The 54,987-nt window shown below is 45.6% G+C and carries 69 protein-coding genes and 2 other annotated features; of the genes, 1 reads left to right on the top strand and 68 read right to left on the bottom strand.

Annotated elements, in window-relative coordinates; all coding sequences use genetic code 11:
• A partial coding sequence (locus IQ294_RS16360; RefSeq protein WP_238942871.1) for a hypothetical protein occupies positions 1-198 on the top strand: 198 nt, incomplete at its 5' end.
• 35 nt (positions 199-233) lie between these two features.
• Here the strand turns inward: IQ294_RS16360 and IQ294_RS15485 are convergent.
• From IQ294_RS15485 to IQ294_RS15150, 68 genes are all read right to left on the bottom strand, one after another.
• Complete coding sequence (locus IQ294_RS15485) at positions 234-920, bottom strand: KinB-signaling pathway activation protein (RefSeq protein ID WP_203334953.1); 687 nt, start codon at positions 918-920, stop codon at positions 234-236.
• A gap of 295 nt (positions 921-1,215) precedes the next feature.
• Positions 1,216-2,283, bottom strand: a complete 1,068-nt coding sequence (locus IQ294_RS15480; RefSeq protein ID WP_203334952.1) for an Mrp/NBP35 family ATP-binding protein — start codon at positions 2,281-2,283, stop codon at positions 1,216-1,218.
• A gap of 171 nt (positions 2,284-2,454) precedes the next feature.
• On the bottom strand, positions 2,455-2,847 hold the full coding sequence (gene rpsI, locus IQ294_RS15475; protein ID WP_033542771.1) for a 30S ribosomal protein S9: 393 nt from the start codon (positions 2,845-2,847) through the stop codon (positions 2,455-2,457).
• A gap of 29 nt (positions 2,848-2,876) precedes the next feature.
• Positions 2,877-3,314, bottom strand: coding sequence for a 50S ribosomal protein L13 (rplM, locus tag IQ294_RS15470; protein ID WP_203334951.1), 438 nt, complete (start codon positions 3,312-3,314; stop codon positions 2,877-2,879).
• 196 nt (positions 3,315-3,510) lie between these two features.
• Positions 3,511-4,254, bottom strand: a complete 744-nt coding sequence (gene truA, locus IQ294_RS15465; RefSeq protein ID WP_203334950.1) for a tRNA pseudouridine(38-40) synthase TruA — start codon at positions 4,252-4,254, stop codon at positions 3,511-3,513.
• Between the two features lie 11 nt (positions 4,255-4,265).
• The gene (locus tag IQ294_RS15460) at positions 4,266-5,063 is read right to left on the bottom strand and encodes an energy-coupling factor transporter transmembrane component T family protein (protein ID WP_203334949.1); all 798 of its coding nucleotides are present in this window, start codon (positions 5,061-5,063) and stop codon (positions 4,266-4,268) included.
• On the bottom strand, positions 5,060-5,932 hold the full coding sequence (locus IQ294_RS15455) for an energy-coupling factor ABC transporter ATP-binding protein (protein WP_203334948.1): 873 nt from the start codon (positions 5,930-5,932) through the stop codon (positions 5,060-5,062). The genes IQ294_RS15460 and IQ294_RS15455 overlap by 4 nt, the downstream gene beginning before the upstream one ends.
• Positions 5,908-6,756, bottom strand: coding sequence for an energy-coupling factor ABC transporter ATP-binding protein (locus tag IQ294_RS15450; RefSeq protein WP_203334947.1), 849 nt, complete (start codon positions 6,754-6,756; stop codon positions 5,908-5,910). The genes IQ294_RS15455 and IQ294_RS15450 overlap by 25 nt, the downstream gene beginning before the upstream one ends.
• A gap of 280 nt (positions 6,757-7,036) precedes the next feature.
• Positions 7,037-7,411, bottom strand: coding sequence for a 50S ribosomal protein L17 (gene rplQ, locus IQ294_RS15445; RefSeq protein ID WP_008432531.1), 375 nt, complete (start codon positions 7,409-7,411; stop codon positions 7,037-7,039).
• 48 nt (positions 7,412-7,459) lie between these two features.
• Positions 7,460-8,404 (bottom strand): DNA-directed RNA polymerase subunit alpha, encoded by a 945-nt coding sequence (locus tag IQ294_RS15440; RefSeq protein WP_203334946.1) that lies wholly within the window; start codon positions 8,402-8,404, stop codon positions 7,460-7,462.
• A gap of 129 nt (positions 8,405-8,533) precedes the next feature.
• Positions 8,534-8,923, bottom strand: coding sequence for a 30S ribosomal protein S11 (gene rpsK, locus IQ294_RS15435; protein WP_203334945.1), 390 nt, complete (start codon positions 8,921-8,923; stop codon positions 8,534-8,536).
• A 25-nt stretch (positions 8,924-8,948) separates the two neighbouring features.
• On the bottom strand, positions 8,949-9,314 hold the full coding sequence (rpsM, locus tag IQ294_RS15430; protein ID WP_033542779.1) for a 30S ribosomal protein S13: 366 nt from the start codon (positions 9,312-9,314) through the stop codon (positions 8,949-8,951).
• A 24-nt stretch (positions 9,315-9,338) separates the two neighbouring features.
• A complete protein-coding gene (gene rpmJ, locus IQ294_RS15425) occupies positions 9,339-9,452 on the bottom strand; it encodes a 50S ribosomal protein L36 (RefSeq protein WP_006828951.1) in 114 nt (37 codons plus the stop codon).
• 37 nt (positions 9,453-9,489) lie between these two features.
• Complete coding sequence (infA, locus tag IQ294_RS15420; protein WP_006828950.1) at positions 9,490-9,708, bottom strand: translation initiation factor IF-1; 219 nt, start codon at positions 9,706-9,708, stop codon at positions 9,490-9,492.
• Positions 9,709-10,126: 418 nt separating this feature from the next.
• Positions 10,127-10,780: an adenylate kinase gene (locus IQ294_RS15415; protein ID WP_203334944.1), complete on the bottom strand. Its 654-nt coding sequence runs from the start codon at positions 10,778-10,780 to the stop codon at positions 10,127-10,129.
• A gap of 60 nt (positions 10,781-10,840) precedes the next feature.
• Positions 10,841-12,136 (bottom strand): preprotein translocase subunit SecY, encoded by a 1,296-nt coding sequence (gene secY / locus IQ294_RS15410; protein WP_203334943.1) that lies wholly within the window; start codon positions 12,134-12,136, stop codon positions 10,841-10,843.
• Positions 12,136-12,576 (bottom strand): 50S ribosomal protein L15, encoded by a 441-nt coding sequence (gene rplO / locus IQ294_RS15405; RefSeq protein ID WP_203334942.1) that lies wholly within the window; start codon positions 12,574-12,576, stop codon positions 12,136-12,138. Before rplO ends, secY begins: the two co-directional genes overlap by 1 nt.
• A 33-nt stretch (positions 12,577-12,609) precedes the next feature.
• Entirely contained in the window at positions 12,610-12,792 is a 183-nt protein-coding gene (gene rpmD / locus IQ294_RS15400; RefSeq protein ID WP_144841129.1) for a 50S ribosomal protein L30, read from the bottom strand.
• A 13-nt stretch (positions 12,793-12,805) separates the two neighbouring features.
• Entirely contained in the window at positions 12,806-13,306 is a 501-nt protein-coding gene (gene rpsE / locus IQ294_RS15395) for a 30S ribosomal protein S5 (protein WP_203334941.1), read from the bottom strand.
• 20 nt (positions 13,307-13,326) lie between these two features.
• Positions 13,327-13,689, bottom strand: coding sequence for a 50S ribosomal protein L18 (gene rplR, locus IQ294_RS15390; RefSeq protein ID WP_203334940.1), 363 nt, complete (start codon positions 13,687-13,689; stop codon positions 13,327-13,329).
• A 33-nt stretch (positions 13,690-13,722) separates the two neighbouring features.
• Positions 13,723-14,262, bottom strand: a complete 540-nt coding sequence (rplF, locus tag IQ294_RS15385) for a 50S ribosomal protein L6 (RefSeq protein ID WP_203334939.1) — start codon at positions 14,260-14,262, stop codon at positions 13,723-13,725.
• Positions 14,263-14,292: 30 nt separating this feature from the next.
• Entirely contained in the window at positions 14,293-14,691 is a 399-nt protein-coding gene (gene rpsH / locus IQ294_RS15380; protein WP_203334938.1) for a 30S ribosomal protein S8, read from the bottom strand.
• A 29-nt stretch (positions 14,692-14,720) separates the two neighbouring features.
• Complete coding sequence (gene rpsN / locus IQ294_RS15375; protein ID WP_006828941.1) at positions 14,721-14,906, bottom strand: 30S ribosomal protein S14; 186 nt, start codon at positions 14,904-14,906, stop codon at positions 14,721-14,723.
• A gap of 19 nt (positions 14,907-14,925) precedes the next feature.
• Positions 14,926-15,465 (bottom strand): 50S ribosomal protein L5, encoded by a 540-nt coding sequence (gene rplE / locus IQ294_RS15370; protein WP_203334937.1) that lies wholly within the window; start codon positions 15,463-15,465, stop codon positions 14,926-14,928.
• Positions 15,466-15,492: 27 nt separating this feature from the next.
• Entirely contained in the window at positions 15,493-15,804 is a 312-nt protein-coding gene (gene rplX / locus IQ294_RS15365; RefSeq protein ID WP_203334936.1) for a 50S ribosomal protein L24, read from the bottom strand.
• 35 nt (positions 15,805-15,839) lie between these two features.
• Positions 15,840-16,208, bottom strand: a complete 369-nt coding sequence (gene rplN, locus IQ294_RS15360; protein ID WP_036803916.1) for a 50S ribosomal protein L14 — start codon at positions 16,206-16,208, stop codon at positions 15,840-15,842.
• A gap of 47 nt (positions 16,209-16,255) precedes the next feature.
• Positions 16,256-16,519, bottom strand: coding sequence for a 30S ribosomal protein S17 (gene rpsQ, locus IQ294_RS15355; protein WP_203334935.1), 264 nt, complete (start codon positions 16,517-16,519; stop codon positions 16,256-16,258).
• Positions 16,520-16,543: 24 nt separating this feature from the next.
• Positions 16,544-16,744 carry a 50S ribosomal protein L29 gene (gene rpmC, locus IQ294_RS15350; protein ID WP_006828936.1) on the bottom strand — a complete coding sequence of 67 codons (201 nt, stop codon included), beginning with the start codon at positions 16,742-16,744 and terminating at the stop codon, positions 16,544-16,546.
• Positions 16,734-17,168: a 50S ribosomal protein L16 gene (gene rplP, locus IQ294_RS15345; protein WP_203334934.1), complete on the bottom strand. Its 435-nt coding sequence runs from the start codon at positions 17,166-17,168 to the stop codon at positions 16,734-16,736. Before rplP ends, rpmC begins: the two co-directional genes overlap by 11 nt.
• 1 nt (position 17,169) lies before the next feature.
• Positions 17,170-17,826, bottom strand: coding sequence for a 30S ribosomal protein S3 (rpsC, locus tag IQ294_RS15340; RefSeq protein WP_033542793.1), 657 nt, complete (start codon positions 17,824-17,826; stop codon positions 17,170-17,172).
• A 3-nt stretch (positions 17,827-17,829) separates the two neighbouring features.
• Entirely contained in the window at positions 17,830-18,171 is a 342-nt protein-coding gene (gene rplV / locus IQ294_RS15335) for a 50S ribosomal protein L22 (RefSeq protein WP_203334933.1), read from the bottom strand.
• 19 nt (positions 18,172-18,190) lie between these two features.
• A complete protein-coding gene (gene rpsS, locus IQ294_RS15330; protein WP_033542795.1) occupies positions 18,191-18,469 on the bottom strand; it encodes a 30S ribosomal protein S19 in 279 nt (92 codons plus the stop codon).
• 60 nt (positions 18,470-18,529) lie between these two features.
• Positions 18,530-19,360, bottom strand: coding sequence for a 50S ribosomal protein L2 (gene rplB, locus IQ294_RS15325; RefSeq protein WP_203334932.1), 831 nt, complete (start codon positions 19,358-19,360; stop codon positions 18,530-18,532).
• Positions 19,361-19,407: 47 nt separating this feature from the next.
• Complete coding sequence (gene rplW / locus IQ294_RS15320) at positions 19,408-19,692, bottom strand: 50S ribosomal protein L23 (RefSeq protein ID WP_203334931.1); 285 nt, start codon at positions 19,690-19,692, stop codon at positions 19,408-19,410.
• The gene (gene rplD, locus IQ294_RS15315) at positions 19,692-20,315 is read right to left on the bottom strand and encodes a 50S ribosomal protein L4 (protein WP_203334930.1); all 624 of its coding nucleotides are present in this window, start codon (positions 20,313-20,315) and stop codon (positions 19,692-19,694) included. Before rplD ends, rplW begins: the two co-directional genes overlap by 1 nt.
• Before the next feature lie 29 nt (positions 20,316-20,344).
• Positions 20,345-20,974, bottom strand: a complete 630-nt coding sequence (rplC, locus tag IQ294_RS15310; protein WP_203334929.1) for a 50S ribosomal protein L3 — start codon at positions 20,972-20,974, stop codon at positions 20,345-20,347.
• Positions 20,975-21,020: 46 nt separating this feature from the next.
• Entirely contained in the window at positions 21,021-21,329 is a 309-nt protein-coding gene (gene rpsJ / locus IQ294_RS15305; protein ID WP_033542800.1) for a 30S ribosomal protein S10, read from the bottom strand.
• Positions 21,330-21,583: 254 nt separating this feature from the next.
• The gene (locus IQ294_RS15300) at positions 21,584-22,903 is read right to left on the bottom strand and encodes a Na+/H+ antiporter family protein (protein WP_203334928.1); all 1,320 of its coding nucleotides are present in this window, start codon (positions 22,901-22,903) and stop codon (positions 21,584-21,586) included.
• A 256-nt stretch (positions 22,904-23,159) separates the two neighbouring features.
• A complete protein-coding gene (gene tuf / locus IQ294_RS15295; protein ID WP_203334927.1) occupies positions 23,160-24,347 on the bottom strand; it encodes an elongation factor Tu in 1,188 nt (395 codons plus the stop codon).
• 116 nt (positions 24,348-24,463) lie between these two features.
• Positions 24,464-26,542, bottom strand: a complete 2,079-nt coding sequence (fusA, locus tag IQ294_RS15290) for an elongation factor G (protein ID WP_203334926.1) — start codon at positions 26,540-26,542, stop codon at positions 24,464-24,466.
• 51 nt (positions 26,543-26,593) lie between these two features.
• A complete protein-coding gene (gene rpsG / locus IQ294_RS15285) occupies positions 26,594-27,064 on the bottom strand; it encodes a 30S ribosomal protein S7 (protein WP_203334925.1) in 471 nt (156 codons plus the stop codon).
• Between the two features lie 43 nt (positions 27,065-27,107).
• Positions 27,108-27,527, bottom strand: a complete 420-nt coding sequence (gene rpsL, locus IQ294_RS15280) for a 30S ribosomal protein S12 (RefSeq protein ID WP_203334924.1) — start codon at positions 27,525-27,527, stop codon at positions 27,108-27,110.
• 459 nt (positions 27,528-27,986) lie between these two features.
• Complete coding sequence (gene rpoC, locus IQ294_RS15275; protein WP_203334923.1) at positions 27,987-31,592, bottom strand: DNA-directed RNA polymerase subunit beta'; 3,606 nt, start codon at positions 31,590-31,592, stop codon at positions 27,987-27,989.
• Positions 31,593-31,697: 105 nt separating this feature from the next.
• Entirely contained in the window at positions 31,698-35,252 is a 3,555-nt protein-coding gene (gene rpoB / locus IQ294_RS15270) for a DNA-directed RNA polymerase subunit beta (RefSeq protein ID WP_203334922.1), read from the bottom strand.
• 217 nt (positions 35,253-35,469) lie between these two features.
• Positions 35,470-36,072, bottom strand: a complete 603-nt coding sequence (locus tag IQ294_RS15265; RefSeq protein WP_203334921.1) for a class I SAM-dependent methyltransferase — start codon at positions 36,070-36,072, stop codon at positions 35,470-35,472.
• 109 nt (positions 36,073-36,181) lie between these two features.
• A complete protein-coding gene (gene rplL, locus IQ294_RS15260; RefSeq protein WP_203334920.1) occupies positions 36,182-36,541 on the bottom strand; it encodes a 50S ribosomal protein L7/L12 in 360 nt (119 codons plus the stop codon).
• A gap of 63 nt (positions 36,542-36,604) precedes the next feature.
• Entirely contained in the window at positions 36,605-37,105 is a 501-nt protein-coding gene (gene rplJ, locus IQ294_RS15255; protein ID WP_033542810.1) for a 50S ribosomal protein L10, read from the bottom strand.
• 33 nt (positions 37,106-37,138) lie between these two features.
• Positions 37,139-37,285, bottom strand: a sequence feature (ribosomal protein L10 leader region).
• Between the two features lie 42 nt (positions 37,286-37,327).
• Positions 37,328-38,026, bottom strand: coding sequence for a 50S ribosomal protein L1 (rplA, locus tag IQ294_RS15250; protein ID WP_203334919.1), 699 nt, complete (start codon positions 38,024-38,026; stop codon positions 37,328-37,330).
• 106 nt (positions 38,027-38,132) lie between these two features.
• The gene (rplK, locus tag IQ294_RS15245; RefSeq protein WP_033542812.1) at positions 38,133-38,558 is read right to left on the bottom strand and encodes a 50S ribosomal protein L11; all 426 of its coding nucleotides are present in this window, start codon (positions 38,556-38,558) and stop codon (positions 38,133-38,135) included.
• Positions 38,559-38,723: 165 nt separating this feature from the next.
• Positions 38,724-39,257 carry a transcription termination/antitermination protein NusG gene (gene nusG / locus IQ294_RS15240; protein WP_203334955.1) on the bottom strand — a complete coding sequence of 178 codons (534 nt, stop codon included), beginning with the start codon at positions 39,255-39,257 and terminating at the stop codon, positions 38,724-38,726.
• A gap of 108 nt (positions 39,258-39,365) precedes the next feature.
• On the bottom strand, positions 39,366-39,551 hold the full coding sequence (gene secE, locus IQ294_RS15235; RefSeq protein ID WP_068459656.1) for a preprotein translocase subunit SecE: 186 nt from the start codon (positions 39,549-39,551) through the stop codon (positions 39,366-39,368).
• A 60-nt stretch (positions 39,552-39,611) separates the two neighbouring features.
• Entirely contained in the window at positions 39,612-39,758 is a 147-nt protein-coding gene (gene rpmG, locus IQ294_RS15230; protein ID WP_081986982.1) for a 50S ribosomal protein L33, read from the bottom strand.
• Positions 39,759-39,828: 70 nt separating this feature from the next.
• Positions 39,829-40,485 (bottom strand): RNA polymerase sporulation sigma factor SigH, encoded by a 657-nt coding sequence (gene sigH / locus IQ294_RS15225; RefSeq protein WP_432419967.1) that lies wholly within the window; start codon positions 40,483-40,485, stop codon positions 39,829-39,831.
• Between the two features lie 64 nt (positions 40,486-40,549).
• Positions 40,550-41,059 carry an NYN domain-containing protein gene (locus IQ294_RS15220; protein ID WP_203334917.1) on the bottom strand — a complete coding sequence of 170 codons (510 nt, stop codon included), beginning with the start codon at positions 41,057-41,059 and terminating at the stop codon, positions 40,550-40,552.
• A 5-nt stretch (positions 41,060-41,064) separates the two neighbouring features.
• Positions 41,065-41,817, bottom strand: a complete 753-nt coding sequence (gene rlmB, locus IQ294_RS15215; RefSeq protein WP_203334916.1) for a 23S rRNA (guanosine(2251)-2'-O)-methyltransferase RlmB — start codon at positions 41,815-41,817, stop codon at positions 41,065-41,067.
• Entirely contained in the window at positions 41,814-42,233 is a 420-nt protein-coding gene (locus IQ294_RS15210; RefSeq protein WP_284699734.1) for a Mini-ribonuclease 3, read from the bottom strand. The genes rlmB and IQ294_RS15210 overlap by 4 nt, the downstream gene beginning before the upstream one ends.
• A gap of 4 nt (positions 42,234-42,237) precedes the next feature.
• On the bottom strand, positions 42,238-43,638 hold the full coding sequence (cysS, locus tag IQ294_RS15205) for a cysteine--tRNA ligase (protein ID WP_203334915.1): 1,401 nt from the start codon (positions 43,636-43,638) through the stop codon (positions 42,238-42,240).
• A complete protein-coding gene (gene cysE / locus IQ294_RS15200; protein ID WP_203334914.1) occupies positions 43,635-44,300 on the bottom strand; it encodes a serine O-acetyltransferase in 666 nt (221 codons plus the stop codon). Before cysE ends, cysS begins: the two co-directional genes overlap by 4 nt.
• 51 nt (positions 44,301-44,351) lie before the next feature.
• Positions 44,352-44,567: a binding site (T-box leader), on the bottom strand.
• A gap of 42 nt (positions 44,568-44,609) precedes the next feature.
• Positions 44,610-46,073, bottom strand: coding sequence for a glutamate--tRNA ligase (gltX, locus tag IQ294_RS15195; protein ID WP_203334913.1), 1,464 nt, complete (start codon positions 46,071-46,073; stop codon positions 44,610-44,612).
• 58 nt (positions 46,074-46,131) lie between these two features.
• Positions 46,132-46,614 carry a 2-C-methyl-D-erythritol 2,4-cyclodiphosphate synthase gene (gene ispF, locus IQ294_RS15190; protein WP_203334912.1) on the bottom strand — a complete coding sequence of 161 codons (483 nt, stop codon included), beginning with the start codon at positions 46,612-46,614 and terminating at the stop codon, positions 46,132-46,134.
• Positions 46,611-47,306 carry a 2-C-methyl-D-erythritol 4-phosphate cytidylyltransferase gene (gene ispD, locus IQ294_RS15185; RefSeq protein ID WP_203334911.1) on the bottom strand — a complete coding sequence of 232 codons (696 nt, stop codon included), beginning with the start codon at positions 47,304-47,306 and terminating at the stop codon, positions 46,611-46,613. The genes ispF and ispD overlap by 4 nt, the downstream gene beginning before the upstream one ends.
• Positions 47,307-47,327: 21 nt before the next feature.
• Positions 47,328-48,425, bottom strand: coding sequence for a PIN/TRAM domain-containing protein (locus tag IQ294_RS15180; RefSeq protein ID WP_203334910.1), 1,098 nt, complete (start codon positions 48,423-48,425; stop codon positions 47,328-47,330).
• A 94-nt stretch (positions 48,426-48,519) separates the two neighbouring features.
• Positions 48,520-49,896 (bottom strand): DNA repair protein RadA, encoded by a 1,377-nt coding sequence (radA, locus tag IQ294_RS15175; protein WP_203334909.1) that lies wholly within the window; start codon positions 49,894-49,896, stop codon positions 48,520-48,522.
• Between the two features lie 61 nt (positions 49,897-49,957).
• Entirely contained in the window at positions 49,958-52,399 is a 2,442-nt protein-coding gene (locus tag IQ294_RS15170; protein WP_203334908.1) for an ATP-dependent Clp protease ATP-binding subunit, read from the bottom strand.
• On the bottom strand, positions 52,396-53,496 hold the full coding sequence (gene mcsB, locus IQ294_RS15165) for a protein-arginine kinase McsB (RefSeq protein ID WP_203334907.1): 1,101 nt from the start codon (positions 53,494-53,496) through the stop codon (positions 52,396-52,398). Before mcsB ends, IQ294_RS15170 begins: the two co-directional genes overlap by 4 nt.
• Positions 53,486-54,019, bottom strand: coding sequence for a UvrB/UvrC motif-containing protein (locus IQ294_RS15160; protein WP_203334906.1), 534 nt, complete (start codon positions 54,017-54,019; stop codon positions 53,486-53,488). Before IQ294_RS15160 ends, mcsB begins: the two co-directional genes overlap by 11 nt.
• Before the next feature lie 14 nt (positions 54,020-54,033).
• Positions 54,034-54,501: a CtsR family transcriptional regulator gene (locus IQ294_RS15155; RefSeq protein WP_203334905.1), complete on the bottom strand. Its 468-nt coding sequence runs from the start codon at positions 54,499-54,501 to the stop codon at positions 54,034-54,036.
• 148 nt (positions 54,502-54,649) lie between these two features.
• Positions 54,650-54,895 carry a hypothetical protein gene (locus IQ294_RS15150; RefSeq protein ID WP_203334904.1) on the bottom strand — a complete coding sequence of 82 codons (246 nt, stop codon included), beginning with the start codon at positions 54,893-54,895 and terminating at the stop codon, positions 54,650-54,652.
• Positions 54,896-54,987 lie beyond the last annotated feature (92 nt).

Here is a 54,987-nt window from a genome sequence, read left to right as displayed (position 1 = left end):
TTTGCTGTTCAGTTTTCAAGGTTCAAGTTTGTCGCTTTGTTGCTCGGCGACTTTTATTATATTAAAGCATCTTCTATTCTCTGTCAACAGATTTTGAAAAGTTTTTTTGAAATTAGTTTTTCCTTCTGTAATTTCTTGAGTGGACTCTGTCAAACCATTGATGTTCCTGCAGCGGGTTTCAAAATTTATTCCAAATGAAAAATGCCTGCTGTGTGAGCAGGCATTTTAAAATCCTAGGATTTTTTTACAGCGGGTTTTGCATTTTCTCTCCGGGCAGCTCGGCGTGCTTCAAGTTTCTCCCGGTCTTCATCAGACTTGGCATTGTATTTCGGCAGCACCAAAAGTTGATACGCGTTTACCGCCAAGAACGGGAAGAGCAGCAGTGTCACCCAGCTGTCCACGTTCCCTGCCTGAACCATCAGCGCAGGAAGCCATTCAAGCGTTGTAACTGCAATCATGAAGAATAAGGCGGAAATGAAAGTCGATTTTGTCGTCCACTTCGCTTTGAAATATGCCGTGACCACAGCTGTCCCGATTAAAATCGCAAGGAGTCCGGCATACAGCCAGCCTTGAGCTGCAGTATCCGCATTCGGCATGAAGCGGAATACAATCAAGTCGAAAATCACGACTGCTATGATCAATAATTGCACCCAATTCCATAGCGTCAGCGTTCTGAAAATATTGATCCCGAATTGATGGATGGTCAGATACGCAAAAAAGCCCATCTGAGCGATTAAGCTCATTGTCATCCCGACTACTATCATCCAAACGAAGCCAGCAATTAATTCGCCCCAATCGCCATTCGCAAACGGTGTTGCGAAAACGTCATTCCAGCGTATGAATATACCGAGTATACCGGTTACCCCTCCACCGATAAGCATTGCATTTATAAAGAATTTTACCCAATTTCGTATTGTCACATTAATGCCTCCGTTATTTGAACTTCTTTTAAGATTGTACCAATCACAAAGGCAAAAATCCATTCGCGATATCAAACAGATGTGAACAAACCTTGAAGTCACGGCATCCGTTCAGACTTTAGGCACAATTAACGCCGTAATCACCAATTCCGGATAGACTCTGACAGCCTTTCCGACATAACATACAGTACTTACACATGAAAATCAGCTGAATTAATAACTCTTCCCTACCAATAGACCTTTTAGAATACTTCCCATAAAAAATCCGGAACCTGCGAGAGGTCCCGGATTCCGATTATTGACGTTTAGCTGCAAATTGCTTAAGAATGCCTTCAGCGATCTCCCCATAAAGCTTGCCTGTCGGATGATCTTCCAAATAAACAGAAGGTGCAAAATCAGCTTCGTTCCAATCAGGCTGGCCCAGAGGAATCTGTCCGAGCAGCGGCACTTGCAGTTCTTCTGCAAGTTTTGGTCCGCCGCCCTGGCCGAATAGATACTCTTTCTTGCCTGTTTCTTTGCTTTCAAACCACGACATATTCTCGATAACTCCCAAAACCTCGTGATCTGTCTGCAGCGCCATCGCTCCCGCTCTCGCCGCTACAAATGCTGCTGTCGGGTGAGGAGTCGTAACGACGATCTCTTTGGAAGCCGGCAGCATCTGATGAATATCAAGTGCCACATCTCCCGTGCCCGGAGGCAAGTCCAATAGAAGGTAATCCAGATCGCCCCATTCCACATCACGGAAGAATTGATCGAGGACTTTACCAAGCATCGGTCCGCGCCAGACGACTGGCATGTTCTCTTCAACGAAGAAGCCCATCGAAATGACTTTGACGCCAAAACGCTCAACCGGGATGATCGTATCGCCGCGCACAACCGGCGTTTTTTCAATCCCCATCATATCAGGAACACTGAAACCGTAAATATCCGCATCAATCAAACCGACTTTTTTGCCAAGGCGTGCAAGGGCGATCGCCAGGTTTACGGAAACCGTGGATTTACCGACGCCGCCTTTACCGCTGGCAATCGAGATGAATTCCACTTTATTAAGTGGAGATAAAAGATCCTGGGCTTCGGATTCATTGGCTGTGCCGCGGAATTTAGCCATCGCTTCCGGAGCCAGCTCTTCAAAACGGATGCCGACTGAATCTGCGCCCGCTCCTTTTAAAATTTCAACCACTTTCATCTGCAATTGCATCTGTTCAGGGGTGTTCACCTTAGCGATCGCCAATTTAACACTGACATGGCTTTTTTCTTCTTTGATCCTTACAGAAGTAATCCCATCAGTCTCTGTCAACGATCTATGTAAAAACGGATCTTGAAGCTCTCCGAGTAATTCGCGAACTTGTACTTCAGTCATCATATAAATACACTCCTTATCACTTTTGCTCACCGTAAAGTATAACATAGCGTTAATCATTTTAAATCAATTCTGTCTTCTTATAGAAGAAAAGCAAAACCAGCCGTTCAGTAATTGCATCACAAAAACAAATAAAACCCCTCTTCTCCGAAGAGAAAAGGGGTTTCAGGAATATTAACGTTTTGAGAACTGTGGTGCACGACGAGCTGAACGCAAACCTGGTTTCTTACGTTCTTTCATACGTGGGTCACGAGTTAGCAATCCAGCAGATTTAAGTGCTGGACGGAAAGCAGGGTCTACAGTTAGTAGAGCGCGAGCGATTCCGTGGCGTACTGCTCCAGCTTGACCTGTGAAGCCTCCGCCTCTTACGTTTACAAGAACATCATAGCTTCCAAGAGTTTCAGTAGCTACTAGTGGCTGCTTGATGATTTGCTCAAGAGTTTCGTATGGAACGTAATCCGATACGTCACGGTTGTTAATTGTAATTGTGCCGTCACCTGGTACTAAACGTACGCGGGCAGTTGAGTTTTTACGACGACCTGTACCTAAATATTGAACTTGTGCCAAAGGTGTATCCTCCTCTAATTTACTGGTTATTAACCGCGTAGTTCGTAAACTTCCGGTTGTTGTGCTTGGTGGTTATGTTCTGGTCCTGCATAGACATGAAGTTTCTTGAAAGTCTGGCGTCCAAGAGAGTTCTTAGGAAGCATCCCTTTGATAGCCAATTCAAGCATTTTAGTTGGGTATTTATCACGCATTTCGCCTGCTGTGCGCTGTTTCAAGCCACCAGTGAATTGTGTGTGGCGATAGTAGATCTTATCAGCCAATTTGTTACCTGTAAGATGGATCTTGTCAGCGTTGATGATGATCACGTGGTCACCTGTGTCAACGTTTGGTGTGAATGTTGGTTTGTATTTACCGCGTAGGATTGAAGCGACTTCAGAAGCTAAACGTCCAAGAGTTTGCCCTTCTGCATCGACAACCAACCATTTACGCTCTACTTCGTGACCTTTAGCCATGAATGTTGTACGCATGTATATTGTCCTCCTAATAAATCGTCTCGTTTAAAATTTAAAAATACAGTGTTCCGCTGTTCCGTTTTTTCGTTATCCCTTAACACAAATAACCTTCCGGGGCATATCGTGGGGGTAATGAAAATACCATACATCATGTTATAACGCCAGCGCCAAAAAGTCAAGTGTTTTTCTAAAAACACCTGGATTGGTTGCTTCAGTCCCCGTACTCCACCTTTTCCAGGTATAAACCATGGGGAGCTGCCGTTTTCCCTGCCGCTCCCCGGTCTCCTGAACGGATGATTTCCTTCAGCGCTTCAGGCTGCAGCCGGCCGGTTCCGACCTCCATCAATGTGCCCGCAATGATGCGCACCATATTATAGAGGAAACCCGAACCTTCGATGATCATATGCAGTTCTTCCCCGTGTTCTTCAAAATCCAGCCGGCGAACCGTCCGCACTTTATCGACCACTCCTGTATTGGCTGCACAAAAAGAGGAAAAATCATGTGTGCCCAAAATCGCTTTTGCCGCTTCTCTCATCGCTTCTATATCAGGACGCTGTTTCAAGTGCACCAGATAGTTGCGGGTGAACGGACTGATGATCGGACTGCGATCCCATTTATAGCGGTATGTTTTACCGGTAGTATGGTAACGCGCATGAAATCCCGGCAAGGCCTCTTCAATCGCGAGCACCCGGATATCTTCCGGCAGCAGCACATTCAATGCCTTCAGCCAGCCCGCGGGAGCAATCGTGAATGCCGTATCAAAATGGATGACCTGGCCGGTCGCATGCACTTTGGCATCTGTCCGGCCGCTCGCCACCACTTGAACATCCTGCCCTTTATGGATCCTCTTCAATACTTTCAGCAATTCAATTTGTACAGTACGCGAGTCGGGCTGTATCTGATAGCCGGCGAAACCCGAACCATCATAGGCAATCGTCGCTTTCATTCGTTTCATAATTTCTCTCCTTATGTGCGGAAATACCATAATACGGCAGTGAGTCCTGCCAATAAGACAAAGCTGAGCGTATCCGCCAATCGCCAATCCAGCTGACGGAAACGGGTTCTGCCTTCACCGCCGCGGTATCCGCGCACTTCCATCGCTGTCGCCAAATCCTCTGCGCGTTTAAAGGCGCTGACGAATAACGGGATCAGCAAAGGAACCACTGCTTTGATGCGTTCTTTCATCGGACCCGAACCGATATCGGAGCCACGCGCCATTTGCGCTTTGATGATTTTCCCGGTTTCATCCATCAATGTCGGGATGAAACGCAGTGAAATCGACATCATCAATGCCAGCTCATGCACAGGCAATTTGATCTTTTTGAATGGCCCCAGCAAAATTTCTATCCCGTCCGTAATGGAAATCGGCGATGTCGTCAATGTCAGGATACTCGTCATGAAGACCAGCACCAAAAATCGGATCGAGATGAAAATCCCTTGCCGCAACCCTTCTTCATAGATTTCTATGATCCAGAAACTGAATAACAGATCCCCTTCCCTCGTGAAAAACAAATGCAGGAGAAAGGTGAATATCAATAAAATAAAGATCGGTTTCAACCCGTTTATCAAAAAATAAAGCCGGATTTTCGATAGGAAAACGATCAATAGCGTAAATCCGAGCAGTAAAGCATAACCGATGGCATTATTCGCCACAAACACGATTCCGATGAACAGGAACACAAAAAGGATCTTTGCCCGTGGGTCAAGTCTGTGAACCAAGGAATCACCCGGAATAAAACGGCCGAATATCATTTTCTCCATCATCGGTCGTCACTTCCTTTCGAAAGCGCTGCTGCAATATTCTTCGCCAGCGCTTCTTCAGTGAGTGAAACACTATCCAGCAATAAACCCGTACGTTTTTCGAAATCACGCTGAAACTGCACGCTTCTCGGCGGTTGCAGGCTATAATCGCCCAATTGCTCTTCATTTGAGAAGATGGCTGCCGGTTCACCTGTCACCACGCATCGGCCTTTATGCATAATCGCAACGCGGTCGGCGTATCTTGCCGCATCTTCCATACTGTGGGTCACTAAAATTGTCGTCAGCTTTTTCGTCAAATGCAATTCATGGAAGAGATCCATTATTTCTTGACGTCCTCTTGGATCCAGACCGGCTGTCGGTTCATCAAGCACGAGCACTTCCGGCTCCATTGCCAGTACACCAGCAATTGCGACACGCCGCATTTGGCCACCTGACAGGTCAAAAGGTGATTTCTCCAGCACATCTTCGGGCAGCCCCAACTGAACCACCAGTTCCCGCGCGCGCCGTTCCGCTTCTTCTGCCGGCACCCCGAAATTGAGCGGACCGAACATGATATCTTTTAAGACGGTTTCATCAAAAAGCTGTTGTTCGGGAAATTGGAAAACAATGCCTACCTGGCGCCGGATTTTGCGTAAATCCTTTGCTTTAACACCCGCTTCGATTTTCCGGTCGCCTATCGTAACGACGCCCTCTGTCGGTTTCAGCAGTGCGTTCAAATGCTGCAGGATGGTCGACTTGCCGGAACCTGTATGACCGATGATCGCGGTATAGGAACCTGACGGAATATGAAGATCAACGTCCGTTAATGCCCTCTTTTCAAATGGTGTATCCTCCGCGTAACTATAGCCTACGCCTTCGAGTAATATTTCCACAGTTCATCCACCAACTTATCTTCTGTCATATGCTCTTCCTGTAAACCTACCCCCGCCTCCTGCAATAAATGCGTCATACGCATCGCAAAAGGCAGATCGAGGCCCATTCCAGTCAATTCATCGCCGCGTTTAAACACATCTTTCGGGGCCCCTTCCACATGCTTATGCCCTTCATTCATGACAATCATACGCCCTGCTAAAGCTGCTTCTTCCAGATCATGTGTAATGGAGATCACTGTAAGGCCGGTCGATTCACGCAAGCGCCGAATGGTTTCGATCACTTCCATACGCCCCTGGGGATCCAGCATCGAAGTGGCTTCATCCAAAATCAGCAATTTCGGCCGCATTGCGAGTGCCCCTGCTATGGCCACCCGTTGCTTTTGACCACCCGACAGATGATGGGGCTCATGATCTTTATAATCCGCCATCTTCACCTGGTGCAGAGCTTCATGCACCCGTTCCACCATTTCTGCATGCGGCACACCGTTATTCTCCAAAGCGAAAGCGACATCATCCTGTACCGTCGCTCCGACAAACTGGTTGTCAGGATTCTGAAATACCATACCCATTTGCGATCGGATATTCCATAACGTTTCTTCAGACATGGTATGACCCATCACTTTCACTGATCCTTCTTGCGGAAAAAGCAGCCCGTTCATTAATTTTGCAATGGTCGATTTGCCCGAACCGTTGTGGCCGACAAGCGCCACCCATTCGCCTGGCTGAATGGCAAAAGATACTTTCGCCACTGCCGGCAAGACCGTGCCGTCTTCTGTATCATATGTGAATGTCACATTTTCAAATGACAATATATCCAAATTCATCTAGGCTGACCTCCTCTGGCTCTTCTCATCTCTACTCTACTCGTTCAGATAAGCATATGTAAAATGTAAAAAGAATAAAAAAAAGCGCGCACCTCATTCAGAGAAATGCGCTTTTCTGTCTCTATGGCTCCCCGATTGCTTAAGCCGGGGTTGAATGAGGTGCGTAGAGCTAGACAAGACGCCGCCTTTCGGCTCGCTCATCATAACGCTCAGCTTTTCATATGTGTCGTATAAATCAATATGCTAAAAGAAGAGGGCGTGAACCCTCTCCAGATGAAGATTAAACTAATTCGATGATAACGATTGGTGCGCCATCTCCGCGACGAGGCCCCATTTTCATGATGCGCGTGTATCCGCCTTGACGGTCAGCGTAACGTGGTGCAACATCATCAAACAATTTCTGCAATGCATAAGTTGTTGTTTCGTTGCCTTCAGCGTCTGCAGTTGTTACCAACTCACGGCGCATCCATGCTGCTGCTTTACGGCGAGCGTGAAGATCTCCACGTTTACCAAGTGTAATCATTTTTTCTACAGTCGAGCGCACTTCTTTCGCACGAGCTTCAGTCGTTTGAATGCGTTCGTGTACGATTAGGTCTGTTGTAAGGTCACGTAATAGTGCTTTACGTTGAGAACTTGTACGTTGAAGCTTTCTCATTGAAGTTTCCCTCCTTTATTAAAAATAGTTCGGATCCGAGTTCGGAACTCAGTCTTCTTTACGAAGGCCAAGGCCCAAATCTTCCAACTTCACTTTGACTTCTTCAAGTGATTTGCGTCCAAGGTTGCGTACTTTCATCATGTCGTCTTCCGACTTGCTTGCCAGTTCGTGTACCGTGTTGATACCCGCACGTTTTAAGCAGTTGTAAGAACGGACTGAAAGATCAAGCTCTTCGATAGTCATCTCCAAGACTTTCTCTTTTTGGTCTTCTTCTTTTTCAACCATGATTTCAGCAGTTTGTGCCTCATCCGTCAATCCTACGAAGATATTCAAATGCTCAGTAAAGATTTTAGCTCCAAGCGCAATCGCCTCTTTTGGACCAATGCTGCCATCTGTCCAAACATCGAGTGAAAGTTTATCGAAATGTGCCAACTGGCCCACACGAGTATTTTCCACCTGGTAATTCACGCGTGAAACTGGAGTATAAATTGAGTCAATCGGGATAACGCCGATCGGAAGATCTTCACGTTTGTTCTGATCTGCACGAGCGTATCCACGGCCGCGGTTAGCATACATGCGCATGCGCAAGTGGCCGCCTTTAGCGATTGTTGCGATATATAGATCCGGATTCAGAATTTCTACATCACTATCGTGAGTAATATCTGCAGCCGTAACCGTTCCATCACCTTTTACGTCAATTTCAATGACTTTTTCTTCGTCAGAGTAAATTTTCAGAGCCAGTTTCTTAATATTCAAGATGATTGATGCCACATCTTCTTCTACACCTTCGACAGTGGAGAATTCATGCAACACGCCATCTATTTGAATTGAAGTAACAGCAGCGCCTGGTAAAGATGAAAGTAAGATTCGACGTAAGGAGTTTCCTAAAGTGGTTCCATATCCACGCTCAAGTGGTTCGATAACAAATTTGCCGAATTTGGCATTGCTATCGATCTCAACCGTTTCAATCTTTGGTTTTTCTATTTCGAGCATTCATTTTACCCTCCTTCAAAACGTCGGTGTATTTCGTTAAACCAAGAATTCGATAGTCACAGACTTTCGCAACGATTCAGAACACATTCAGTAAGTCGTGATGTTCAAAAATCCTATTCAGATTAACGATTATACGCGACGGCGTTTTGGCGGACGGCAACCGTTATGAGGAACTGGAGTTACATCTTTGATAGCTGTAACTTCTAGTCCAGCAGCTTGAAGCGCACGGATTGCAGCTTCACGACCTGAACCAGGACCTTTAACTGTAACTTCCAAAGTTTTCAAACCGTGTTCAATCGAAGTTTTTGCAGCGGTTTCTGCAGCCATTTGAGCAGCGAAAGGTGTAGATTTACGTGATCCTCTAAATCCTAGTGCACCTGCGCTTGACCAAGATAGTGCGTTACCTTGCATATCTGTAATCGTAACAATTGTGTTGTTGAATGTTGAGCGGATGTGAGCAATACCTGATTCGATATTCTTTTTCACACGACGCTTACGAGTTTGTTGTTTACGTGCCATGTTAAGAAGAAACCTCCTTTACTGATTATTTTTTCTTGTTCGCAACTGTTTTACGAGGACCTTTACGCGTACGCGCATTGTTCTTCGTATTCTGACCGCGTACAGGTAGTCCACGGCGGTGGCGGATACCCCGGAAGCTTGCAATTTCCATCAAGCGTTTGATGTTCATTGATACTTCACGGCGAAGGTCACCTTCGATTTTGTATTGATCCAATTGTTCACGGATATTGTTCAACTCATCTTCTGTAAGATCACGAACTCGTGTATCTTCAGAGATACCAGCAGCAGAAAGAACTTTCTGAGCAGTTGTTTTACCAACACCGAAAATGTAAGTTAATGAAATAACTACGCGTTTGTCGCGCGGAATGTCAACACCAGCAATACGTGCCATGTGTTCGATGCACCTCCTTCAATATTAGCCTTGTCTTTGTTTGTGTTTCGGATTTTCACAGATTACCATGACTTTTCCGTTTCTGCGAATAACTTTACATTTTTCGCAGATCGGTTTCACAGATGGTCTCACTTTCATCTAACCCAACCTCCTTAGTAGTCCGGAGTGCAAAAGATTATTTAAAACGGTATGTGATACGACCGCGCGTTAAATCGTAAGGAGATAGTTCAACTGTAACTTTGTCCCCCGGCAGAATGCGGATGAAGTGCATGCGGATCTTGCCAGATACATGCGCAAGAATCGTATGGCCATTCTCCAATTCTACTTTAAACATCGCGTTAGGCAAAGTCTCAACGACTGTTCCTTCGATTTCAATTACATCGTCTTTCGCCATCGACCCAGTCTCCCTTCTGTATACAAGTCAGCCCTCATCTTCGAACAGTAAATGCTGATTGAATAATTGTTTTCTATTCATTCACCAGGATTGCGTGAGTGACATATAAAAGACATCTTCCAGGTTCCGCTTCCCGCGATTCAGCAGGTCGGGATGATCCGGTTAAGCCCTACAGCCTCACTTATCCTCGAGCGCCCGGACTGCTTAGGATGAGTTCCAAACCTGTTACACAGATGCTTCCACGAAACCCATTATACTATTTCCAATGCTGAATTGCACGATTCAGACTTGTGTCTGCGGGCATTCGGCATCGACTTTCATATAATAAGGCACCAAGCTTTTGCAGCTCTCGAAAATTCATATCTCCGGTGCTCCTTAAAGCCGCATGGAGGCAACTAACTGCGCCCGGCGCCGGGGATTATCCTCGGTCGCCCTTTAGAAGAGCATCAATGTCAGCAAATACTTTTTGAATGTCCTGCTGTCCATTTATATTTTCCAGCACGCCTTTGCTTCCGTAAAAGTCAAGCAGCGGCTGAGTTTGTTTCATATTAACTTCAAGACGGTTGGTTACAGTTTCAGGCTTGTCATCTTCACGCTGATAGAGCTCTCCGCCATCTTTGTTGCAAATACCGGAAACTTCCGGTGGATTGAACACAGTATGGTAAGCAGTTCCACAAACCTTACAGATCCAGCGGCCAGTCAAACGTGCAATCAATTCATCTTTTTCTACTTTAATATTTACGACATGCTCGATTCTTTTGCCGATGTCAGCAAGAAGAGATTCTAGAGCTTCAGCTTGAGGGACTGTTCTAGGAAAGCCGTCTAAAAGAAAGCCATCTTCACAATCCGGTTTGCTAAGGCGCTCACGGACGATACCGATAGTCACTTCATCAGGCACCAACGCACCTTGATCCATGAACGATTTTGCTTTCAAGCCCAGTTCCGTGCCGCCTTTGATAGCTGCGCGAAACATATCACCTGTAGAAATATGAGGGATGTCGTACTTCTCAACAATTTTGTCTGCCTGTGTACCTTTACCGGCGCCAGGCAAACCCATTAATACGATATTCATACGGAGTGCCCCCTCAGACAAGCGGATAAGGAACGTTTTCACGTTCCTACCCTACATCTTTTATTTCATAAAGCCTTTGTAATGACGTTTTACAAGTTGCGATTCCAATTGTTTCATCGTCTCAAGTGCTACCCCGACTACGATCAGAAGACTCGTACCACCGATTTGCGCTGATTGCGGCAAGCCGGCAACATTGATGAAGAAAATCGGCAGAATCGAGATGACCGCAAGGAAGATAGCTCCGACAAATGTCAATCGGTAAAGCACGCTTGTTAAGTAATCCTGTGTATTTTTACCCGGCCGGATTCCCGGGATATATGCACCCTGCTTCTTCAGATTGTCCGATACGTTTTCAGGGTTAACCTGAATGAATGCGTAGAAATACGTGAATGCAATAATCAACCCGACATAAATGATCATGCCGACCGGCTTAGTGTAATCGAATGTATTTTGTATAGCATCCGTAAAAGAATTGGAACCAAAGAAAGAAGAAATGGTTTGAGGCGTGATCATAAACGCTACTGCAAAGATTACCGGGATAACTCCGGCCGCGTTCACTTTCAAAGGTAAATGCGTTTGTTGACCCGCCGTTGTCTGGCCACGGCCAGCAACACGTTTTGCATACTGGATCGGAATTTTACGCAGCGCTTGCTGAACGTAAATGACCAATACAGTAATGGCAACAACTGCTAATGCAAGCAACGCCATGATAGCGATATTGATCGGAAGCTGATCGCCAGCTCCTTGGATCTGCTGTGCATATAATTGGTTAATTGCACCTGGTACTGCAGCGACAATCCCTGCGAAGATGATAATCGAAATACCGTTCCCCACACCTTTTGCCGTAATCTGCTCACCCAGCCACAGTAGAAACGCCGTACCACCTGTCAAAACGATTGCAATTACAATGTAAGTTGAAATTGAATCATCTTTGATCAACATCCCGTTATTCATTTGGTTGAACCCGTAGGACATACCAATTGCCTGGATGAAAGCGAGTACGATTGTGAAGTAACGAGTGAATTGTGCAAGTTTCCGTCTTCCGACTTCCCCTTGTTTCGCCCACTCAGCAAATTTCGGTACAACATCCATCTGCAATAATTGCACAATGATTGATGCTGTAATGTAAGGCATGATTCCCATAGCCAAAATCGAGAAATTGGCAAGGGCGCCTCCACCGAAAGTATTTAAGAATCCAATCAGGCCAACCTGATCGGCAGCCTGTAAAACTGAAGCATCGACATTCGGCACCGGAACAAAAGTTCCGATACGGAAAATGACGAGCATCAATAAAGTAAAGATGATTTTATTTCGAATATCAGTCACGCGCATAAAATTTGAGATTGTCTGAAACATTAAAGCACCTCTGTTTGACCACCGGCAGCTTCAATCGCTTCTTTAGCTGATCCAGAGAATTTGTGAGCTTTAACATTCAATTTCTTTTCTAAGCTACCATTACCAAGGATTTTGATTCCAGATCTTTCGTTGCTGACGACACCTGATTCAATAAGCAATGCAGGTGTAATTTCTGTGCCTTCATCGAAACGGTTCAATACATCCAAGTTCACGATAGCGTAATCTTTACGGTTGATGTTAGTGAATCCACGTTTTGGCAAACGACGGAACAATGGGTTTTGACCACCCTCGAATCCAGGACGAACACCGCCGCCTGAACGGGCGTTTTGACCTTTATGACCTTTACCTGCTGTTTTACCAGTACCTGAACCGATACCGCGTCCGATGCGCTTTCTTGAGCTGCGTGAACCTTCTGCTGGTTTTAATTCATGAAGTTTCATTTAGTTGGCACCTCCTTCTATAGAAATCAGGGATTAAACTTCTTTAATAGTTACTAAGTGAGCGACTTTATCAAGCATACCGCGGATAGCAGCATTGTCTTGATGCTCGACTGTCTGATGCATTTTACGTAAGCCTAGAGACTGAACAGTTTTGCGTTGTGCCGGTTTTGAACCGATCACAGATTTTGTGAGGGTAACTTCAAGTTTAGTAGCCATGTAATTTTCCCTCCTATCCTAACAGTTCTTCTACTGATTTACCACGAAGTTTTGCAACTTCTTCAGCACTTTTCAGTTGAGTCAAACCGTTAATAGTAGCACGTACCATGTTGATTGGTGTGCTTGAACCTAGAGATTTAGACAAGATATCCTGTACTCCGGCTAATTCAAGTACCGCACGAACAGGTCCACCGGCGATTACACCAGTACCTGGTGAAGCTGGTTTGATAAGGATTTGGCCTGCGCCAAAACGTCCTGTTACTAGATGTGGAGTAGTACCTTTAACCATAGGTACTTCAATCAAGTTTTTCTTCGCATCTTCAATAGCTTTACGGATTGCATCTGGAACTTCTTGTGCTTTACCAGTACCAAATCCGACATTACCATTTTTGTCGCCTACAACAACTAATGCGGAGAAACGGAAACGACGTCCACCTTTTACAACTTTCGCTACGCGGTTAATCGTAACTACGCGCTCTTCAAGTTCAAGTTTGTTTGGATCAATACGACGCATGAAATGTGTCCCTCCTTCTTTTAAAATTGTAAACCGTTTTCACGTGCAGCATCTGCAAGAGCTTTAACACGTCCATGATATAAATAACCACCGCGGTCGAAAACAACCGATTTCAAGCCCTTTTCAGTAGCTTTCTTCGCAATTGCTTCGCCGACTTTAGTTGCTGCTTCCACGTTGCCTGTTGCTTCGCCGGAGAAATCTTTATCCATTGAAGATGCACTTGCAAGTGTCACACCATTCATATCGTCGATCAATTGTGCATAAATGTATTTGTTCGAACGGAATACGTTTAAACGCGGACGTTCTGCTGTACCCGTAATTTTAGAACGTACGCGAGCGTGACGTTTTTTACGTGATGCGTTTTTATCGAGTTTCGTAATCACTGAGGTCACTCCTTTCAGCCTGCCTAAGCAGCATTATTTACCTGTTTTACCTTCTTTACGGCGAACAACTTCACCTTCGTAGCGAATACCTTTACCTTTATACGGCTCTGGCGGACGCACTTGGCGGATGTTCGAAGCAAGAGCTCCAACATGTTCTTTATCGATGCCTTTTACGACAACTTTAGTGTTTCCTTGGACTTCGACTTCAACGCCCTCTGCCGGAGTAAATTCAACCGGGTGAGAGTAACCTACGTTAAGAACCAATTTCTTGCCTTGCAGCTGAGCACGGTATCCGACACCCACTAATTCAAGCGTACGCTCGAATCCTTGTGAAACGCCAGTAACCATGTTAGCTAACAACGCACGGCTTGTACCGTGGTTTGTGCGGTGGTCTTTAGAGTCAGAAGGGCGTGTCAATGTTAACACGTTCTCTTCTTGAGAAATAGTGATATCTTGGTTAAATGTGCGAGATAGCTCGCCTTTAGGTCCTTTTACCGTTACTTCATTATTGTCGCCAATAGTGATCGTAACGCCAGCTGGTACCTCGATTGGTTTTTTACCTACACGTGACATTCTGTTGCACCTCCATTCGTTTGTTGTTTATTACCAAACGTATGCTAATATTTCTCCGCCGATTTGTTTCGCGCGGGCTTCTTTATCAGTTACTACACCTTGTGATGTCGATACTAAAGCGATACCTAGACCGTTTAGTACACGTGGCACCTCGTCAGTTTTAGCGTAAACACGAAGTCCTGGTTTTGAAATACGTTTCAACCCAGTAATAACGCGTTCGTTGTTTGATCCATATTTCAAGAAAATACGAATCATGCCTTGCTTGTCATCTTCTACATATTCAACGTCACGAACGAAACCTTCACGCTTAAGAATTTCAGCGATGTCTTTTTTCACATTAGAAGCCGGAAGCTCTAATTTTTCGTGACGAACCATATTCGCATTACGAATGCGAGTAAGCATATCTGCAATCGGATCAGTCATTGTCATTACATTTACCTCCTTCCCAAATTAGGGGATTACCAGCTGGCTTTTTTGACACCAGGAATTTGTCCCACATATGCAAGTTCACGGAAACAAATACGGCAAAGTTTGAATTTGCGCAGTACTGAATGCGGTCGTCCGCATCGTTCACAGCGTGTGTACTCTTGTACCTTAAACTTTGGCGTGCGTTTTTGTTTTGCAATCATAGATTTTTTAGCCACGTTTACGCCTCCCTCACGTTTACTTTTGGAACGGCATTCCGAATTGTGTCAATAACTCACGAGCTTCTTCGTCAGAGTTCGCAGTTGTTACAATTACGATATCCATACCGCGTACTTTGTTTACTTTGTCATAATCGATTTCAGGGAAGATCAATTGTTCTTTCACACCAAGTGTGTAGTTGCCGCGGCCGTCGAATGATTTAGTCGAGACACCACGGAAGTCACGTACACGTGGAAGTGAGATAGCAATCAATTTATCCAGGAAGTCATACATACGCTCTCCGCGCAGTGTAACTTTACAACCGATTGGCATACCTTCACGAAGACGGAAGCCAGCGATAGATTTCTTAGCTTTAGTGATTACTGGTTTTTGACCAGAAATTGTCTGCAATTCTTCAACAGCTGAATCAAGTGATTTAGTGTTTTGGACTGCTTCGCCAACACCCATGTTGATAACGATTTTATCAACTTTCGGTGCTTGCATGACTGATTTATATTCAAACTTGCTCACTAGAGCAGGAGTGATTTCATTCACATATTTTTCTTTTAGGCGGTTCATGTGTGTACCTCCCTTCATTCAAGAGTTTTAGTTGTTAAATTTTTCACCGGATTTTTTTGCAACACGAACTTTTTTGCCATCTTCAATCTTGTATCCAACGCGAGTCGGCTCACCTGATTTAGGATCAAGCAACATTACGTTTGAAACGTGGATAGCTGCTTCCTGGCTGACAATTCCGCCTTGCGGGTTTGCCTGGTTCGGTTTTGTGTGTTTCTTGATGATATTGATACCTTCAACAACCACACGGTCTTTTTTAGGTAAAGCAGTAAGGACAACGCCTGTTTTGCCTTTGTCTTTGCCTGAGATTACCTTAACTTTATCACCTTTTTTAACATGCATTCTGTCGCACCTCCTTGGTATGGCACATTGATTTATTAAAGAACTTCAGGAGCAAGTGAAACGATTTTCATGAAGTTGTTGTCACGTAATTCACGTGCAACAGGTCCGAAAATACGAGTTCCGCGTGGACCTTTATCGTCACGGATAATGACGCATGCATTTTCATCAAATTTGATGTAAGTACCGTCTTTACGACGAGCCCCGCTTTTCGTGCGAACGATAACAGCCTTAACGACTTCACCCTTCTTAACAACGCCACCTGGTGTTGCTTTTTTCACGGTACAAACGATAACATCACCGATGTTTGCAGTCTTACGACCAGAACCACCAAGTACTTTAATCGCTAGTACTTCACGAGCACCCGAGTTGTCTGCAACTTTTAAACGACTTTCCTGTTGGATCACTTAGGTAACCTCCCTCCGGAATTTCTTACGTTCCGAAATTATTTAAATTAAATGATAACCGCTTTTTCTACTACTTCTATCAAACGGAAGCGTTTAGTAGCTGATAGCGGGCGAGTTTCCATGATGCGAACGATATCGCCAATTTTAGCTTCGTTTTGCTCATCATGAGCTTTATATTTCTTCGAGTATTTTACACGTTTGCCGTAAAATGCATGCTTCTTTTGAGTTTCAACCATTACTGTAACGGTTTTGTCCATTTTGTCAGACACAACACGGCCTGTGTATACTTTGCGTTGATTACGCTCAGTCATACTAGCAAACCTCCTCTCGATTTATCAGTTGTTTCCACTGAGTACTCTTTCATGAATCACAGTTTTCATACGTGCGATCGCTTTGCGAACTTCGCGGATGCGAGCCGTATTTTCTAATTGACCAGTAGCCAATTGGAAGCGAAGGTTGAAAAGCTCTTCTTTCAGTGATTTCACTTTTTGTTCGATTTCAGCAGTGGTTAGGTCACGGATTTCATTAGCTTTCATTCGATTCACCACCAATTTCTTCACGTTTTACGAACTTGGTTCTAACCGGAAGTTTGTGAGATGCAAGGCGCAATGCTTCGCGTGCCACTTCTTCAGATACTCCAGCAAGTTCGAACATTATTTTACCAGTTTTTACTACAGCTACCCAGCCTTCAGGTGAACCTTTACCAGAACCCATACGAACCTCAAGAGGCTTTTTCGTGTATGGTTTATGCGGGAAAATTTTAATCCAGACTTTACCGCCACGTTTCATGTAACGTGTCATTGCAATACGTGCAGCTTCGATTTGACGGTTAGTGATCCAAGATGATTCCAGAGCTTGAAGACCGTATTCGCCGAATGCGATTTCTTTGCCGCCTTTAGCTTCCCCGCGCATCTTGCCTCGGTGCTCACGACGATATTTAACGCGTTTAGGCAATAACATATTATTTGCCTCCTTCCTCAGTTTTCTTCTTAGTTGGAAGGACTTCACCGCGGTAGATCCATACTTTTACGCCAAGTTTGCCGTAAGTTGTGTCAGCTTCAGCGTGTGCATAATCGATGTCAGCACGAAGCGTATGGAGCGGAACAGTACCTTCACTGTAGTGTTCAGCACGCGCAATGTCAGCGCCGCCTAGACGTCCAGATACTTGAGTTTTGATCCCTTTAGCGCCAGAACGCATAGTGCGCTGGATTGCCTGTTTTTGTGCACGACGGAAAGACACACGGTTTTCCAATTGACGTGCAACACTTTCAGCAACTAGTCTCGCATCAAGGTCAGCTCTCTTAATTTCTATGATGTTGATGTGTACGCGTTTGCCAGTCATAGAGTTAAGCTGTTTGCGAAGTACTTCTACTTCAGATCCACCTTTACCGATTACCATTCCTGGTTTTGCAGTATGAATTGTTACGTTCACACGGTTTGCAGCGCGCTCAATTTCAATTTTAGAAACTGAAGCTTCTTTCAAACGTGCTTCGATGTATTCACGGATTTTAATATCTTCGTGAAGAAGTGTCGCATAGTCTTTTTCAGCGTACCATTTGGACTCCCAGTCACGAATGATTCCGATACGCATACCTATTGGATGTATTTTTTGTCCCACGAATTATCCCTCCTTCTTCTCAGATACCACTAATGTGATGTGGCTTGTACGTTTATTAATTGCGCTTGCGCGTCCCATTGCTCTTGGACGGAAACGTTTCAATGTTGGACCTTCGTCAACGAATACTTCACTGACAACCAAGTTGTTCAGATCCATTTCGTAGTTGTGTTCAGCATTAGCAGCTGCAGATTTCAATAACTTCTCAACAACAATAGATGCTGCTTTCGGAGTGTGGTTCAAAATCGCAACGGCTTCGCCAATTTGCTTGCCTCGGATTAAATCTACTACTAAACGGACTTTACGAGGAGCAATACGTACTGTTCTAGCGACAGCTTTTGCTTGCATGGGGAAATCCTCCTCTCAATTAACGTCTTGTTTTCTTATCATCTGCACCATGACTAGCGTATTTGCGTGTTGGCGCAAATTCACCTAGTTTATGGCCGACCATGTCTTCAGTCACATAAACAGGAATGTGTTTGTGACCATCGTATACTGCGATTGTTTGTCCGATGAATGTCGGGAAAATTGTAGAACGGCGAGACCAAGTTTTGATCACTTGTTTTTTCTCAGAGTCCTTCTGTGCGTCAACTTTTTTCAAAAGATGATCATCTGCAAAAGGTCCTTTTTTCAAGCTGCGGCCCATTTGGGATCCTCCCTTCGTGATTGCACCACGGTTCTTATCTCGAACCGCAGCGAAATCAAATTATTTTTTACGACGACGTACGATAAATTTATCGGATTTGTTCGTTTTCTTACGAGTTTTGTATCCAAGAGTCGGTTTGCCCCATGGAGACATTGGAGATTTACGTCCGATTGGCGTACGGCCTTCACCACCACCGTGCGGGTGGTCGTTCGGGTTCATAACAGATCCGCGGACAGTTGGGCGGTTACCCTTCCAGCGGTTACGTCCAGCTTTACCGATGTTGATCAGTTCATGCTGTTCGTTTCCTACTGCACCGATTGTAGCGCGGCAAGTAGCAAGGATCATACGAACTTCACCTGATTGCAGACGAACTGTTACGTATTTACCTTCTTTACCAAGAACCTGAGCTGAAGTACCAGCTGAACGAACCAATTGTCCGCCTGCGCCTGGCTTCATTTCAATGTTATGGATTGTAGAGCCCATCGGGATGTTAGACAACGGCAAAGCGTTACCTGGTTTGATGTCGGCAGTTTCACCTGACATGATTTGAGTTCCAACGCCTACTCCTTTAGGAGCAAGGATGTAACGTTTTTCTCCATCCGCATAGTGGATCAATGCGATGTTTGCAGAACGGTTCGGATCGTATTCGATCGTAGCAACGCGCCCTGGAATGCCATCTTTGTTACGTTTGAAATCGATGATACGGTATTGGCGTTTATGTCCACCACCGTGATGGCGTACAGTAATTTTACCTTGGTTGTTACGGCCGCCTTTACGCTTAACTGGTGCTAAAAGCGATTTTTCAGGCTTGTTCGTAGTGATTTCAGCGAAATCAGACGTTGTCATGTTACGACGACCGTTAGTGGTAGGTTTGTATTTTCTAATCCCCACGTTGTTTCCCTCCTTCTTTGATTAGTCCTTATCAGAACTTAAGGAAATTAAATCTCGAACAATTCAATGTCTTTAGATTCAGCAGTCAATTTAACAATCGCTTTACGGCGTTTGTTTGTGTATCCTGCATGTTTACCCATACGCTTGAATTTACCTTTGTAGTTCATGATGTTGACTTTTTCAACTTTCACGCCGAAGATTTCTTCAACCGCTTGTTTTACTTGTGTTTTGTTTGCGCGAGTGTCCACTTCAAAAGTGTACTTCTTATCTGCCATTACTTCAGAAGATCGCTCAGTAATGACCGGACGTTTTAATACATCACGTGCTTCCATTAACTAAGCACCTCCTCAATTTTTTCGACTGCAGCTTTTGTCATTACAACTTTATCATGTCCAAGAAGATCAAGAACATTGATGCCAGTTGCAGTGATTACTGTCATGCCTTGGATGTTGCGTGCAGACAATGCTAAGTTTTCGTTAACATCCTCTGTTACGAACAATACTTTTTTGCCCAATGAAAGGTCATTTTGCAATTGCAAGAAAGACTTTGTTTTTGGTGCATCGAAAGTTAGCCCTTCAAGTACCATCAAGTTTTCGTTCACTACTGTCGAAGACAAAGCTGAACGCATTGCAAGACGGCGTACTTTCTTAGGCAATTTATAGCTGTAGCTGCGTGGTGTTGGTCCGAAGACGATACCACCGCCGCGCCATTGTGGTGAACGGATCGAACCTTGACGGGCACGTCCAGTCCCTTTTTGACGCCATGGCTTTTTACCGCCACCGGCTACTTCAGAACGGTTTTTAACTTTATGGTTACCTTGACGAAGTGAAGCACGTTGTGCAATCACAGCTTCAAATAGTACGGCTTCATTTGGTTCGATACCGAAAACGTAATCGTTCAGCTCGATATCGCCAACCTGTGAACCTGTTTGGTTTAATACTGTTACTTTAGGCATTCCTGTTTCCTCCTTTCTTCAAAAAATGATTATTTAGCTTTGATTGCTGATTTAACGCGAATCAATGCTTTACGAGATCCAGGAACATTACCTTTAATAAGAAGCAAGTTACGTTCAACGTCAACTTTCACGATGTGAAGGTTTTGAATCGTAATTGTCGTGCCACCCATTTGACCAGGTAATTTCTTCTGTTTGAATACACGGTTAGGAGCAACCGGACCCATTGAACCAGGACGACGGTGGTAGCGTGAACCGTGACTCATTGGTCCGCGTGATTGTCCGTGGCGTTTAATAACACCCTGGAAACCTTTACCTTTCGTTGTTCCTGTAACATCTACTACATCGCCTTCTGCGAATACATCAACTTTGACTTCCTGACCAATCTCGTAATCAGCTAAGTTTACATTGCGAAGTTCGCGAATGAAGCGCTTAGGAGCAGTGTTAGCTTTTGCGACGTGTCCTTTAGAAGGTTTGTTGGCAAGCTTCTCGCGCTTGTCTTCAAAACCTAGTTGGACTGCTTCATAGCCGTCAACCTCAACTGTTTTCTTTTGAAGCACTACGTTTGGAGCAGCTTCAATTACAGTTACAGGGATTAAATCACCGTTCTCAGCAAAAACTTGCGTCATACCGATTTTTCTACCTAAGATTCCTTTGGTCATTTGTCACACCTCCTGCAAATTTTTGTTTTTTCTATTTCGTTGCCGATTAAAGTTTAATTTCAATGTCAACGCCGGATGGTAAATCCAATTTCATCAATGCATCTACAGTTTGTGGTGTAGGATTGACGATATCGATCAGACGTTTATGTGTGCGCATTTCAAATTGCTCACGAGAATCTTTGTAAATGTGGACTGAACGCAGGATCGTGTATACAGACTTTTCAGTCGGCAACGGGATTGGTCCCGAAACACTTGCACCTGAACGTTTTGCAGTTTCCACGATTTTCTCTGCAGACTGATCCAGAATTCTGTGATCATATGCTTTTAAACGGATACGAATCTTTTGTTTTGCCATTATTTTCCCTCCTTTTCGCCTATTTTTGATAGACATTCTCCACGAAAATTTTCCAATCACTCGCCATGGCAAAGCGGCCGGGTGTATCGGTAACCTCTCGCTTCATCGCAGTCAAAGACCAACATTCACCATTATACAAAATAAAAAAGAACTTCGCAAGTGTTTCCACGAAATTCTTTCTAATTCGCTTTTATTAGTATAACAGGATTTCTTGAAGATACAACACATCAGCTGTTAATTTGAAAACTTTTTTATCAGCCGAGAAGCATCACGGTCATCCAGCCGAAAATGACGAGCGGAATGTTGTAGTGGATGAACGTAGGGACGACCGTATCCCATATGTGATTGTGCTGGCCGTCCACATTCAGACCCGCTGTCGGTCCGAGCGTCGAGTCCGATGCCGGCGATCCCGCATCACCGAGTGCGCCTGCTGTACCGATCAATGCGATGATCGCTACCGGCGAGAAACCGAACTCCATTGCAAGCGGCACGAAGATGGCTGCAATGATCGGAATTGTCGCAAACGATGAACCGATGCCCATCGTCACCACCAATCCGACAATAAGCATCATCAGAGCTGCAATGCCACGGTTGCCAGCAAACAAGTCCGATACGCTGCTCACGAGCGGCTCCACAGCTCCAGTCGCCGTAATGACAGCGGCAAAACCGTTGGCCGTAATCATGACGAACCCGATGAAAGCCATCATGCGCATCCCTTCCGTCAGCACGTCGTCCGCTTCGCGCCACTTCATCGCACCGAATACATACAGCACCAGGATTCCGGCAAGTGCACCGATGATCATCGTATCTGTTTCAATCTGCGCAATTAATGCAGCTATAAGGGCGATGACTGTAACGATGATATCTTTAAGGGAAGCTTTCTTTTTTTGAGTTTCTTCTATAGAAGAAACCTCATTATATTCACGCGGTTTCCGGTAGGAAAAGAATATGGCAATGATCAGCCCAATGGCCAATCCTGCAACCGGCAATGCCATCGCTTTCGGGATATCCGCCATATCAATCGGTAATCCCGCAAGCGCCATCTGCTTCGCCAAAATTTCATGAAAAATCAAGCCAAAGCCATACGGCAATAATATATAGGGTGCTGTCAGACCAAATGTCAGCACCGAAGCAATCAACCGTCGGTCTATCTGCAATTCATTCAGGATATGAATGATCGGCGGAATAAGCAGTGGGATGAACGCGATGTGAATCGGAATCGCATTTTGCGAAAGAATCGCCATCGTCAGCAGCGCAAGAATGATTAAAGCTTTCGCCAAGCCTTCCCGGCTGTTTTTTCCATCTTTATTGACAATCTTCAATACCCCTTGCACCAGCAGCTCCGGTATTCCTGTCCGGGAGATCGCCACCGCGAATCCACCGAGCATGGCATAGCTCAGTGCGATGGTCGCACCTTCTCCGAGGCCACCTGTAAAAGCGGCAATCGTATCCGCAAACGAAAGCCCTCCGGCTACTCCACCTGCAAGCGCACCGATCAACAGGGCGAAGACAACATTCACTCTCAATAAACTAAGTATTAACATGACCAATACGGCCAGAATAACTGCATTCATAAATAAAACCCCTTTAGTTTGCTAAAGCGTTAAAGCACAAATATAAAAATACCAAATTGGCAACAGCTTGTCAAACCAGGCGTATTTCATCTCTTTATTTATCGAGCAGGCATTTGCCGGCTCTAACTTTTCATGGTCCTGCGAACTCAGGCAGCTTGTCTCTATCATTCATTCCCTGCCGAATGAAGCTCCTAAACAAAATAAAAAATCCCCTGCCTCAATTAAGAGACAGGGGATTTGAAAGAATTTGCAGAACTTATTTCTGGATAGTAGCTACTACTCCAGCGCCTACAGTACGTCCACCCTCACGGATAGAGAACTTAGTTCCTTCTTCAAGAGCGATTGGTGAGATAAGCTCAACATTCATTTCGATGTTGTCGCCAGGCATAACCATTTCTACGCCTTCAGGTAGGTTACAAACACCAGTTACGTCAGTTGTACGGAAGTAGAACTGCGGACGGTAGTTTGTGAAGAATGGAGTGTGACGTCCACCCTCTTCTTTTGAAAGAACATAAACTTCAGCTTTGAAAGTCGTGTGTGGAGTGATTGTGCCTGGTTTAGCCAATACTTGTCCACGTTGCACGTCGTCACGAGAGATCCCGCGAAGAAGAGCACCGATGTTGTCGCCAGCTTCAGCATAGTCAAGCAATTTACGGAACATTTCTACTCCAGTAACAGTTGTAGGTTTTGGCTCTTCAGTAAGACCAATGATATCTACAGTGTCGCCGACTTTGATTTGTCCACGCTCAACGCGTCCAGTTGCTACTGTACCACGGCCAGTGATTGAGAATACGTCCTCAACAGGCATCATGAATGGTTTTTCAGTATCGCGTGGTGGTGTTGGGATGTACTCATCAACAGCGTTCATCAATTCAACAATTTTTTCTTCCCATTCTGCTTCGCCTTCAAGAGCTTTAAGAGCAGAACCTTTGATGACTGGGATGTCATCGCCAGGGAAGTCATATTCAGATAGAAGATCGCGAACTTCCATTTCAACTAGTTCAAGAAGCTCTTCGTCGTCTACCATGTCACATTTGTTCATGAATACTACAAGGTAAGGAACACCTACTTGACGTGAAAGAAGGATGTGCTCACGAGTTTGTGGCATTGGGCCGTCAGCAGCAGATACTACCAAGATTCCGCCGTCCATTTGAGCAGCACCAGTGATCATGTTTTTAACATAGTCAGCGTGTCCTGGGCAGTCAACGTGCGCGTAGTGACGAGTTGCAGTTTCGTATTCAACGTGAGAAGTGTTGATTGTGATACCACGCTCTTTTTCTTCAGGTGCGTTATCGATTTGAGCGTAAGAACGAGCTTCCCCGCCTGATTGTTTTGCAAGTACTGTAGCGATTGCTGCAGTCAAAGTTGTTTTACCATGGTCAACGTGACCAATTGTACCGATGTTTGCGTGTGTTTTAGAGCGGTCAAATTTAGCTTTACCCATTAGAAAAATCCTCCTCATAATTTAAGTTAATTTTTTAATTTGATGTGCCGGAATAATAGGGCCCTATTATTCCAGGCATACAAATTATTTATACTTCATTAAAGAGCGAAATTCAATTATTCGCCTTTATTTTTTTTGATGATGCCTTCAGAAATTGATTTCGGAACTTCTTCATAGTGATCGAAGTGCATTGAGAACACACCACGGCCTTGCGTGTTAGAACGCAATGAAGTCGCATAACCGAACATTTCTGCAAGTGGAACCATAGCACGGACAACTTGCGCGTTTCCGCGAGCGTCCATACCTTCTACGCGTCCACGGCGTGACGTGATGTCACCCATGATATCTCCAAGGTATTCCTCAGGGATAACGACTTCAACTTTCATGATTGGCTCAAGGAGAACCGGGTTAACTTTAGAGATAGCGTTTTTAAGTGCCATGGATGCAGCAACTTTAAATGCCATTTCGTTGGAGTCAACATCATGATAAGATCCGTCGAACAATTTGGCTTTGATGTCGATCAAAGGATATCCGGCGATAACACCGTTGTCTAGTGAGTCACGAAGACCCGCTTCAACAGCTGGGATGTATTCACGTGGAACAACACCACCAACGATAGCATTTTCAAACTCAAAACCTGCTCCTTCTTCGTTTGGAGCGAATTCGATCCAAACGTGTCCGAATTGTCCACGACCACCAGATTGGCGTACGAACTTACCTTCAACTTTAGCAGTATCACGGAATGTCTCACGGTAAGATACCTGAGGCGCTCCTACGTTAGCTTCTACGTTGAATTCACGTCTCATACGGTCAACCAGGATATCAAGGTGAAGTTCACCCATACCCGCGATGATCGTCTGGCCAGTTTCCTGGTCAGTGTGTGCGCGGAAAGTCGGATCTTCTTCTTGCAATTTAGCAAGGGCTTGACCCATTTTGTCTTGGTCCGCTTTTGATTTCGGTTCCACAGAAAGGGAAATAACCGGTTCTGGGAATACCATACGCTCAAGGATTACCTGATGCTTTTCGTCACTTAAAGTGTCACCCGTAGATGTATCTTTAAGTCCGATTGCAGCAGCGATGTCTCCGCAGTATACTTCAGCGATCTCTTCACGGGAGTTAGCGTGCATTTGCAGGATACGTCCTACGCGTTCACGTTTACCTTTAGAAGAGTTTTGTACGTAAGAACCTGATTTAAGCATTCCAGAGTATACGCGGAAGAAAGTTAATTTCCCAACGTAAGGATCTGTCATTACTTTAAACGCCAATGCCGAGAACGGCTCGTTTTCGTCAGGCTTACGCAATACTTCCTCATCAGAATCCGGAAGAACACCCGTCATCGGAGGTACATCAAGTGGTGATGGCAGGTAATCAATTACTGCATCAAGCATCAATTGAACACCTTTGTTTTTGAATGCAGTTCCGCAAACTACTGGATAGAACTCAACGTCAAGCGTTCCTTTACGGATTGCAGCTTTAAGTTCAGCTTCAGTAATTTCTTCGCCGCCAAGGTATTTTTCCATCAGATCTTCATCAAGCTCAGCAACAGCTTCCACTAATTTCGTGCGCCATTCTTCAGCAAGCTCTCTGTAGTCTTCAGGAATTTCCCCATCAGTGATTTCAGTTCCAAGGTCGTTCGCGTAGAAGCGGGCATTCATTTCAACAAGGTCAATGATTCCATTGAACTGGTCTTCTGCACCGATCGGCAATTGGATCGGGTGTGCATTCGCTTGAAGGCGATCATGCAAAGTGCCTACCGAGTAAAGGAAATCAGCACCGATTTTGTCCATCTTGTTGATGAACACGATACGTGGTACCCCGTATGTTGTTGCTTGACGCCATACAGTTTCAGTTTGCGGCTCAACACCTGATTGAGCATCAAGAACTGTAACTGCACCATCAAGTACGCGCAGTGAACGTTCAACTTCAACTGTGAAGTCTACGTGCCCTGGAGTATCGATGATGTTGACGCGGTGTTCTTTCCATGAAGCTGTTGTTGCAGCAGATGTGATTGTAATTCCACGCTCCTGCTCCTGCTCCATCCAGTCCATTTGAGAAGCACCTTCATGCGTTTCGCCGATTTTATGGATTCGGCCTGTGTAGTATAGAATACGCTCCGTAGTAGTCGTTTTACCGGCATCAATGTGTGCCATGATCCCGATATTACGTGTTTTGTCTAAGGAGAACTCTCTTGCCATAATGTTCTTCTCCTTCCGTCTCGGATTAAGATTTTAAAATCTCTTAAGAAATTACCAGCGGTAGTGAGCGAATGCTTTGTTCGCTTCTGCCATTTTGTGGATATCTTCGCGTTTCTTAACAGATGCACCAGTGTTATTGGCAGCATCCATGATTTCGTTAGCCAAACGCTCTTCCATTGTTTTCTCTCCACGAAGACGCGAATAGTTTACAAGGTAGCGAAGGCCTAGAGTCGTACGGCGCTCAGGACGAACTTCAACCGGCACCTGATAGTTAGCTCCACCAACACGTCGTGCGCGAACTTCAAGAACTGGCATAACGTTAGCCAAAGCTTGTTCGTATACTTCAATCGGATCCTTACCGCTGCGTTCTTTAACTAGTTCGAACGCTCCGTATAGGATTTTTTGTGAAGTACCTCTTTTTCCGTCAACCATCATTTTATTAATTAAGCGTGTCACCAATTTCGAACTATAAATCGGATCTGGCAACACATCACGTTTTGCTACAGGACCTTTACGAGGCATGTATGTTCCTCCTTTCAACGAAGTTATTCGTTAATTTAATTGATTATTTTTTTTCTTTAGGGCGTTTAGTTCCGTATTTAGAACGTCCTTGCATACGGCCGTTTACTCCAGCTGTATCAAGTGCTCCACGAACGATGTGGTAGCGTACACCTGGTAAATCTTTTACGCGTCCGCCGCGAAGAAGAACTACACTGTGCTCTTGAAGGTTGTGGCCTTCACCGCCGATGTATGCGTTGACCTCAAGTTGGTTTGTCAACCGAACACGCGCATATTTACGTAATGCGGAGTTAGGTTTTTTCGGTGTCATCGTACCAACACGAGTACAAACTCCACGTTTCTGAGGCGAGCTTACGTTAGTCTGAGACTTTTTGAAGCTGTTATATCCTTTGCCCAACGCTGGTGAGTCTGATTTAGTGCTTTTTGGTTTACGAGGGTTGTTAACTAATTGGTTAATTGTAGGCATCGATTTTTTCCTCCTCTCAAAAGGGTGTTCTAATACCACATATCCAGGTGGTTCATTTTTAGGTAAAAAACAAAGTCTTTGTGTTTTCTACACAAAAACTGGTATCCAGTAATTGCTTCAGCAGCTGCAGAAGTTGGATTCATCTGCCTAGCCAAGCTTTGTTCTTGGGTGAATCCGGTTGACTTGACCTTAATCTAGATGTCCGGACGATCTGATGGGTCAATCAATCGTTCCACTTATATATTCTTGGACAATGCCACTTTATACGCTATTACTGTTGCTTAGTACCGAAGATAATTCGCGATTCCTCTTATTCATCAAGGCATTTTCAACCCGATAAATTAAAAGGCCGCTAACCATCAACCTTCAACATAATATCACCCTATGAATTTCATGTCAACTAGATTCATAAAAAATTTCGGGGAGTTATTGGTACTCCCCGAAACCATAGAAGCTGAATTACGATTCAGAACCGACGATCTCTTCAGTCGCTTTTTTCTCGCTTTGAGCAATTTTAATCTGACGGTAACGCTGCATTCCAGTACCAGCCGGAACGAGCTTCCCGATAATAACGTTCTCTTTCAAGCCAAGCAATTCATCACGCTTCCCTTTAATCGCGGCATCCGTTAAGACGCGCGTTGTTTCCTGGAAGGATGCGGCTGACAGGAATGATTCTGTTTCAAGTGAAGCTTTTGTGATCCCCAGGATAACCGGACGGCTTGTTGCCGGCAGATTGCCTTCGAGAACCGCTTTCACGTTCGCCTCTGTGAATTGATGGATATCAAGCAGTGAACCTGGCAGCAATTCTGTATCGCCGGCTTCAATGACACGAACTTTACGGAACATCTGGCGAACCATGACTTCCACGTGCTTATCACCGATTTCAACACCCTGCATACGGTAAACTTTCTGAACTTCCTTCAATAAATACACTTGAACAGCTTGAACATCTTTAACTTGCAGTAATTGTTTCGGATCGATCGAACCATCCGTCAATACTTGTCCGCGGACGATTACATCATTCTCCTGAACTTTCAGGCGAGCGTTATAAGGCGCGAGGTATTTACGTGTTTCGACTTCACCTTGAATCGTGATTTCTTTCTGGCCTTCGCGGATTTCGTCAATTTCAGTAACCGTACCTGTGATTTCAGAAATAACTGCTTGCCCTTTCGGATTTCGCGATTCGAAGATTTCCTGGATACGCGGAAGACCTTGTGTAATATCGTCTCCTGCAACCCCGCCTGTATGGAATGTACGCATCGTAAGCTGAGTTCCCGGTTCCCCGATTGATTGAGCGGCAATAATCCCAACTGCCTCGCCCACTTCAACTTCGTCACCAGTTGCCAAGTTCGTACCGTAACATTTCTTGCAGACGCCGTGTTTCGTATTACATGTAAACGCAGAACGGATTGTCACTTCTTTGATCCCTGCTTCAACAATGAGGCGGGTCAAGTCCTGTGTAATCAATTCATTTTTCGCTACAATAATCTCTTTTGTTTCCGGATGGCGGATTGTTTTCTTGGCGTGGCGCCCTACAATACGCTCTTCCAGTTCTTCGATGACCTCGGAACCTTCCATCAATGCTCCAACCAGTAAACCGCGGTCCGTGCCACAGTCATTTTCACGGACGATCGCATCTTGTGCAACGTCTACCAAACGACGCGTCAAGTAACCTGAGTCAGCTGTTTTCAGTGCTGTATCGGCAAGACCTTTACGGGCACCGTGAGTAGAGATGAAGTATTCCAGTACCGTTAAACCTTCACGGAATGAAGACTTGATCGGAAGTTCGATAATGCGTCCTGCCGGGTTGGCCATAAGTCCGCGCATACCAGCTAATTGCGTAAAGTTGGATGCGTTACCACGTGCTCCGGAGTCACTCATCATGAAGATCGGGTTCATATTATCAAGAGAAGCCATCAGTTTTTCCTGAATAACGTCTTTCGCGCTGCTCCAGAAAGAAATGACTCGTGCATAGCGTTCTTCTTCAGTGATTAAACCGCGACGGAATTGCTTCATGACTTTATCTACATTTTCCTGAGCTTCCACAAGGATTTCTCCTTTATCAGGAAGAACGACGATATCCGAAATACCTACCGTGATACCTGCCTGAGTGGAATATTTAAATCCAAGGCTCTTCATGCGGTCAAGCATTCTGGACGTTTCTGTAATATGGAAACGTTTGAACACTTCAGCGATGATTTCCCCAAGAATCTTTTTCTTGAACGGTGTTACAAGTTCGGCTTCTTCGATGTGCTTACGAATATCTGTCGTCGTAGGAACAAAGTATTTTGCCGGTGTTTCGACTTGCAGGTTGTAATCTGTCGGTTCATTGATATACGGGAACGATTTCGGCAGAATTTCATTGAAAATGATTTTGCCGACAGTTGTCAGCAATAACATTTTGTTTTGTTCAGCCGTAAACGTCGGGTTGTTTACAGATTCGGCTTTAATTGCAACGCGGGTATGCAAATGCACGTGGCCTGACTGATAAGCAACCAAAACCTCTTCAGGTCCGGAGAACGTAGCACCTTCGCCTGTTGCGCCTTTGCGCTCCAACGTAAGGTAATAGTTACCCAAAACCATATCCTGTGAAGGAGTAACAACAGGTTTTCCGTCTTTCGGGTTCAAAATGTTCTGAGCGGCAAGCATCAACAAGCGTGCTTCTGCCTGAGCTTCAGAAGAAAGCGGTACGTGAACAGCCATTTGGTCACCGTCAAAGTCGGCGTTGTATGCTGTACATACCAGCGGGTGAAGGCGAATCGCCTTACCTTCGACCAATGTCGGTTCAAAAGCCTGGATACCAAGTCGGTGAAGAGTCGGTGCTCGGTTCAATAGAACCGGATGCTCCTTGATGACATCTTCCAGTACATCCCATACTTCGGAATGAAGACGTTCGATTTTGCGTTTTGCGCTCTTAATGTTGTGGGCAAGGCCACGCTCTACAAGTTCTTTCATAACGAAAGGCTTGAACAGCTCGATCGCCATTCCTTTCGGCAATCCGCATTGATACATTTTCAGGTTCGGTCCGACAACGATAACGGAACGGCCAGAATAATCGACACGTTTACCCAGAAGGTTTTGGCGGAAGCGCCCTTGTTTCCCTTTTAACATATGCGAAAGGGATTTCAACGGACGGTTACCAGGTCCAGTGACCGGACGGCCGCGACGGCCATTATCGATCAATGCATCTACAGCTTCCTGCAGCATGCGTTTTTCATTCTGAACGATGATGCTCGGTGCACCAAGGTCCAATAAGCGTTTCAAACGGTTGTTCCGGTTGATGACGCGACGGTAAAGGTCGTTTAAGTCAGAAGTGGCAAAACGGCCGCCGTCCAATTGAACCATCGGGCGAAGCTCTGGTGGAATTACAGGAAGAACATCCAGAATCATCCAATCCGGGTTGTTTCCGGAGTTACGGAAAGATTCTACAACTTCAAGGCGTTTGATCGCACGTGTGCGGCGCTGGCCCTGTGCTGTTTTCAATTCTTCTTTCAATGAATCCGTTTCACGCTCAAGGTCGATTTCCTGAAGAAGTCGCTTGATCGCTTCCGCTCCCATTGCCGCCTGGAACTTTTTACCGAATTTATCGCGATAAGCGCGGTATTCTTTTTCCGACAACAGCTGTTTTTTCTCGAGCGGTGTATCCGCTGGATCAATGACAACATATGAAGCGAAATAAATAACTTCTTCCAATGAACGTGGTGACATATCAAGGATAAGGCCCATACGGCTCGGGATTCCTTTGAAATACCAGATATGTGAAACAGGTGCTGCCAATTCAATGTGCCCCATGCGTTCGCGGCGAACTTTTGAACGTGTAACTTCAACGCCGCAGCGATCACAGACGACACCTTTATAACGGACGCGCTTGTATTTTCCGCAATGGCATTCCCAGTCTTTTGTAGGACCGAAGATGCGTTCACAGAACAAACCGTCTTTTTCAGGTTTTAATGTACGGTAGTTAATTGTTTCTGGCTTTTTGACTTCTCCATAAGACCATGAGCGAATTTTATCGGGTGACGCCAATCCGATTTTCATATACTCAAAATTATTAACATCTATCAAGGAGCCTACCTCCCTTTTGTCTCGAGTTTCTACGCGGCTCTTCCTCGTTTATGACCAAGTGAATGGAAACCGGGCAGTTTGTGGCTGCCCCTATCCAATTATTTATCAATCAACTGTTCCAATCGGTGTTTCCTGATCTGCAATCGGCAGGATATTAAGTGAATCCGCTGGTTGAAGATCTTCTTCTTCATCCAAGTCGCGCAATTCAATTTCCTCGTCGTCGATTGTCAGCATTTTTACATCCATACCTAAACTTTGAAGTTCTTTTATCAATACTTTAAATGATTCCGGTACGCTTGGTTCCGGTACACTTTCACCTTTGACAATCGCTTCATAAGTTTTCACACGGCCAACCACGTCATCCGACTTGACTGTCAGGATTTCCTGCAATGTGTGAGCGGCACCATATGCTTCAAGCGCCCAAACTTCCATCTCCCCGAAACGCTGTCCACCGAATTGTGCTTTACCACCAAGCGGCTGTTGCGTAACAAGTGAATATGGCCCAGTTGAACGGGCATGGAGCTTATCGTCAACCATGTGCGCCAGTTTGATCATATACATGATTCCGACAGACACGCGGTTATCGAAGGCTTCACCGGAGCGGCCATCATACAGGATGGTTTTTCCGTCTCTTGGCATACCTGCTTCTTCCATCGTTTCCAGAACATCATCTTCATTCGCTCCATCAAATACAGATGAAGCCATATGAATTCCGAGTGAACGGGAAGCCATACCCAAATGGAGTTCCAATACTTGCCCGATATTCATACGGGATGGAACGCCGAGCGGGTTCAACATGATGTCGACAGGAGTGCCATCCGGCATGAACGGCATATCTTCCTCTGGAAGGATGCGGGAGATTACCCCTTTGTTACCATGACGGCCGGCCATCTTATCTCCAACAGAAATTTTACGTTTCTGAACGATATAAGCGCGCACCAGCTGGTTAACGCCCGGCGGCAGCTCGTCTCCGTCTTCACGGTTGAAGATTTTAACATCCAATACAATTCCTCCGGCACCATGCGGCACACGAAGCGATGTATCACGGACTTCACGGGCTTTTTCACCGAAAATAGCGTGAAGCAGGCGCTCTTCCGCCGTCAATTCCGTTACACCCTTAGGCGTTACTTTACCAACGAGGATATCTCCATCTTTAACTTCCGCCCCTACACGGATGATTCCACGGTCATCGAGATTACGCAATGCATCTTCTCCGACGTTCGGGATATCACGCGTGATTTCTTCAGGCCCCAGTTTTGTATCACGTGAATCTGATTCATATTCTTCAATATGGACAGAAGTGTAAACATCATCTTTAACAAGACGTTCACTCATGATGATCGCATCTTCATAGTTGAAACCATCCCACGTCATGAATGCTACCAGGACGTTGCGGCCCAGAGCCATTTCCCCGCGCTCCATCGAAGGTCCATCAGCCAGGATATCGCGTTTCGACACGCGGTCCCCGACTTTGACGATCGGACGCTGGTTATAGCTTGTTCCTTGGTTTGAACGAATGAATTTCTGCAATTTGTAAACGTCTGTATCGCCTTTGACTTCATTGCCGTCAACTTCTTCGATGCGGCGGACACGAATTTCTTTCGCTTCCACGTATTCAACGATTCCATCGTTTTTGGCGATTACTGCTGCACCTGAATCTCTTGCTGCCAGGTGTTCCATACCAGTACCCACAAATGGAGCTTCCGGGTTAAGGAGTGGAACAGCCTGACGCTGCATGTTTGCACCCATAAGGGCACGGTTGGAGTCATCGTTTTCAAGGAACGGGATACACGCTGTCGCAACGGACACGACCTGTTTCGGTGAAACGTCCATGTAATCGACGCTGCTGCGTTTGTAAAGCGTGTTTTCCCCGCGGAAACGGGCTACTACTTCATCTTCGACGAATGAACCATCCGGGTTCAATACTGAGTTCGCCTGAGCCACTACGTAATTATCTTCTTCATCAGCTGTCAGATAATCAATTTGCCCAGTCACAAGGTTCGTTTCAGGATCAACGCGGCGATATGGCGTTTCAATAAAACCGAATTTATTCACTTTCGCAAAAGTCGAAAGTGTATTGATCAAGCCGATGTTCGGCCCCTCAGGCGTTTCAATCGGGCACATGCGGCCATAATGTGAATAATGGACGTCACGCACTTCGAAACCTGCACGTTCACGCGTCAGACCACCAGGCCCAAGCGCAGAAAGACGGCGTTTGTGCGTCAATTCAGCAAGCGGGTTCGTCTGATCCATGAACTGTGACAACTGAGAGCTTCCGAAGAACTCTTTGATCGATGCGATAACAGGGCGGATATTGATCAATTGCTGCGGTACGATCGCTTGAGTGTCGTTGATTGACATACGCTCACGCACAACACGCTCCATACGGGATAAACCGATGCGGAACTGGTTCTGCAGAAGTTCTCCTACTGAACGCAGACGGCGGTTTCCGAGGTGATCGATATCATCCGTGTTTCCAACTCCGTATAAAAGGTTAAAGAAGTAACTGATGGAAGCAATAATATCTGCAGGTGTGACATGTTTGATCTTGTCTTCCACATACGCATTGCTTATTACAGTGATTTCTTTTTGCTCTTCGTCATTTGGAGCAAAGATTTTAATGGACTGGACCGTTACATCACCTTCAAGAACGCCCCCTGCTTGAGAAATAGTCTGGAAGCCCACACCACTTTCAAGATTCGGGATGATGCGGTCAAGAACGCGGCGATCGATGACAGTGCCTGCTTCAACTAAAATTTCACCTGTTTCAGGATCAACCAGCGTCTCAGCGATCGTCTGATTGAAAAGGCGGTTCTTAATATGAAGCTTTTTGTTCATTTTATAGCGGCCTACGTTAGCCAGATCATAGCGTTTTGGGTCGAAGAAACGCGAATACAACAGGCTCTTTGCGCTTTCCACTGTCGGCGGTTCACCAGGGCGCAGTCGCTCGTAGATTTCCAGAAGCGCTTTTTCCGTGCTTTCTGTATTATCTTTTTCAAGCGTGTTGCGCAGGTATTCGTTATCACCGAGCAAATCGATGATTTCCTGATCAGAGCCAAATCCTAGTGCTCTTAACAGAACTGTGACAGGGAGCTTGCGTGTGCGGTCGATTCTGACATGCACGACATCTTTTGCATCTGTTTCATATTCAAGCCAGGCGCCGCGGTTTGGAATGACAGTTGCGCCAAACCCTTTTTTACCGTTTTTGTCTGTCTTATCGTGGAAATAAACACTTGGTGAACGAACAAGCTGTGAAACAATAACGCGCTCAGCGCCATTGATTACGAAAGTACCGGTTTCCGTCATTAATGGGAAATCGCCCATGAAGACGTCCTGCTCTTTCACTTCGTCCGTTTCTTTGTTGTGAAGACGCACTTTAACGCGTAATGGAGCGGCGTAAGTAACATCCCGTTCTTTTGATTCGTCTACTGGATATTTCGGTTCTGCAAGACTGTAATCAACAAACTCGAGCGAAAGATTTCCTGTGAAATCCTCAATCGGTGAAATGTCGCGGAACATTTCGCGCAGCCCTTCTTCAAGGAACCACTCATAAGATGATGATTGAATTTCAATCAGGTTCGGAAGATCCAGCACTTCACTGATTCTCGAAAAACTTCTGCGTTGACGATGTTGACCGTACTGAACTAGTTGACCTACCAACTTATTCACCCCTCAATAAAACGATTATAGGTCTTTGCGATTCCCACAAAATAGTGTATGATATCGAAAAGACAAAAAGAAAACGAGACCAATAAATCAGCTCATTTTCGGTTAACACGTGATTAATACTGTCGCCATGCTCTGCCCAAAAAAGGGCAAACGACCTCAAAATAATAAATTTTGCATTTCATTATAATATCATACGGTTTTTGTCAAGTCAAACTTTTCTGGCCTCAAAAATGAAGTATCCCTTCTTCTTATCAGCCACCTGGCAGTTGCCGAAAAGTTCTTTCAGCTTCTCCTCCGTCGAAGGGGCTCCTTGTTTCTTCTGGATTACCACCCATAATGATCCGCCTTGCGCAATTTTGGCGCTGGCTTCCTCATAAAACCTGAAAACCGTCTCTTTTCCGGCACGTATCGGCGGATTTGTCAGGATTGCCGAAAACCCTTCTTCTTTTACCGAAGAAAGCCCATCACTTTCATAGACTTCAACATTTTCCGCATTATTTCTGGCTGCATTCTTCTTGGCAAGTTCGATGGCGCGGGTATTGACGTCCACCATATGAACCGTTTTCCGGGGAAATGACTTAGCGATGGCGATTCCAATCGGACCGTAGCCGCAGCCGACATCGAGTATCGGCCCTTCAACGGCAGATTCCTCAAAGGCATCGATCAGTAAGCGCGAACCGAAATCCACTTCATTTTTACTGAAAACCCCTGCATCTGTCTGGAATTGGATTTTTTCGCCCCGCAACGTATAGGCCCATTCTTGGGGTTTGCTTGTAGTTTGAGGATTTTTGGAATAATAATGCTGTGACATAAAAGCCCTCCTTACATTAATCAACCAGCGGCAATTAAATTGAAAATGAAGAAAAAGCTCGTCGGTATGCACTGACGAGCTTTTTCTGTATTGCTATCAAGTTCAGAAATTATTTAACTTCTACTGAAGCGCCAACTTCTTCAACTTTAGCTTTGATTTCTTCTGCTTCTTCTTTAGAAACGCCTTCTTTAAGAGCTTTAGGAGCTTCGTCAACTAGAGCTTTAGCTTCTTTCAAGCCAAGACCAGTAACTTCGCGAACTGCTTTGATAACTTTGATCTTCTGATCGCCAGCAGATGCAAGGATTACGTCGAATTCAGTTTGCTCTTCAGCAGCAACAGCGCCGCCAGCAGCAGCAGCTACAGGTGCAGCAGCAGTTACGCCGAATTCTTCTTCGATTGCTTTAACAAGGTCGTTAAGTTGTAGAACTGTCATTTCTTTGATTGCGTCTAAGATTTGTTCTTGTGTCATTATAAGTTCCTCCTATGATAGGTAATTTTTTTGTATTGCAAGCCGTGTCAAGCGATTAACTGATTAAGCGCCTTGTTCTTCTTTGTGATCTGCAACTGCTTTCGTTGTAGCAGCAAAGTTGCGGATTGGAGCTTGAAGTACGCTGAGTAGCATAGACAATAGACCTTCGCGTGATGGAAGTTCTGCCAATGCTTTGATATCTTCCGCAGAAGATACAGCACCTTCGATAACGCCTGCTTTAATTTCAAGCGCTTCGTTCTTTTTCGCGAAATCGTTGATGATTCTCGCTGGCGCAACTACATCTTCGTTAGAGAATGCGATTGCGTTAGGACCTGTAAAGTGTTCGTTGATCGCTTCAAGACCATGCATTTCAGTAGCACGGCGAGTCATTGAGTTTTTGTAAACTTTAAACTCAACGCCTGCTTCACGAAGCTGTTTACGAAGTTCTGTCAATTGTGCAACGTTCAAACCGCGGTAATCAACAACTACTACAGAAGCTGCAGAGCCGAATTTATCAGCGATTGTTTGCACGACAACTTTTTTCGTTTCAACTGCTTTTGTCATTTTGGCACCTCCCATAGATTTTCCATTCATACCGTTTCCATAAGAAAAGCCCCTGGTCCACTACAGACACAGGGGCATAAAGTCAGCATCAAAAAGATGGTTACTGAATTCATTGTCCTCGGCAGGAATAATTTAAGCGACTGGCGCTCCTGCTGTCTGCGGTACAAACGTATATTTCACAACTCCGCTATTATAGCCGAGATATTGTGTAATGTCAATAAATTATTTAACGGCAACTTTCGTCGGGTCAACTTTTACAGCAGGTCCCATTGTAGTTGTTACGTTAAGTGATTTAATGTAAGTTCCTTTAGCAGTTGCAGGTTTAGCCTTAACAACTACATCGTAGATCGCTTCCAAGTTTTCAGCAAGTTTGCTGTCATCAAAAGAAACTTTCCCGATCGGCGCATGGATGATACCTGTTTTGTCTGCACGGTATTCCACTTTACCAGCTTTGATTTCCTGAACAGCTTTCGCTACATCAAATGTAACAGTTCCTGTTTTCGGGTTTGGCATCAAGCCTTTTGGTCCCAATACGCGACCGATTTTACCAACTTCACCCATCATGTCAGGTGTTGCTACGATCACGTCGAAGTCAAACCATCCTTGTTGGATTTTTTGGATATAGTCAGCATCGCCTACAAAATCAGCGCCAGCTGCTTCTGCTTCTTTCACTTTATCGCCTTTAGCGAATACCAATACGCTTTGAGTTTTCCCAGTACCGTTTGGAAGCACAACTGCTCCGCGGATCTGCTGGTCGTTCTTACGCGTATCGATTCCAAGACGGAAAGCTACTTCAACTGTTGCATCGAAGTTTACTGTACTTGCTTTTTTCGCAAGTTCAATCGCTTCTTTTGCATCATAAAGGTTTGTACGGTCGATCAATTTTGCTGCTTCGCGCAGCTTTTTGCCTGTTTTAGCCATTTTAAATGTCCTCCTTGTTGTGGTCTAGCGGTCTTATACCTCCCACGATTAAAGGCTGCGCAGTCCTTTAGGAACTTGCGCAACCCGTCCAAAAACAACTGCTGGATTAGTCTTCGATCGTAATGCCCATGCTGCGAGCAGTACCTTCAACCATCAACATTGCAGCTTCAACTGAAGCAGCATTTAGATCTGGCATTTTAGTTTCTGCGATTTCGCGAACTTTATCGCGTTTCACAGTCGCTACTTTATTGCGGTTCGGTTCACCTGAACCTGATTCAATACCGGCTGCTACTTTAAGTAGAACAGCTGCGGGCGGAGTTTTCGTAATGAAAGTAAATGAACGGTCTTCAAATACCGAAATCTCAACTGGAATAATCAGTCCTGCTTGATCCGCAGTACGCGCGTTGAACTCTTTACAGAATCCCATGATGTTAACACCTGCTTGACCCAATGCTGGACCAACCGGCGGTGCTGGATTTGCTTTTGCTGCAGGAATCTGCAATTTTACAACTTTAATAACTTTTTTAGCCACGAAACACACCTCCTTAAGTCCGTGATGTGGTAATAGGGTTTCCCCTCCCACTCAAATATCTGTCTGTCAACAATGTTGATAGAATTAGCTAAATTGTACAGATTGTCCTATGACAGTCTGACCTATGAAATAATACCACTTATGATCCGGAATAGCAAGCGGCTTTTAAATTTTTTGGACTTGCTCGAAATCAAGCTCCATTTTTGTTTCCCGGCCGAAGATATCAATGGAAACTTTGACTTTGCCTTTTGTTTCATCGATTTCTTCCACTTTACCCTGGAAGTTCGCGAATGGCCCTTCCATGACTTCGACGATATCCGCAACTGCGAAATCGATGTCGACACGGCGTTCCGTCATACCCATCTGCTTCAGGATGAAATCAACTTCTTCGTCAAGCAGCGGCGTCGGTTTTGCCCCGCCCCCCGAAGAACCGATAAAACCTGTTACTCCCGGTGTATTGCGGACAACATACCAGGATTCATCCGTCATGATCAATTCGACCAGGACATATCCCGGGAATGTTTTACGCATGACAGTGCGCTTTTTACCGTCTTTGAAATCTGTTTCCTGTTCTTCCGGAATGATGACGCGGAAGATGAGGTCTTCCATGCCCATTGTTTCAACACGTTTTTCCAAGTTCGCTTTTACTTTGTTTTCATAACCGGAATACGTGTGGACTACATACCAATTCTTTTCCATATTCGCACGGACTAGACGTCCATCCCTCCTTTTTTCCAAATGAAAAAACCCGTACTCGTAGAATGACGGGCTATTTTTTATTCATTATTCTTGTTGGACGCCAGAGTATTAAAGCGCTAAGAACCAACGGAATAATTCCGATATGCCTGTATCGATCAATGCGAAGAAGAGCGCCATGAAGATAACTGTTGAAAGAACGACGATCGTATAGCGTGTCAATTCCTTGCGTTTTGGCCAGCTTACTTTTCTCATTTCCGAAATGACGTTTTTAAAGAAATCCCCAATGTTGCCCATTGTTCAAAAACCTCCGAAGTTTAAAAAATACTCTCTATATCGTTCGGCATTCACTTAAATTCATAACGTTTGTTTATGCACGGTATGCCCATTGCAATGAGCACAGAATTTATTAAGTTCCAAACGTGTGCTGGATTCCGCTTTCGCAGGAACCGTATAATTGCGGGATGCACATTTCGAGCAGCTTAAAACGATTTTTTTAGCCATTTCCCTCATCCTATTCGAGTTTGCAGCTTTTTCAAGGTTATCACCTTAAAACTTCCATGTCAACAGCGCATCAGGAGGTGCGGGTTTCATCTATCTGAAGATGGCGCTCCAATTTCCTTTTGACACGCTGCAGAGCGTTATCGATCGATTTTACGTGGCGATCCAATTTTTCTGAAATTTCCTGGTAGGTCTGGCCGTCCAGATATAAAGCCAAGACTTCCCGCTCCAGTTCACTGAGCACCTCGCCCATTTTCTCTTCCATATAAAGAAATTCTTCGTTATTGATCATCAATTGCTGCGGATCATCCACACCGTTGTCGGTCAGGACATCCATCAACGTGCGATCAGATTCTTCGTCATAGATCGGCTTGTCCAAAGAGACGTAGGAGTTCAGTGGAATATGCTTCTGGCGTGTTGCCGTTTTGATGGCGGTGATGATTTGCCGGATGATGCACAGTTCCGCAAACGCCCTGAACGAAGACAATTTATCGCTGCGGAAATCACGGATGGCTTTATACAGGCCAATCATGCCTTCCTGGATAATGTCTTCTTTGTCAGCTCCGATCAGGAAATAAGAACGGGCTTTCATACGAACGAAATGCCGAAATTTATTGATCAGAAAATCCAGTGCTTCGGTATTTCCGTCGTGGACCAAACTGACAAGTTCCTCATCTGTCATTTCTAAAAATCGCCGGGCTTGAACTTGTTCCTGATTTCCCACGGTTATCCCTCCGGTCGCGCGAACCTCGATATCATCAGTATACAGGAAGGAAAATTTAAGCGTCAACCGTTCATTTCAGCCCACGCCGCCATTTTTCAAATATTTCTGCAACTTCCTTGGGGAGTGCGATTTTCGAGAAAGCTTGCTGCTCTTGGATTTCTTTCACTTTTTTCGAAATTTTCTGCTGAATTTCTTCCACTTCAATTTCCAGTTCGCGGGCAGAGATCCTAAGCGCACCTTTGGCAAAAATCACCGATTGCTCCGTTGAATCCGAAGTGGCCACATAAACCTGGTCGCGCCGGTTGTTTAAACTCGTCGCCAATTTTTCAATCCGCTCATCGGCGGTTTCACTTTCTTTCGTGAAAATCACTTCGACATTCGACTGCAGATCACGGGCCTCGATGCCAGGCACCAGATGGGCATCGAATACGATGATGACGCGCCAGCCTTTGTATCCCCGGTATTCAGCCATCCGCTCAATCAGGCGGTCTCTGGCATCGGCCAGTCTGTCTTTTTTTAACTCCCTTAGTTCCAACCAGTCTCCAATGATGTTATAGCCATCAACCAGCAGAATATTCATATCGCTTAATCCAGTGAATGGCGCTTCCGGTAGACTTCATACATGAGCAGGCTCGCTGCCACAGAAGCGTTCAAGGAAGTAACATGGCCGACCATCGGCAATTGGTAAAGGAAATCACATTTCTCGCGCAGGATCCGGCTCATCCCTTTGCCCTCGCTGCCGATGATGACAGCCAGCGGCAGATTAGCATCCATGCGGCGGTAATCGACGGATTCCTTCGCATCGGTGCCTGCAATCCAGACACTGCGTTTTTTCAGTTCATCTACTGTCTGCGAAAGATTATTGACGCGCACAACCGGAATATGTTCAATAGCGCCAGTGGAGGCTTTTGCAACGACTGCTGTCAAACCGACAGCACGCCGCCTCGGGATGATCAATCCGTGTGCCCCTACCGCATCCGCCGTACGCATGATCGAACCAAGATTATGCGGATCTTCCAGTTCATCCAGGATCAGAAAGAATGGATCTTCCGAACGGGATTCCGCAATTTTAAAGAGGTCATCAAGTTCTGCGTAATTATAAGCGGCAACCGCCGCAGCGATCCCTTGATGATTCGAATCCGTCAGGCCGTCGATTTTTTTCTTCGGCACAAACTGGACGATGACTTTCCGCTCTTTCGCCAATTGCAGCAGTTCTGCAATCCCCTTTTTCTGGACGCCTTCCGCAATCCAGATTTTATTGATGTCACGCTCTGCACGTAACGCTTCGAGCACCGGGTTTTTGCCCCCGATGATTTCCGGTTCCATTTCCTCAGTCATTTGATCACTCCTTTCGGTTCTTCTATTATAGCGATGGCATACGTTATAATTTCGCCGACCCGCTCCGTATGGCCCTTTAAATAATTCCAGCCCAGCACCGCTTCAAAAGCGCTGCTGAAATTGTATGTCTGCACATCGGTGTTTTTCGGCACCGACCCGGATTTGGCATTGCGTCCGCGCCGCATGACAGCCAGTTCCGCTTCCGACAGAAACCCTTCTTCCGTCAGCCGCTTTAACACGACAGCCTGGGCTTTCGCCGAAACGAAAGTCGTCGACATCCGGTGCAATGTGTTTGGTTTCACCCTGCCTGAGCGCAGCAAATGCTCACGCACCGCCTGCTCGTACACGGCATCTCCCATATAGGCGAGGGCAAGGGCGTTCAATTGGTCTACATCCTGATTGCGCAATACGTCCAAACCCTTACCCCCTCTTCCAGCGTGTACCTTGTGCGGTATCTTCTAAAATGATATTTTTTTCCTTAAATAAATCACGGATCTCATCGGCACGGGCAAAATCACGGTTCTTGCGTGCTTCGATGCGCTCAGCCAATAAAGCCTCAACTTCCGCATCCAGCAATTCTTCTTCCTGTTTGAACGGCAAGCCGAGCACAGCCGCCAATTCATCCAAGACAGCAATGAACGTTTCCAGCACTTCTGCCGAAGTCTGTTTTTCCAACAGATACGTATTCGCCAGACGCGACAGGTCAAACAATTTCGAAATCCCGTGTGCCGTGTTGAAGTCATCATCCATCGTTTCAATAAATTCTTTCTTGATTGCTTCGATTTTCGACAGCCAGATATCGGAATGATCACCGAGCCCGGCCGATACGCCGAGGCGATGTGTCAGATTGGCATAAGAGGTCCGCAGACGTTCCAGCCCGGCGATGGCATCTTCCACCAATTGCTGTGAATAATTGATCGGATGGCGGTAATGCACCGACAGCATGAAGAAACGCAGCACCTGCGGATCCAATTCTTTCAGGATATCGTTCACCAGTACGAAGTTATTCAGCGACTTCGACATTTTTTCGTTGTCGATATTGATATAGCCGTTATGCATCCAGTAGCGGGCAAACGGTTTCCCTGTGTAAGCTTCCGATTGCGCGATTTCATTTTCATGATGCGGGAACGTCAAATCCTGTCCACCGGCATGGATATCGATTGTATCCCCGAGATGTTCACGGGCCATGACCGAACATTCGATATGCCAGCCCGGACGTCCTTCGCCCCACGGACTTTCCCAAGAGATTTCTTTCGGCTTGGCCGCTTTCCATAACACAAAATCCAATTCATCCTCTTTTTTATCGCCTGTTTCGATGCGGGCACCGATTTTCAGTTCGTCGACCGACTGGTGCGACAATTTACCGTAGCCCTCAAATTTACGGGTGCGGTAATAGACGTCACCCTGCGATTCGTAAGCAAAGCCTTTTTCGATCAGCGCCTCGATAAACTCGATGATCTGCTCCATATGTTCAGTGACACGGGGATGGACGTCCGCCTCAGCGCAGCCGAGCGCCTCCGTATTATCGAAATAGGCCTTGATGAAACGCTCGGCAATTTCTGGAACCGTTTCGCCCAGTTCATTAGCCGCTTTGATCAGCTTATCGTCCACATCGGTGAAATTCGAGACGTATTTAACGTCATAGCCCCGGTACTCCAAATAGCGGCGCACCGTATCATAGACGATGACCGGACGTGCATTTCCAATATGGATATAATTATAGACAGTCGGTCCGCAGACATACATCTTCACTTTTCCTTCTTCGAGCGGAACAAACGCCTCTTTCGTACGCGACAATGAATTAAAAATCTGGATCGTCATTCAGCATCCCCTTCTTTCTTCTTACTGGCTTGTTTCAATAATTCCACTTCACGCCGGAGTTCGGCGATTTTCATCTCCATCGAATTGCAGATATCCGCTACCGGGTCCGGCAGATCCTGATGGTTAAGATCCTTTTTGACCCGTACGCCGTCCTGGATGACCACTTTACCTGGTATGCCCACCACTGTTGAATGCGGCGGCACATCTTTCAATACCACCGAACCCGCACCCACCTTTGAACTATCACCTATCGTTATAGATCCAAGCACCTTGGCCCCAGTCGCCACGAGCACGTTATCTTCCAGTGTCGGATGGCGTTTGCCATTTTCTTTTCCCGTTCCGCCGAGTGTGACCCCCTGGAACAGTGTGACGTTATCACCGATGACGCATGTCTCACCGATGACGACACCCATTCCGTGATCAATGAAAAAGCGGCGGCCTATGACAGCACCCGGATGAATTTCGATTCCCGTGAAAAAACGGCTGATCTGTGAAATGACACGGGCAATGAAAAATAGTTTCTTCTTAAAAAAGAAATGTGCCAGGCGATGTGCCCAGACAGCGTGCAGCCCCGAATACGTGAGGATGACTTCCAAATAATTTCTGGCTGCCGGATCCTGTTCAAAAACTACATCCACATCTTCTTTTATCGTCTTAAACATTTCGTTCAACTCCTTTTACTGCAAAATAAAAAGCGCCCCTGTCAATAAATTGACAGAGACGCATAAATGCGCGGTTCCACTCTGATTAAAAAGGGATCACCCTTTTTCTCTCGGCACCTTTAACGCAGGTGAAACGTCTGGTCTACTCAGTTCGACTCAGCACTCAGAGAGGCATTTCCACACAGCAGCGGCCCGGATCCCTCTCAGCCGGTAAGGATCCTCTCTGGAGAGCATGCGGCGTGTACTTCTTCTCGTCAACGATTTTCTGATAGTAAATTCATTTTACACTTTTGGTGCTATAAGTCAATCTTATGCACTTGCGTATTGTGCTACGCGTGCAATCGTTTTGTCTTTGCCAAGCAAGGCGATGGCGTCCGGGAGTTCCGGGCCATGCGTTTGCCCTGTCGTTACGACACGGATCGGCATAAAGAGGTTTTTCCCTTTGTGGCCCGTCGCTTTTTGAACTGCTTTGATCGCCGCTTTGATTTCAGCCGCTTCAAAAGTTTCCAGTGCTTCCAGCTGTTCCTTGAATGAAGCCATCACTTCAGGTACCTGTTCGCCTGCAAGAACCGCCTGCTCTTCTTCGCCGTAATGAAGATCATCCGAGAAGAATTGTTCAGACAGCTCGGTGATTTCTGCGCCAAAACTCAATTGGTCGTGGTACAGCGCAATCAGGCGGTGTGCCCATTCCTGCTCTTCCGCAGTCATCGTTTCCGGCAATCTGCCCGCTTTTTGCAGATGCGGCACAGTGAATGCCACAACCTCTTCAAGCGGCATTTGCTTGATATATTGGTTATTCATCCACGTCAATTTCTGTTTATCGAACATGGAAGGTGATTTTGATAATCGGTTGACATCAAAAATCCGGATCAATTCCTCTTTCGAGAAGATCTCCTCTTCCCCTTCAGGCGACCAGCCGAGCAGCGCAAAGAAATTAAACAGCGCTTCCGGGATATAACCGAGGTCCTTATATTGAGAGATGAACTGAAGGATCGATTCATCACGTTTCGACAATTTCTTGCGGTCTTCGTTCACGATCAGCGTCATATGTCCGTATCTTGGATGCTCCCAGCCGAATGCATCATAGATCATCTGCTGGCGCGGCGTGTTCGACAAATGCTCTTCCCCTCGGAACACATGGGTGATCTTCATCAGGTGGTCATCGATGACTACTGCAAAGTTATATGTCGGGATGCCATTCGTCTTCACCATGACCCAGTCACCGACATCTTTTGATTCGAATGAAATCGGTCCGCGAACCAAGTCGTCGAACTTATACGTAACGTCAGCCGGAACTTTTGCGCGCAATGTGAATGTTTTGCCTGCTTCTTCACGCTCTTTCACTTCATCAGCGCTCAAGTGGCGGCAAGTTCCGCTGTACTGAGGCGCAGCAATGCCAGCCGCTTTTTGCGACTCGCGCTCCGCTTCCAGTTCTTCTGACGTACAGAAGCATTTGAAAGCAAGACCCTTTTCAAGCATTTCATCGGCGTAGCCTTTATAGATATTCAAACGCTCCATCTGGCGGTAAGGACCGTAATCCCCGCCGACATCCACCGATTCATCATAATCGATGCCGAGCCATTTCAAGTTATCGAGCTGAGATTCGATGCCCGTTTCAATGTTGCGCGCGATATCCGTATCTTCGATGCGCACGATGAATTTCCCGTCATAATGGCGTGCATATAAATAATTGAAAAGCGCAGTGCGGGCTCCCCCGATATGTAAATGCCCTGTCGGACTCGGAGCATAGCGTACGCGTACTTCCTGTGTCATAAAATTTCCTCCTAGAAAACGTTTGTCTCTTGCTATTCTATCACTTTCAGCAAAGCGTTTAAACCTTCCGCTCCACCAATAAAATCACAGCGAGTGCCGCGATTCCTTCTTCGCGCCCTAAATATCCAAGCTTTTCATTCGTCGTCGCTTTGACGTTGACCTGGGAAATATCCGCTTCCAGCAATCCGGCAATCGACTCGCGCAATTGCTCGATATAAGGTGCCAATTTCGGTTTTTGCGCAATCACGGTGCAGTCCACATTGCCCAGTTCATAGCCTTGCTCTTTTACGTATTGCCAGATATGCGTCATCAATTTCCGGGAATCTGCATCCTTGAATTCCGGATCCGTATCGGGGAAATGTTTGCCGATATCGCCTCCGCCAATGGCCCCGAGTGCCGCATCCGTAATGGTATGCAGCAGAACATCCGCATCCGAATGGCCAAGCAGCCCCTTATGATGAGGGATTTCAATCCCGCCTAGTATGAGTTTTCTGCCTTCCACCAATTGATGCACGTCATACCCTTGTCCGATTCGTATCATTCTTGTTCCTCCTGTACACGGCTTTCCAAAATGGCTCTGCCATAAATCAGATCATCCGGTGTCGTCATTTTCACATTTTCATAATTGCTTTCAATAATTTTTACTGGGTGCCCAAGCCGCTCCACGAGCATCGCTTCATCAGTCCCCATATAGCCCGCTTCAAAAGCCGCGGTCGCTGCCTTTTTGATTAATGCATAGTCGAATGCCTGCGGCGTCTGGATGATCCATAAATTCTCCCGCTCCACAGTCTCCGTGATAATATCGGATCCCGCTTTTTTGATGGTATCTTTCACCCGGACACCGGCAATCGCCGCTCCCGACGCCGCCGCTTCTTCCGCAAGACGTGAAATCACAGCCGGTTCAATGAAAGGCCGGGCCGCATCATGAACAAGCACCACGTCACATGCAGGAATCATTTCAAGACACGCTCTCACGCTATCCTGCCGTTCAGCACCACCTGCAGCAAAGCCGGCCACTTTTGTGATACCGTATTCTTCCACCAGTTCTTCGATTAATGGCTGTTCCTGTTCTTTCACAGCCAGCCAGATACTTTCACAATTCGGGTCCCGCTGAAAGACTTCCAGTGTATAGATGAAAATCGGTTTCCCGAAAAGTTCCAGCAATAGTTTATTTTTATCAGCTTTCATGCGCTTGCCGCTCCCGGCAGCAGGCAGAACTACAGTATATTTCATGAGCCTACATCCTTTTATCCATCATTTCCCGTTACGCGGTTTGGCAAAAATCATGCGTCCCGCAGAAGTCTGCAGCACACTCGTCACGGTGACGTCAATTGCATCACCGATGAATTTCTTGCCGTCTTCAATGACGATCATCGTGCCATCGTCCAGATAAGCGACACCCTGATTCTGTTCTTTACCGTCTTTAATGACGACCACATGCATATCTTCTCCCGGTATGACCACAGGTTTCACTGCATTGGCCAAATCATTGATGTTCAGGACCGGCACATTGTGCAGTTCACAGACTTTATTGAGGTTGAAATCGTTTGTCACGACCTGGCCACCCATTTTCTTGGCAGCACGCATCAGCTTCAGATCGACTTCCGCCACTTCATCAAAACTTTCTTCCGTAATCATGATCGCACCTTCACGCTCACTTTGAAGGCGTTTCAGGATATCAAGCCCGCGGCGCCCCCTTGTGCGTTTCAACGTATCCGACGAATCCGCAATATGCTGCAGTTCCGACAACACGAACTGCGGCACAACAAACGTGCCTTCCATAAAGCCGGTCGCTGAAATATCCGCAATCCGGCCATCGATGATGACGCTCGTATCCAATAATTTATACGCCGTCTTCTCCACTGGCAATGCTGCAATTTCCTGCCCCGATTCATTTTTCTTGGAATTGAGGGAGAGCTTTGACGGCGTCAGCATACCCAGCATTTCGTCACGTTTCTGGAAACCGACCTGAAATCCGAGGTACCCCAGGACCACCGACAAAATAATCGGAGCAGCCGTCGCCACCAACGGAATATCAATCGTGCTGAGTGCAAACCCGATAAGGAAAGCCACGATCAATCCGATAATAAGCCCCACCGTCCCGAATAAAAGATCCGGCGTAGGTGCGCGCAACAATGTTTCTTCCATCCACTTCATGAAGCGGACCAGCGTATCTGCAAATAACAGGGATAAAAAGTAAAAAATGACAGCTCCCACAATAGCGGAAACAATTGCATTATTGATCCAAGGGTTGTCGATCATAGGTATAAGTTCAAAAACATAAGGTAAGAATATAAGCCCGACAGTTGCACCGATCAATAAAAATAACAGTTGAATGATTCTTTTTAACATTTTTCCACCTCCTTGCAATTAATTATACACACATCATTTGGAAAACGCTGTTATGACCCGTATTGATAAAGAAATAAGAGGGCTAAATGCCCCCTTATTGTGGAAAAATCTCTTTTAATGCGTCACTTACTGTTTCTACGCCGACTACCCGGATGCCTTCCGGGAAATCCCAGCCGCCGATATTGGATTTGGGAACGATCGCCCGCTTGAACCCAAGTTTTGCCGCTTCCTGAACCCGCTGCTCAATCCGCGAGACACGCCGCACTTCACCAGTCAGACCGACCTCACCGATAATACAGTCAAACCCGTTCGGCGCAACATCGCGGTAGCTGGACACGATACTCGCAAGCACAGCCAGATCGATTGCCGGCTCGTCGAGTTTAACGCCGCCCGCCACTTTGATGTATGCATCCTGCGCTTGAAGGAGCATGCCCATCCGCTTTTCCAACACCGCCATCAATAAAGATACCCGGTTCTGATCAAGCCCTGTTGCCATGCGTTTTGGATAATTGAAGCTGGAAGGGGTGACGAGCGCCTGGATTTCCACCAGAATCGGCCGCGTCCCTTCCATTGAAGCGACCACCGTTGAACCGGCAGCACCGTTGGAACGTTCCTGCAGGAACAATTCAGATGGATTCAGCACTTCCTTCAATCCGCTTTGCAGCATTTCAAAAATCGCAATTTCATTCGTTGAACCAAAACGGTTTTTCACACTGCGTAAGATCCGGTACGTATGATGACGCTCCCCTTCAAAATAAAGGACCGTATCCACCATATGTTCCAGAATCCGGGGACCCGCAATCTGGCCTTCTTTTGTTACATGCCCCACCAGGAAAATCGCGATATTTTTCGTCTTCGCAATCCGCATCAATTCAGCGGTGCTTTCACGGACTTGCGTGACACTGCCGGGAGCTGACGTCACTTCGGGATGATGGACCGTCTGAATCGAATCGACGATGACAAAATCCGGAGCCACTTCTTCAATTGTATGATTGATCAACTCAAGGTTCGTTTCGGCATAAATATACAATTCAGCAGAAGAAGCATCAAGACGCTCTGCACGCAGTTTTGTCTGGCGGACAGATTCTTCCCCCGAAATGTAAAGCACCCGGCTGCCGCTGTTTGCGAGCATCGCCGATACTTGCAATAGTAACGTGGATTTCCCGATTCCCGGATCTCCGCCGATCAAAATCAAAGATCCCGGCACAATTCCGCCCCCGAGCACCCGGTTCAATTCACTGAGTTTCGTTTCAACCCGCGGTTCTTCCTTCGTCTCGATCGCATTGATCGGTGTCGCTTTCTGAGGCGCTGCAGCAGTATGCTGGAAAGTGCTTCTAGTGCCTTTCGGAACAGCTATTTCAATTTCTTCGGTCATTTGATTCCAGACTCCGCAATTCGGACATTTCCCCATCCATTTTGCTGATTCATATCCGCACGACTGGCATACGAACTTCGATTTCTTTTTGGCCATGTGCTCCTCCTTCTATGGAAAAACCGCTCGCCGGAAATCCTCCGGCGAGCGGAATATCTTATTACTTATTGTTTACAGTTTCGTTTGTGCGGACGACAAATTCATCATCTTCCACATCAAAGATAATTTTCTGACCAGCCAGGGCATTCCCTTTCAACAGCTCTTCAGACAAACGATCTTCCACGTGCTTCTGCAGCGCCCGGCGAAGCGGACGTGCACCATATTCCGGATCGTAGCCTTCTTTTGCAATCTTATCAAGAGCCGCTTCCGTCAATTCAAGATTGATATCCTGCTCCTGCAATCTGTCGGACAATTGTTTCGACATCAATGTCACAATTTCACGCAGATTTTCTTTTTCAAGTGAATGGAACACAATCATATCGTCAATTCGGTTAAGGAATTCAGGACGGAATGCTTTTTTCAATTCTGCCAGCATTTTTGATTTCATGTCTTTATAATCCGTTTTTGAATCTTCCAGATTGAAACCGACGTATTTATTATATTTCAATTCTTCCGCTCCGACGTTCGAAGTCATGATGATGACCGTGTTGCGGAAATCGACGCGGCGCCCTTTTGAATCTGTTAAGCGGCCGTCTTCAAGCACCTGCAGGAGGATATTGAATACATCCGGGTGCGCTTTTTCAATCTCATCGAGGAGCACGACAGAATAAGGTTTTCTGCGGACTTTTTCAGTCAGCTGGCCACCTTCGTCATAGCCGACATACCCTGGAGGTGAACCGACAAGACGGGAAGTCGAATGTCTTTCCATATACTCTGACATATCGATGCGAATCATCGCTTCTTCGTCCCCGAACATCGATTCAGCCAAAGCGCGTGCCAATTCTGTTTTACCGACACCCGTTGGTCCAAGGAAGATGAATGAGCCGATTGGACGTTTTGGATCTTTCAGTCCCGCACGAGCACGTCTGATCGCTTTCGAGATGGACGTGACGGCTTCAGATTGGCCAATGACACGGCCGTGGAGGATCTCTTCCAGATTCAATAATTTATCGGATTCAGTCTGTGCCAGTCGTGATACCGGAATGCCTGTCCACATGGATACGACTTTCGCAATATCTTCAACCGTCACTTCAGACTCTTCCTTGCCTTGCTTTTCTTTCCATTCTTTTTTCGTTTTCTCCAATTGATCTTTCAATTTCTGTTCTGCATCACGGAGAGAAGCCGCTTTTTCAAATTCCTGGCTTTGCACCGCTTCATTCTTCTCAGAACGCGCAGCTTCAAGCTTCGCTTCCATCTCTTTCAGATCCGGTGGAGTCGTATATGAACGAAGTCGGACTTTAGAACCCGCCTCATCGATCAAATCAATCGCTTTATCCGGAAGGAAGCGGTCAGAGATGTAACGGTCAGACATTCTTGCCGCAGCATCAATCGCCTCATCCGTAATTTTAACACGGTGATGCGCCTCATAGCGGTCACGCAGGCCTTTGATGATTTGGATCGATTCTTCGACAGTCGGCTCATCTACTTGAATCGGCTGGAAACGTCGTTCAAGAGCCGCGTCTTTTTCAATATATTTGCGGTACTCATCCAATGTCGTAGCACCGATACATTGCAGTTCGCCCCTTGCCAGTGCCGGCTTAAGGATGTTCGAAGCATCGATCGCCCCTTCTGCTCCGCCTGCACCGATCAATGTATGAAGCTCATCGATGAACAGGATGACATTGCCTGCCTGGCGAATTTCATCCATCACTTTTTTCAGACGGTCTTCAAATTCACCGCGGTATTTCGTGCCCGCAACAACAGTACCCATATCCAGTACCATGACGCGTTTATCGCGAAGTGTTTCCGGAATTTCATTGTTTACGATCTGTTGTGCCAAACCTTCTGCAATGGCTGTTTTACCGACACCAGGCTCACCGATCAGAACCGGGTTATTCTTGGTCCGGCGGCTTAAGATTTCAATCACGCGTGTGATTTCATCGTTTCTGCCGATGACCGGATCAAGACTGCCGTCACGCGCCACTTGAGTCAAATCGCGTGCCAACCCATCCAATGTTGGGGTATTGGCCGACGCATTCGGACTCATTCCTGTAGACGCCTGTTCGTTGCTGCCAAGCAGCTGAAGCACTTGTTGACGAGCTTTATTCAAACTCACGCCTGCATTCCCGAGCACACGTGCAGCAACCCCTTCACCTTCACGGATAAGGGCCAGCAGCAAATGCTCTGTACCAATATAGGAATGGCCCAGTTTTCTGGACTCATCAACAGACAGTTCGATAACTTTTTTCGCTCTCGGCGTATAGTGTACGATCGGTCCCACATTCTTCTCGCCGATTCCCACCAGTTCGGTTACGCCTTCTTCGATCAATTGCGTATTCACTTCAATCGCTTCCAGGGCTTTAGCAGCGATACCGCCCCCTTCACGAATCAAACCAAGTAAAATATGTTCTGTTCCGATTGAATCGTGTTTCATACGAATTGCTTCTTCTTGAGCCAATTGAAGAACCTTCTGCGCTCTTTGTGTAAATCTGTTTAACATCATACAGAATCCTCTCCTTCTTTATCTCCGTTAATTTTATGTTCTTCTTTCAGACGTTCCCTGAAAAGTTTCGCCCGGGCAATATCCCGTTCGCCAGGTGACAATGGTTTCTTGGAGTAATGCTGTAAAAAAGCCGGCTGCATAAAAATCATCAATTCGTTCAGAATGGACATATCGATATTCTCGATTAACTTTAAGTCTATTCCTAAACGGACATCAGAAAGGCATTTAGCTGCTTCTTCGGTAGTCAAAAGCCTCGAATAAGTCAGAATGCCGAGCGAGCGGTAAATACGGTCTTCCAGCTTCAACGGCGAATTATCAACAATCGCTTGTCTCGCTCTTCGCTCCTGCTCAATAATCTGCTCGGTCATGTTCTGGAGGTCCTGGAGAATCTCATATTCCGATTTTCCAAGCGTCAGCTGATTGGAAATTTGATAGACATTCCCCAAAGCTTCGCTTCCTTCTCCATAGATACCCCTTACAACCATTCCTAAGCGTGAAATAGCCGGAATAATCCGGGTAATCTGTTGAGACATTGTCAATGCCGGCAGATGAAGCATGACCGAAGCTCTCATCCCCGTTCCGGTGTTAGTCGGACAACTTGTCAAATACCCGAATTTCTCATGAAAGGCATATTGCAGATTTTCTTCCAGCAGCGAATCCAGTTCATTTGCTACTTTATAAGCCTCTTGTAAATGAAATCCTGATTGGAGGCTCTGGATACGCAGATGGTCTTCTTCGTTTATCATAATACTGAGTTCTTCATTTTTTGAGATCAGAACCGAACCTGCATGTATTCCAGCAGCTAAATAAGGACTGATCAGGTGTTTTTCCACCAGCAGCTCCCTATGCAAAGAAGAGACCTCATGAATATCAATATGAGTGAATTCCTGATTCACTTCTTCTCCTCTATCCAATAACACCGAAGATATCGCCTTATCCACCTTCAATGCTTCATCTTCTGTAAAAGCATATGGAAACTTAAAGTCATTAAGGTTTCGCGCTAATCTGATTCTGGTACTCATGGCTATATCGGTATTATCTCCCGCATTGGCCATCCAACTGCTCGCTTTAGGTTCTAAAAAACGATCAATCGCCATGATCAGCACCTCCTTCAAGCTGCTTATTCAATTCTCTCACTTGGTCACGCAATTTTGCTGCTTCTTCGAACTCTTCCTCTTCAATGGAGATTTTCAATTGTTTCCTTAACTCTTCGATTTCCTTCTTTATCTTTAAGGTACTTCCATAGAATGCCGGTATCTTGCCAGTGTGCTCTTTATTGCCATTATGGAGACGTTTAAAAATCTCTTCCAGATTCGATTCGAATGCCTCATAGCAAGTTGCGCATCCAAATTTCCCTAACTTCAAAAAGTTATTAAAAGTAAATCCGCAGGACGGACATACTGTGACTTCTTTTTTAACCGGATTTACAGATGGTGAGTGAACTGGAAACCAATTGGACAGCAATTGGTGAATCGCCAGTGGATCTTGTTCAAAAGCCAAATTCAAATTATGGTTCTCAGCTGCACATACATGACAGAGATGTCTTTCTGTAAGCTGTCCATTCCTTTTTTGTTTAACTAACACAGACGCAGGACGCTCACCGCATTGATTACAAATCATCGTACCACTCCCCATTACTTCGACTGAAAATTTAAGGTAAACAACATTGCTATCAGGATACGAGCCCTAACCTCATCTCTTAAAGGGAGACCCAATAAAAGCGTTGATCGATCAATAGCGCTTAAAATCATCTTAGCTTCGCGTTTTGTTACAATTTCCTCATCCAATAAACGAAACACAATATCTTCAGCCATACTTTGAGTAGCACCGTTTTCCAGGTTCTGTATAATTGCTGCAATTACATCAGACTTTTGGTGAAGGCGTATACGTTTAATGCGAATATAGCCACCGCCACCTCTTTTGCTTTCAACCAAATAGCCTCTTTCAGGAGTAAACCTCGTGTTGATCACATAATTGATCTGAGAAGGAACACATTGAAATTTTTCTGCTATTTCATTTCTTTTAATTTCAATGTATTCTCTTTCGCTTAATTCGATAACCTGCTTTAAATAACCTTCTATCACATCGGAAATGTTACGCATCGCATTCACCTCTTTATCATCTATTCTTATAGAAATTGACTTTGACTATATTTGACTTAATTATAACGTATGCATTTTATAGATTTCAAATAGTATGTACTAAATGCAGAATAAAAAAATCCTGGAATATTTAATTCCAGGAAATTCTTTAATCTTCTTCAAATATTCGATTTTTAAAATCTTTTAAATGGCTTTGTACCGATTTAGTCTCTTTTTCAAGATATCTTGTTCGCCAGTGAGTACCTTCCAGCCAAATTTCAACTGTATCTCCTGCTGACACCTCATGAGTAAATTCATTTACGGGAAAGGTATACTGTTCGTTTTCTTCATCCAGTGCTTTTAACAATGCAGTTCTTTTATCAATAACTTCGACTACATATACACCTGGTTTCATTATTACCACCTCACCTTTATTTTCCCATTTCATAAAACTTTAATCATTTTAAGGTAATAATTTTTGAAATGACAAAAAAGGCCATCACCACT

It is taken from the genome of Planococcus beigongshangi, assembly GCF_016820495.1.
GTDB lineage: Bacteria > Bacillota > Bacilli > Bacillales_A > Planococcaceae > Planococcus > Planococcus beigongshangi.
The sequence above is the reverse complement of the archived record's forward strand: the minus strand, read 5'-3'. Positions and strand labels throughout refer to the sequence as shown.

Bases quoted from the DNA above. Each gene is read 5' to 3' on its own strand.
- IQ294_RS15480 (WP_203334952.1), bottom strand. From the start codon at position 2,283: ATGATGACTGAAGTACAAGTTCGCGAATTACTCGGAGAGCTTCAAGAT.
- rplM (WP_203334951.1), bottom strand. From the start codon at position 3,314: ATGCGTACAACATTCATGGCTAAAGGTCACGAAGTAGAGCGTAAATGG.
- truA (WP_203334950.1), bottom strand. From the start codon at position 4,254: ATGAAACGAATGAAAGCGACGATTGCCTATGATGGTTCGGGTTTCGCC.
- IQ294_RS15460 (WP_203334949.1), bottom strand. From the start codon at position 5,063: ATGATGGAGAAAATGATATTCGGCCGTTTTATTCCGGGTGATTCCTTG.
- IQ294_RS15450 (WP_203334947.1), bottom strand. From the start codon at position 6,756: ATGAATTTGGATATATTGTCATTTGAAAATGTGACATTCACATATGAT.
- rplQ (WP_008432531.1), bottom strand. From the start codon at position 7,411: ATGAGAAAGCTTCAACGTACAAGTTCTCAACGTAAAGCACTATTACGT.
- IQ294_RS15440 (WP_203334946.1), bottom strand. From the start codon at position 8,404: ATGCTCGAAATAGAAAAACCAAAGATTGAAACGGTTGAGATCGATAGC.
- rpsK (WP_203334945.1), bottom strand. From the start codon at position 8,923: ATGGCACGTAAACAACAAACTCGTAAGCGTCGTGTGAAAAAGAATATC.
- rpsM (WP_033542779.1), bottom strand. From the start codon at position 9,314: ATGGCACGTATTGCTGGTGTTGACATTCCGCGCGACAAACGCGTAGTT.
- rpmJ (WP_006828951.1), bottom strand. From the start codon at position 9,452: ATGAAAGTGAGACCATCTGTGAAACCGATCTGCGAAAAATGTAAAGTT.
- infA (WP_006828950.1), bottom strand. From the start codon at position 9,708: ATGGCGAAAGACGATGTAATTGAAATCGAAGGAACAGTCGTTGAGACT.
- IQ294_RS15415 (WP_203334944.1), bottom strand. From the start codon at position 10,780: ATGAATATCGTATTAATGGGTTTGCCTGGCGCCGGTAAAGGTACACAG.
- secY (WP_203334943.1), bottom strand. From the start codon at position 12,136: ATGTTTCAGACAATCTCAAATTTTATGCGCGTGACTGATATTCGAAAT.
- rplO (WP_203334942.1), bottom strand. From the start codon at position 12,576: ATGAAACTTCATGAATTAAAACCAGCAGAAGGTTCACGCAGCTCAAGA.
- rpmD (WP_144841129.1), bottom strand. From the start codon at position 12,792: ATGGCTACTAAACTTGAAGTTACCCTCACAAAATCTGTGATCGGTTCA.
- rpsE (WP_203334941.1), bottom strand. From the start codon at position 13,306: ATGCGTCGTATTGATCCAAACAAACTTGAACTTGAAGAGCGCGTAGTT.
- rplF (WP_203334939.1), bottom strand. From the start codon at position 14,262: ATGTCACGTGTAGGTAAAAAACCAATCGAGGTACCAGCTGGCGTTACG.
- rpsH (WP_203334938.1), bottom strand. From the start codon at position 14,691: ATGACAATGACTGATCCGATTGCAGATATGCTTACTCGCATTCGTAAT.
- rplE (WP_203334937.1), bottom strand. From the start codon at position 15,465: ATGAACCGCCTAAAAGAAAAATATGTGAATGAAATCACTCCTGCTCTA.
- rplX (WP_203334936.1), bottom strand. From the start codon at position 15,804: ATGCATGTTAAAAAAGGTGATAAAGTTAAGGTAATCTCAGGCAAAGAC.
- rpsQ (WP_203334935.1), bottom strand. From the start codon at position 16,519: ATGACTGAGCGTAATCAACGCAAAGTATACACAGGCCGTGTTGTGTCT.
- rpmC (WP_006828936.1), bottom strand. From the start codon at position 16,744: ATGAAAGCTAATGAAATCCGTGACCTAACCACTGCTGAAATCGAACAA.
- rplP (WP_203334934.1), bottom strand. From the start codon at position 17,168: ATGTTATTGCCTAAACGCGTTAAATATCGTCGTGAGCACCGAGGCAAG.
- rplV (WP_203334933.1), bottom strand. From the start codon at position 18,171: ATGCAAGCAAAAGCTGTCGCTAGAACAGTACGTATTGCTCCTCGTAAA.
- rpsS (WP_033542795.1), bottom strand. From the start codon at position 18,469: ATGGGCCGCAGCTTGAAAAAAGGACCTTTTGCAGATGATCATCTTTTG.
- rplW (WP_203334931.1), bottom strand. From the start codon at position 19,692: ATGGAAGCACGTGATGTATTAAAACGTCCGGTCATTACTGAGCGATCT.
- rplD (WP_203334930.1), bottom strand. From the start codon at position 20,315: ATGCCTAAAGTAACAGTATTAAACCAAACAGGTTCACAGGTTGGCGAT.
- rplC (WP_203334929.1), bottom strand. From the start codon at position 20,974: ATGACCAAAGGAATCTTAGGTAGAAAAATCGGTATGACGCAAGTTTTT.
- rpsJ (WP_033542800.1), bottom strand. From the start codon at position 21,329: ATGGCAAAACAAAAGATTCGTATCCGTTTAAAAGCATATGATCACAGA.
- IQ294_RS15300 (WP_203334928.1), bottom strand. From the start codon at position 22,903: ATGAATGCAGTTATTCTGGCCGTATTGGTCATGTTAATACTTAGTTTA.
- tuf (WP_203334927.1), bottom strand. From the start codon at position 24,347: ATGGGTAAAGCTAAATTTGACCGCTCTAAAACACACGCAAACATCGGT.
- fusA (WP_203334926.1), bottom strand. From the start codon at position 26,542: ATGGCAAGAGAGTTCTCCTTAGACAAAACACGTAATATCGGGATCATG.
- rpsG (WP_203334925.1), bottom strand. From the start codon at position 27,064: ATGCCTCGTAAAGGTCCTGTAGCAAAACGTGATGTGTTGCCAGATCCG.
- rpsL (WP_203334924.1), bottom strand. From the start codon at position 27,527: ATGCCTACAATTAACCAATTAGTTAACAACCCTCGTAAACCAAAAAGC.
- IQ294_RS15265 (WP_203334921.1), bottom strand. From the start codon at position 36,072: ATGTCACAGCATTATTATTCCAAAAATCCTCAAACTACAAGCAAACCC.
- rplL (WP_203334920.1), bottom strand. From the start codon at position 36,541: ATGACACAAGAACAAATCTTAGACGCAATCAAAGAAATGACAGTTCTA.
- rplJ (WP_033542810.1), bottom strand. From the start codon at position 37,105: ATGACAAAAGCAGTTGAAACGAAAAAAGTTGTCGTGCAAACAATCGCT.
- rplA (WP_203334919.1), bottom strand. From the start codon at position 38,026: ATGGCTAAAACAGGCAAAAAGCTGCGCGAAGCAGCAAAATTGATCGAC.
- nusG (WP_203334955.1), bottom strand. From the start codon at position 39,257: ATGGAAAAGAATTGGTATGTAGTCCACACGTATTCCGGTTATGAAAAC.
- secE (WP_068459656.1), bottom strand. From the start codon at position 39,551: ATGGGCAACATTGGGGATTTCTTTAAAAACGTCATTTCGGAAATGAGA.
- rpmG (WP_081986982.1), bottom strand. From the start codon at position 39,758: ATGGCTAAAAAAATCGTTTTAAGCTGCTCGAAATGTGCATCCCGCAAT.
- IQ294_RS15220 (WP_203334917.1), bottom strand. From the start codon at position 41,059: ATGAATATTCTGCTGGTTGATGGCTATAACATCATTGGAGACTGGTTG.
- rlmB (WP_203334916.1), bottom strand. From the start codon at position 41,817: ATGACTGAGGAAATGGAACCGGAAATCATCGGGGGCAAAAACCCGGTG.
- cysS (WP_203334915.1), bottom strand. From the start codon at position 43,638: ATGACGATCCAGATTTTTAATTCATTGTCGCGTACGAAAGAGGCGTTT.
- cysE (WP_203334914.1), bottom strand. From the start codon at position 44,300: ATGTTTAAGACGATAAAAGAAGATGTGGATGTAGTTTTTGAACAGGAT.
- gltX (WP_203334913.1), bottom strand. From the start codon at position 46,073: ATGACACAGGAAGTACGCGTACGCTATGCTCCGAGTCCGACAGGGCAT.
- ispF (WP_203334912.1), bottom strand. From the start codon at position 46,614: ATGATACGAATCGGACAAGGGTATGACGTGCATCAATTGGTGGAAGGC.
- ispD (WP_203334911.1), bottom strand. From the start codon at position 47,306: ATGAAATATACTGTAGTTCTGCCTGCTGCCGGGAGCGGCAAGCGCATG.
- IQ294_RS15180 (WP_203334910.1), bottom strand. From the start codon at position 48,425: ATGTTAAAAAGAATCATTCAACTGTTATTTTTATTGATCGGTGCAACT.
- radA (WP_203334909.1), bottom strand. From the start codon at position 49,896: ATGGCCAAAAAGAAATCGAAGTTCGTATGCCAGTCGTGCGGATATGAA.
- IQ294_RS15170 (WP_203334908.1), bottom strand. From the start codon at position 52,399: ATGATGTTAAACAGATTTACACAAAGAGCGCAGAAGGTTCTTCAATTG.
- mcsB (WP_203334907.1), bottom strand. From the start codon at position 53,496: ATGGCGATTGATCGTTTTTTAGAACCTAAAGCGAGCAGTTGGATGGCC.
- IQ294_RS15160 (WP_203334906.1), bottom strand. From the start codon at position 54,019: ATGATTTGTAATCAATGCGGTGAGCGTCCTGCGTCTGTGTTAGTTAAA.
- IQ294_RS15155 (WP_203334905.1), bottom strand. From the start codon at position 54,501: ATGCGTAACATTTCCGATGTGATAGAAGGTTATTTAAAGCAGGTTATC.
- IQ294_RS15150 (WP_203334904.1), bottom strand. From the start codon at position 54,895: ATGAAACCAGGTGTATATGTAGTCGAAGTTATTGATAAAAGAACTGCA.